Annotated in this window: 56 protein-coding genes and 1 riboswitch (1 of these 57 running past the window's edge); of the genes, 41 read left to right on the forward strand and 15 right to left on the reverse strand. The window is 59.8% G+C overall.

Annotated features, from left to right (window positions below):
- The 3 genes from DW796_RS04820 to DW796_RS04830 form a co-directional block, all read right to left on the reverse strand.
- Nucleotides 1-553: restriction endonuclease subunit S (locus DW796_RS04820; protein ID WP_199579831.1), on the reverse strand; the 553-nt coding region annotated here is incomplete at its 3' end.
- Between the two features lies 1 nt (nucleotide 554).
- Nucleotides 555-2045 carry a class I SAM-dependent DNA methyltransferase gene (locus DW796_RS04825; protein WP_118094448.1) on the reverse strand — a complete coding sequence of 497 codons (1491 nt, stop codon included), beginning with the start codon at nucleotides 2043-2045 and terminating at the stop codon, nucleotides 555-557.
- Entirely contained in the window at nucleotides 2035-3534 is a 1500-nt protein-coding gene (locus tag DW796_RS04830; RefSeq protein ID WP_118094449.1) for a class I SAM-dependent DNA methyltransferase, read from the reverse strand. The genes DW796_RS04825 and DW796_RS04830 overlap by 11 nt, the downstream gene beginning before the upstream one ends.
- A gap of 144 nt (nucleotides 3535-3678) precedes the next feature.
- On the opposite strand from DW796_RS04830, the gene DW796_RS04835 reads away from it, so the two are divergent.
- Nucleotides 3679-4764, forward strand: a complete 1086-nt coding sequence (locus tag DW796_RS04835; RefSeq protein ID WP_118094450.1) for a restriction endonuclease subunit S — start codon at nucleotides 3679-3681, stop codon at nucleotides 4762-4764.
- On the opposite strand, the gene xerA is transcribed toward DW796_RS04835, so the two are convergent.
- Together xerA and DW796_RS04845 are read right to left on the reverse strand one after the other, a co-directional pair.
- Nucleotides 4733-5716, reverse strand: a complete 984-nt coding sequence (gene xerA, locus DW796_RS04840; RefSeq protein ID WP_118094451.1) for a site-specific tyrosine recombinase/integron integrase — start codon at nucleotides 5714-5716, stop codon at nucleotides 4733-4735. The two genes, DW796_RS04835 and xerA, sit on opposite strands and share 32 nt — an antisense overlap.
- Before the next feature lie 421 nt (nucleotides 5717-6137).
- Entirely contained in the window at nucleotides 6138-6671 is a 534-nt protein-coding gene (locus DW796_RS04845) for a hypothetical protein (protein ID WP_118094452.1), read from the reverse strand.
- An 8-nt stretch (nucleotides 6672-6679) separates the two neighbouring features.
- A riboswitch (SAM riboswitch) is annotated at nucleotides 6680-6770 on the reverse strand.
- Between the two features lie 268 nt (nucleotides 6771-7038).
- Between DW796_RS04845 and DW796_RS04850 the strand changes: the two genes are divergently transcribed.
- The gene (locus tag DW796_RS04850) at nucleotides 7039-8361 is read left to right on the forward strand and encodes an ATP-binding protein (protein ID WP_118094453.1); all 1323 of its coding nucleotides are present in this window, start codon (nucleotides 7039-7041) and stop codon (nucleotides 8359-8361) included.
- Between the two features lie 37 nt (nucleotides 8362-8398).
- On the opposite strand, the gene DW796_RS10530 is transcribed toward DW796_RS04850, so the two are convergent.
- Both DW796_RS10530 and DW796_RS04860 read right to left on the reverse strand, forming a co-directional pair.
- On the reverse strand, nucleotides 8399-9385 hold the full coding sequence (locus DW796_RS10530; protein ID WP_187362372.1) for a hypothetical protein: 987 nt from the start codon (nucleotides 9383-9385) through the stop codon (nucleotides 8399-8401).
- Nucleotides 9386-9508: 123 nt separating this feature from the next.
- Nucleotides 9509-10162 carry a transcriptional regulator gene (locus DW796_RS04860; RefSeq protein ID WP_187362373.1) on the reverse strand — a complete coding sequence of 218 codons (654 nt, stop codon included), beginning with the start codon at nucleotides 10160-10162 and terminating at the stop codon, nucleotides 9509-9511.
- Nucleotides 10163-10439: 277 nt separating this feature from the next.
- On the opposite strand from DW796_RS04860, the gene dpaL reads away from it, so the two are divergent.
- The 5 genes from dpaL to hydA all read left to right on the forward strand — a co-directional run bounded on the left by dpaL (nucleotide 10440) and on the right by hydA (nucleotide 16823).
- The gene (gene dpaL, locus DW796_RS04865) at nucleotides 10440-11654 is read left to right on the forward strand and encodes a diaminopropionate ammonia-lyase (RefSeq protein WP_089573553.1); all 1215 of its coding nucleotides are present in this window, start codon (nucleotides 10440-10442) and stop codon (nucleotides 11652-11654) included.
- A gap of 237 nt (nucleotides 11655-11891) precedes the next feature.
- A complete protein-coding gene (locus DW796_RS04870; protein WP_118094455.1) occupies nucleotides 11892-13277 on the forward strand; it encodes a YgeY family selenium metabolism-linked hydrolase in 1386 nt (461 codons plus the stop codon).
- A gap of 201 nt (nucleotides 13278-13478) precedes the next feature.
- Complete coding sequence (ygeW, locus tag DW796_RS04875; RefSeq protein ID WP_055252229.1) at nucleotides 13479-14681, forward strand: knotted carbamoyltransferase YgeW; 1203 nt, start codon at nucleotides 13479-13481, stop codon at nucleotides 14679-14681.
- A 150-nt stretch (nucleotides 14682-14831) separates the two neighbouring features.
- Nucleotides 14832-15446: a nucleotidyltransferase family protein gene (locus tag DW796_RS04880; protein WP_158551151.1), complete on the forward strand. Its 615-nt coding sequence runs from the start codon at nucleotides 14832-14834 to the stop codon at nucleotides 15444-15446.
- Nucleotides 15447-15455: 9 nt separating this feature from the next.
- Complete coding sequence (gene hydA, locus DW796_RS04885) at nucleotides 15456-16823, forward strand: dihydropyrimidinase (RefSeq protein WP_118094456.1); 1368 nt, start codon at nucleotides 15456-15458, stop codon at nucleotides 16821-16823.
- A gap of 119 nt (nucleotides 16824-16942) precedes the next feature.
- Here the strand turns inward: hydA and yqeC are convergent, their stop codons facing one another.
- Nucleotides 16943-17677, reverse strand: coding sequence for a selenium cofactor biosynthesis protein YqeC (gene yqeC, locus DW796_RS04890; protein WP_118094457.1), 735 nt, complete (start codon nucleotides 17675-17677; stop codon nucleotides 16943-16945).
- A gap of 102 nt (nucleotides 17678-17779) precedes the next feature.
- On the opposite strand from yqeC, the gene yqeB reads away from it, so the two are divergent.
- The 23 genes from yqeB (at nucleotide 17780) to DW796_RS05005 (ending at nucleotide 32420) form a co-directional block, all read left to right on the forward strand.
- Nucleotides 17780-18574: a selenium-dependent molybdenum cofactor biosynthesis protein YqeB gene (gene yqeB / locus DW796_RS04895; protein WP_118094458.1), complete on the forward strand. Its 795-nt coding sequence runs from the start codon at nucleotides 17780-17782 to the stop codon at nucleotides 18572-18574.
- 9 nt (nucleotides 18575-18583) lie between these two features.
- Entirely contained in the window at nucleotides 18584-19627 is a 1044-nt protein-coding gene (locus DW796_RS04900; protein WP_118094459.1) for an XdhC family protein, read from the forward strand.
- A 325-nt stretch (nucleotides 19628-19952) separates the two neighbouring features.
- Entirely contained in the window at nucleotides 19953-20510 is a 558-nt protein-coding gene (rplE, locus tag DW796_RS04905) for a 50S ribosomal protein L5 (RefSeq protein ID WP_006235260.1), read from the forward strand.
- A 79-nt stretch (nucleotides 20511-20589) separates the two neighbouring features.
- The gene (locus DW796_RS04910; RefSeq protein WP_022094280.1) at nucleotides 20590-20775 is read left to right on the forward strand and encodes a type Z 30S ribosomal protein S14; all 186 of its coding nucleotides are present in this window, start codon (nucleotides 20590-20592) and stop codon (nucleotides 20773-20775) included.
- Between the two features lie 119 nt (nucleotides 20776-20894).
- A complete protein-coding gene (rpsH, locus tag DW796_RS04915) occupies nucleotides 20895-21293 on the forward strand; it encodes a 30S ribosomal protein S8 (RefSeq protein ID WP_006235262.1) in 399 nt (132 codons plus the stop codon).
- A gap of 33 nt (nucleotides 21294-21326) precedes the next feature.
- Entirely contained in the window at nucleotides 21327-21863 is a 537-nt protein-coding gene (gene rplF / locus DW796_RS04920) for a 50S ribosomal protein L6 (RefSeq protein ID WP_006235263.1), read from the forward strand.
- Nucleotides 21864-21938: 75 nt separating this feature from the next.
- Entirely contained in the window at nucleotides 21939-22307 is a 369-nt protein-coding gene (gene rplR, locus DW796_RS04925) for a 50S ribosomal protein L18 (RefSeq protein ID WP_006235264.1), read from the forward strand.
- A gap of 14 nt (nucleotides 22308-22321) precedes the next feature.
- A complete protein-coding gene (gene rpsE / locus DW796_RS04930; protein ID WP_055252236.1) occupies nucleotides 22322-22846 on the forward strand; it encodes a 30S ribosomal protein S5 in 525 nt (174 codons plus the stop codon).
- A 2-nt stretch (nucleotides 22847-22848) separates the two neighbouring features.
- On the forward strand, nucleotides 22849-23031 hold the full coding sequence (gene rpmD / locus DW796_RS04935) for a 50S ribosomal protein L30 (RefSeq protein WP_006235266.1): 183 nt from the start codon (nucleotides 22849-22851) through the stop codon (nucleotides 23029-23031).
- A 3-nt stretch (nucleotides 23032-23034) separates the two neighbouring features.
- A complete protein-coding gene (rplO, locus tag DW796_RS04940) occupies nucleotides 23035-23484 on the forward strand; it encodes a 50S ribosomal protein L15 (RefSeq protein WP_006235267.1) in 450 nt (149 codons plus the stop codon).
- The gene (gene secY / locus DW796_RS04945; RefSeq protein ID WP_035137447.1) at nucleotides 23478-24764 is read left to right on the forward strand and encodes a preprotein translocase subunit SecY; all 1287 of its coding nucleotides are present in this window, start codon (nucleotides 23478-23480) and stop codon (nucleotides 24762-24764) included. The genes rplO and secY overlap by 7 nt, the downstream gene beginning before the upstream one ends.
- Before the next feature lie 18 nt (nucleotides 24765-24782).
- The gene (locus tag DW796_RS04950) at nucleotides 24783-25409 is read left to right on the forward strand and encodes an adenylate kinase (protein ID WP_006235269.1); all 627 of its coding nucleotides are present in this window, start codon (nucleotides 24783-24785) and stop codon (nucleotides 25407-25409) included.
- Nucleotides 25406-26194 carry a type I methionyl aminopeptidase gene (gene map / locus DW796_RS04955; protein WP_006235270.1) on the forward strand — a complete coding sequence of 263 codons (789 nt, stop codon included), beginning with the start codon at nucleotides 25406-25408 and terminating at the stop codon, nucleotides 26192-26194. The genes DW796_RS04950 and map overlap by 4 nt, the downstream gene beginning before the upstream one ends.
- A 143-nt stretch (nucleotides 26195-26337) precedes the next feature.
- Nucleotides 26338-26556: a translation initiation factor IF-1 gene (infA, locus tag DW796_RS04960; RefSeq protein ID WP_035137443.1), complete on the forward strand. Its 219-nt coding sequence runs from the start codon at nucleotides 26338-26340 to the stop codon at nucleotides 26554-26556.
- 150 nt (nucleotides 26557-26706) lie between these two features.
- A complete protein-coding gene (gene rpmJ, locus DW796_RS04965) occupies nucleotides 26707-26820 on the forward strand; it encodes a 50S ribosomal protein L36 (RefSeq protein WP_006363204.1) in 114 nt (37 codons plus the stop codon).
- A gap of 14 nt (nucleotides 26821-26834) precedes the next feature.
- Nucleotides 26835-27209 carry a 30S ribosomal protein S13 gene (rpsM, locus tag DW796_RS04970; protein WP_022094275.1) on the forward strand — a complete coding sequence of 125 codons (375 nt, stop codon included), beginning with the start codon at nucleotides 26835-26837 and terminating at the stop codon, nucleotides 27207-27209.
- 14 nt (nucleotides 27210-27223) lie between these two features.
- Nucleotides 27224-27628, forward strand: a complete 405-nt coding sequence (rpsK, locus tag DW796_RS04975; RefSeq protein WP_118094460.1) for a 30S ribosomal protein S11 — start codon at nucleotides 27224-27226, stop codon at nucleotides 27626-27628.
- A 19-nt stretch (nucleotides 27629-27647) separates the two neighbouring features.
- The gene (rpsD, locus tag DW796_RS04980; RefSeq protein ID WP_006235275.1) at nucleotides 27648-28244 is read left to right on the forward strand and encodes a 30S ribosomal protein S4; all 597 of its coding nucleotides are present in this window, start codon (nucleotides 27648-27650) and stop codon (nucleotides 28242-28244) included.
- Nucleotides 28245-28276: 32 nt separating this feature from the next.
- Complete coding sequence (locus DW796_RS04985) at nucleotides 28277-29218, forward strand: DNA-directed RNA polymerase subunit alpha (RefSeq protein ID WP_006235276.1); 942 nt, start codon at nucleotides 28277-28279, stop codon at nucleotides 29216-29218.
- Between the two features lie 30 nt (nucleotides 29219-29248).
- Nucleotides 29249-29731, forward strand: a complete 483-nt coding sequence (gene rplQ / locus DW796_RS04990) for a 50S ribosomal protein L17 (protein WP_089573564.1) — start codon at nucleotides 29249-29251, stop codon at nucleotides 29729-29731.
- 92 nt (nucleotides 29732-29823) lie between these two features.
- Nucleotides 29824-30648 carry a tRNA pseudouridine(38-40) synthase TruA gene (truA, locus tag DW796_RS04995; protein ID WP_118094461.1) on the forward strand — a complete coding sequence of 275 codons (825 nt, stop codon included), beginning with the start codon at nucleotides 29824-29826 and terminating at the stop codon, nucleotides 30646-30648.
- Nucleotides 30649-30851: 203 nt separating this feature from the next.
- Nucleotides 30852-31850 (forward strand): glycosyltransferase, encoded by a 999-nt coding sequence (locus DW796_RS05000; RefSeq protein WP_158566985.1) that lies wholly within the window; start codon nucleotides 30852-30854, stop codon nucleotides 31848-31850.
- Between the two features lie 132 nt (nucleotides 31851-31982).
- A complete protein-coding gene (locus DW796_RS05005) occupies nucleotides 31983-32420 on the forward strand; it encodes an arginine repressor (protein ID WP_006235280.1) in 438 nt (145 codons plus the stop codon).
- 184 nt (nucleotides 32421-32604) lie between these two features.
- Here DW796_RS05005 and DW796_RS05010 read toward each other — a convergent pair whose 3' ends face one another.
- Nucleotides 32605-34803: a transglycosylase domain-containing protein gene (locus tag DW796_RS05010; RefSeq protein ID WP_117583036.1), complete on the reverse strand. Its 2199-nt coding sequence runs from the start codon at nucleotides 34801-34803 to the stop codon at nucleotides 32605-32607.
- A gap of 162 nt (nucleotides 34804-34965) precedes the next feature.
- Here DW796_RS05010 and DW796_RS05015 point away from each other — a divergent pair, with 162 nt between their 5' ends.
- From DW796_RS05015 to DW796_RS05030, 4 genes are all read left to right on the forward strand, one after another.
- Complete coding sequence (locus DW796_RS05015; RefSeq protein ID WP_158567695.1) at nucleotides 34966-36924, forward strand: U32 family peptidase; 1959 nt, start codon at nucleotides 34966-34968, stop codon at nucleotides 36922-36924.
- A 96-nt stretch (nucleotides 36925-37020) separates the two neighbouring features.
- Entirely contained in the window at nucleotides 37021-38232 is a 1212-nt protein-coding gene (gene tyrS / locus DW796_RS05020) for a tyrosine--tRNA ligase (protein ID WP_118094463.1), read from the forward strand.
- Nucleotides 38233-38749: 517 nt separating this feature from the next.
- Nucleotides 38750-40570, forward strand: a complete 1821-nt coding sequence (locus DW796_RS05025) for an adenine deaminase (RefSeq protein WP_118094464.1) — start codon at nucleotides 38750-38752, stop codon at nucleotides 40568-40570.
- A 204-nt stretch (nucleotides 40571-40774) separates the two neighbouring features.
- Nucleotides 40775-41569 (forward strand): Cof-type HAD-IIB family hydrolase, encoded by a 795-nt coding sequence (locus DW796_RS05030; protein ID WP_006235286.1) that lies wholly within the window; start codon nucleotides 40775-40777, stop codon nucleotides 41567-41569.
- Between the two features lie 119 nt (nucleotides 41570-41688).
- Here DW796_RS05030 and DW796_RS05035 read toward each other — a convergent pair whose 3' ends face one another.
- The 6 genes from DW796_RS05035 to DW796_RS05060 all read right to left on the reverse strand — a co-directional run bounded on the left by DW796_RS05035 (nucleotide 41689) and on the right by DW796_RS05060 (nucleotide 46298).
- Entirely contained in the window at nucleotides 41689-42531 is an 843-nt protein-coding gene (locus DW796_RS05035; protein WP_118094465.1) for a Cof-type HAD-IIB family hydrolase, read from the reverse strand.
- Between the two features lie 87 nt (nucleotides 42532-42618).
- Nucleotides 42619-44037: a citrate synthase gene (locus tag DW796_RS05040; RefSeq protein WP_118094466.1), complete on the reverse strand. Its 1419-nt coding sequence runs from the start codon at nucleotides 44035-44037 to the stop codon at nucleotides 42619-42621.
- Nucleotides 44038-44114: 77 nt separating this feature from the next.
- A complete protein-coding gene (locus DW796_RS05045; protein ID WP_006235289.1) occupies nucleotides 44115-44402 on the reverse strand; it encodes an ACT domain-containing protein in 288 nt (95 codons plus the stop codon).
- 396 nt (nucleotides 44403-44798) lie between these two features.
- Nucleotides 44799-45506 carry a site-specific integrase gene (locus tag DW796_RS05050; protein ID WP_255360342.1) on the reverse strand — a complete coding sequence of 236 codons (708 nt, stop codon included), beginning with the start codon at nucleotides 45504-45506 and terminating at the stop codon, nucleotides 44799-44801.
- Between the two features lie 18 nt (nucleotides 45507-45524).
- Nucleotides 45525-45776: a helix-turn-helix transcriptional regulator gene (locus DW796_RS05055; RefSeq protein WP_006235292.1), complete on the reverse strand. Its 252-nt coding sequence runs from the start codon at nucleotides 45774-45776 to the stop codon at nucleotides 45525-45527.
- Between the two features lie 9 nt (nucleotides 45777-45785).
- Nucleotides 45786-46298, reverse strand: coding sequence for a DUF2975 domain-containing protein (locus tag DW796_RS05060; RefSeq protein ID WP_117758840.1), 513 nt, complete (start codon nucleotides 46296-46298; stop codon nucleotides 45786-45788).
- A 135-nt stretch (nucleotides 46299-46433) separates the two neighbouring features.
- Here DW796_RS05060 and DW796_RS05065 point away from each other — a divergent pair, with 135 nt between their 5' ends.
- The 7 genes from DW796_RS05065 to DW796_RS05095 form a co-directional block, all read left to right on the forward strand.
- On the forward strand, nucleotides 46434-48656 hold the full coding sequence (locus tag DW796_RS05065) for a hypothetical protein (protein WP_118094467.1): 2223 nt from the start codon (nucleotides 46434-46436) through the stop codon (nucleotides 48654-48656).
- A 5-nt stretch (nucleotides 48657-48661) separates the two neighbouring features.
- A complete protein-coding gene (locus DW796_RS05070; RefSeq protein ID WP_117769450.1) occupies nucleotides 48662-49402 on the forward strand; it encodes an ATP-binding cassette domain-containing protein in 741 nt (246 codons plus the stop codon).
- Nucleotides 49403-49681: 279 nt separating this feature from the next.
- On the forward strand, nucleotides 49682-51364 hold the full coding sequence (locus DW796_RS05075) for an ABC transporter ATP-binding protein (RefSeq protein WP_158567696.1): 1683 nt from the start codon (nucleotides 49682-49684) through the stop codon (nucleotides 51362-51364).
- Nucleotides 51365-51550: 186 nt separating this feature from the next.
- Nucleotides 51551-51976: a 50S ribosomal protein L31 gene (gene rpmE, locus DW796_RS05080; protein WP_006235303.1), complete on the forward strand. Its 426-nt coding sequence runs from the start codon at nucleotides 51551-51553 to the stop codon at nucleotides 51974-51976.
- A gap of 307 nt (nucleotides 51977-52283) precedes the next feature.
- Complete coding sequence (gene secA, locus DW796_RS05085) at nucleotides 52284-55091, forward strand: preprotein translocase subunit SecA (RefSeq protein ID WP_118094469.1); 2808 nt, start codon at nucleotides 52284-52286, stop codon at nucleotides 55089-55091.
- Nucleotides 55091-56239, forward strand: a complete 1149-nt coding sequence (prfB, locus tag DW796_RS05090) for a peptide chain release factor 2 (RefSeq protein ID WP_117583026.1) — start codon at nucleotides 55091-55093, stop codon at nucleotides 56237-56239. Before secA ends, prfB begins: the two co-directional genes overlap by 1 nt.
- A 130-nt stretch (nucleotides 56240-56369) precedes the next feature.
- Nucleotides 56370-56825, forward strand: partial view of a YitT family protein gene (locus DW796_RS05095; RefSeq protein ID WP_118094470.1) — the 5' portion only. Its footprint extends 435 nt past the window's final position; 456 of the gene's 891 nt are visible here — the first part of the coding sequence; the start codon lies at nucleotides 56370-56372; its stop codon lies off the right edge, out of view.

Here is a 56825-nt window from a genome sequence, read left to right on the forward strand (position 1 = left end):
GCCATGATGCGTGCGTCTTGGTTCTAAACATCTCGACAAACCGTGATTTGACGACGTCGTCGCAGGCTGTAAGCAGCTGCTTGTAGTGAGACCGCGTTTCTTGTGCGGTCCAGAGTATGTCGGCAAGTTCTTCTTGCTTAGCGATGTTGGGGAGCTCGAACTCAAATTGCGAAAGGCTCTGCCACTTGACTCTTGGCGAGAGGGAGCCTGCCGAATTGGTGACGGCGTGCTCGAATAGGGCGTCATTCTGGATGATGAACGGGAGCAGTCTCGGAGAGAGGTTGTCCTTGGGGGCGATGACGGTGATGTCTCCGGAGCAGATTCCGTCGAATGGGGCGACGGCTGCTTTACGTAGGTAGGCCCTACGACGCCCGAATAGCACCTGCCCCTTTGAGAAAGCCTTAGTGAAGGTGGTCCTGACACCTTCGTCCCAGTGGGCGAGTTCGACCTCGCCGGGGTCTAGATGCTTAAGGCCGACCGTCGGCAGCTCTTGCCCCGCAGGGACCTTCTGTTTTATTTCGCGGGCCACATCGCCCAGGCAAACGTGGGTCATGTTACTCACCATCGTTTTCATGCAATTTCGCAGCAATATTATCGAGCAGGGACGCGGCCTCTGTGGAGGCGGCTCTCCAGCTTTCTACCGTCTCCTCGATGCTTCTATCGTCAGCATTTTCATCATTGGCGGGCTTCACGTACAGAGGGATGGAGAGCGAGAAGGCGTTGTCCTCGAGCTCACTAAACGATGCGTGGGATGAGAAGCCTTCGATGTCCTCGTCAGATCGGTAGGCACCGACGATTCTCTTGATGTGTTGAGGCTCAAGGTAGCTTTGCGCGTTCTTGCGGGTTACCTCGGCAGAGGCGTCTACGAACAGTATTTTCTTGCTTCGATTCGGCGCTTTCTCGCTGCGGCAGATGAGGATGCAGGCCTCCATGGGCGAGTTGAAGAAGAGGTTTGCGCCGAGTCCGATGACCGCCTCAACGAGATCGCTTCTCACGAGCCTTTCGCGCATCTCCGATTCCTCGTTGCGGAAGAGTACGCCATGGGGAAGAAGGATGGCGCACCTTCCACTCCTCGGGTCCATGCTCTTGAGGATATGCTGTATGAAGGCATAGTCGGCCCGCCCCTGCGGCGGGGTGCCGAGGAAGTTGCGGCCGTAGGGGTCCGACGCGAACGCCTCGCGGTCCCATTGCTTGATCGAATAGGGAGGATTAGCGAGCACCATATCGAAGGTGCGTAGCTTTCCCGCCTCGAGGAAGGCTGGGTGCCGCAGCGTGTCGTCGTTTGCAATCTCGAAGTCCTCGACGCCGTGCAGGAATAGGTTCATGCGTCCGATGGCGGAGGATAGCTGGTTGATCTCCTGTCCGTAGGCGTGAACGTTGCGCCATTCCTCTCCGTGCTGTTTGAGGTGGGCGATGGAGGAGATGAGCATGCCGGCGCTGCCGCAGGTGGGGTCGTAGATGGACTCGCCCGGTTTGGGTTGGAGGATCTCGGTCATCAGATGGACGACCGTGCGGTTGGTGTAGAACTCCTGTGCCGTGTGCCCTGAGTCGTCTGCGAACTTCTTGATGAGGTACTCGTAGCCCTGACCGAGTTCGTCCTCGGGACAATTGGCGATGGAGAGCGTTATAGCGCTGAAGTGCTCGATGAGGTCCTTGAGCAGGCGGTCGGGAAGTCGTTTCTTGTTAGTCCAGGCGGCGTCGCCGAAGATGCCACGCAGCTTGGAGCCGTTGGCCGTCTCGATGGCGCGGAAGGCGCCTACGATCGCCTTACCGACGTTTTCCGTTGCCTCACGGATATCGCACCAGTGGGCGCCGTCCGGGATTGCGAAGCTGTGGTTCTCGGGAAGGGCTGCGAACTCCGCATCTCCGCCGGAGGCTTCCAACGCTTCGGCGGTCTCCTCGTCGTAGACGTCGGAGAGACGCTTGAAGAACAGTAGCGGGAAGATGTACTGCTTGTACGACCCGGCATCGATGTAGGTGCGTAGCAGAACGGCCGCGTTCCATAGATGGTTGTTTAGCTCTTCCTGGGGGATTCTACTCTCCATCGACATAGCCTCCCTTCGTTAGCAGATCGAGGAGCCTCTCCTCGGATTCCTTCGTTTGCTGGAGGAGGTCGTAGAAGCGTTTTCTTGTCTCCGTCGGCGGCTCGACCTTCTCGCGTTTTCTTTCGACGTAGTTGTTCGCCGAGAGCACGTATCCCTCGCGTTCGATGTCAGCGAGCGTTGCTATGGCGCATTTTTCGACGACGGGCTCGTAGGAGCGATAGAGGGAGAGCATCTCCTGCGCATTCTCTTCCGAGATCACGTTCTGCGCGCGCTGAGCAGTGAAGATCTTGCTGCCGTCGATGATGCAGACATGCCCTTGGTGCTCGGCGGGTTTTTCGTTTCTGAGAAACAGCACACAGGCGGAGACACCGGTGCTGTAGAAGACGCCGCTCGCGAGCGAGATCACTGCCTCGACCTTGTCCGACTTGAGCAACTCCTTGCGGATGGTGCCCTCCTTGCCGCCGTGGAACAGTGCGCCCTGGGGCAGCACTACAGCGCAGCGACCGCTCTTCTCGTCCATGGAGCAGACCATATGCTGCACCCATGCGAAGTCCGCCGACTTGTCCGTGGGGACGCCCCAGATGTTGCGGCCCCACGGGTCCGAGGAGAACTCTGCGGATCCCCAGTTCTTAAGGGAGAAGGGCGGATTGGCGAGGACGCAGTCGAATGTCCTGAGGGCATTCCCGGCAAGGAAGGCGGGGTCGCGCAGGGTGTCCCCCTGGGTGATGCGAAAGTCCTTCGCACCGTGGAGGTAGAGGTTCATGCGTGCTATGGCAGACGTGCTTAGGTTCTTCTCCTGGCCGTAGAGCTTGCCGTAGGCGAGCCTCGAGTTGTCCATCTGACGTACTGCCTCGATGAGCATGCCGCCCGTGCCGCATGCGGGGTCATAGACGGTCTCTCCGGGCTTTGGCTCGAGCAGGGAGACCATCATCTTCACGATCTCCCTCGGGGTGTAGAACTCGCCGGCGTTCTTCTTCTGCATGTCGGCGAACTTCTTGATCAGGTACTCGTAGGCGTCGCCCATCATGTCGGCGTTATAGCTACTGTTGCCGAACTTCTTTGCAGAGAAATGCTCGATGAGGTCTTTCAGGCGTTCGTCGGAGAGCTTGCCCTTGTCCGTCCAGCTCGCGTCGTCGAAGCTGCTGAAGAGGCCGCTGAGGGTATCGGGGTTAGCGCGCTCGATTCCGACCATTGCATCGACGATTGCCTTGCCGACGTTCGTGCCGGTGTTGCGAACGTCCTGCCAGTGGCAGCCCTCTGGCACCTCAAAGCTGTGGTTCTCGGGTAAGGCGGCATAGTCCTTGTCTCCCCCTGAAAACTCTAGGGCCTCAGCACTTTCCTCGTCGTAGACGTCGGAGATTCGCTTGAAGAAAAGCAACGGCGTGATATAGCTCTTGTATTCGTCTTGGTTGATAGGGCCGCGCAGGATGTCGCAGGCCCCGAGCAGGTGGTTTCCCAGCTCGGATTTGCTTATTGGTTCTTCTGGCATTCAGGTACCTATGAGCTCAAAAAATGAAATTACAGCTCTAGTGATTATACCGTCATATTTGTTGCGGTAAATCTCCTGCGCATCGTCGTTCATTCAGACGGTCTGAGCTTGTAAATCACAATTTAGCTGCTGGGGGTGCGCGGCATGACAAGGTATAGATTCGACCAGATAGCCGAGAACAGCACCGCCAAGAAAAAACCCGAGGAAAGCGATCGCAACCGGTACGTTGGACTGGAGCACCTTGATCCGGGCACTCTTGAGGTGACCCGCTGGGGCGCCGAGATTACTCCCAAGGGCGACAAACTGCTCATGAAGAAAGGCGATGTCCTGTTCGGCCGCCGAAGGGCCTATCAGAAGAAGGTCGGCATAGCACCCTTCGATGGCATCTTCTCGGCTCACGGGATGGTGCTGCGCCCGAAGGCCGATGTCGTCGATCCGATGTTCTTCCCGTTTTTCATCAGCTCCGACATGTTCCTTGACGAGGCAATACGGGTCTCCGTCGGCTCTCTTTCGCCGACGGCAAACTGGAAAGATCTCCGGACCTTGGAATTTGACTTGCCCTCGCCGGGAAAACAACGCGAGCTTGCCGGCATCCTCTCGGAAGCCGAGAGCCTCAAGGGGCATTATCGTAAGCTGCTCACGACCTGCGACGACGTCGTCAAATCACAATTTGTCGAAATATTTTCCAAGAAAGAGTTTCCGCTGATTCCCCTCTCGCAAGCATGCACGAAAATTACTGATGGCACCCATAAAACGCCCCAATATCAAGAAGCTGGAATTGCATTCATTTCTGCGAAGAATGTCACATCAGATGGCAAGCTAGATTTCAGCGACATCAAGCATATAAGCACGGATGAATATGAGTCCATTCAAAAACGTTGTGAAACCCAAATCGGCGATGTGCTTCTTACAAAAAGCGGATCACTTGGTATGCCGGCTATTGTCGATGTCGATTTTCCAATCGGTCTATTCGAAAGTCTCGCTGTCCTCAAATACCGTCGCGACATTCTTGATGGAGTATTCCTACGAGAACAACTAAAAAGCGCAAGAGTGCAGGACCAATTTACAGGCGGCGTTAAGGGGATTGCTGTAAAACACCTCCATCTAAACGTAATTGGAAGGACGAGCATTATAGTTCCCCCGCTCGAACTCCAGGAGGAGTTCACCGACTTCGTCGCCCAGGTCGACAAATCGAAATTTAAGTTAGGTACCTGCGGTGGGATGCTTTGACGTTGCGCTGGTCGACCATCGCGTACCTTAATGTGGTGTCTATTTTTTTATGGCCAAGGAGCACCTGGACTTGTTCGATGGGCATTCCTTTGTCGATTGCCTTTGTAGCAAGCGTTCTTCTGAACTTATGAGGGTGGACCCTTCCTAAATCAAGCTCGCGCCCCAGTTTTCTAAGCAGCGCCTCGACGCCGCCAATTTGCAGCCTCTCGTGTGGCGCCTTGCTCGACACGAAGAGTGCTTCCGAGCTGTCCATTCGGGTTGACAGGTAATTCTCAATATGGACTTTAGTCTTTGCGTCAAAATATACGATGCGGTCCTTATTTCCCTTGCCGTGTACGATGCACTCACGATTGATGGTGTCGATGGAGCTCCTGTCCAACGAGACAAGTTCGCCCACACGCATGCCCGTGGAGCGCAACAGGTCGATCAGGGCAAGGTTTCGGGGCGACCCGCAGTTATCGCAAAGAATCTCAACGACTTCATCGCTATACGTTTCCTTTATGGGTTGCGGAGCCTTGACTCTTTTAATGCGTCTAACCGGGCTCTTAATGATATGGTCCTCGTCTTCGAGCCATGAGTAGAAGCTTGAGATGATTCTTCGGACATTGTCGACGGTGACGCGACTGACGCCGGCTTTTTGCTGATAGTCGGAAAGATAGGACCTAATCTCTTCGGTTCCCAGGTCGCAAGCTGGTGTATCGAATGATTCAAGCATTTTATTGATGGTGGTTTCGTAGCAGGAGATGGTCCTATCCGAGCAGCCTTCGAGGCGTTTTGCAGACAGAAAAAGATCCAGGAATGATTCGCTTTCACCGTCGCCGCAGTCTTCAGCTAATTGGCTTTCATCGAAAAGGCAGTGCGATAAAACCTTTTTGAGCTGGCGGTTCTGCTGCGTGGTCAGGTAGGGGAGCATGAGACGGGTAATTTCTCTAGCCGTTTTCGTGAGATCCATGGTGGCGTCCTTCCTTGCACGGTGGGTGGCGCTATTTCCCTTTGTTTACCCGTGCGTTATGGAAGGGATGCCGGGTGGCACTTCCGCTGGGCCGCGTCAAGGGAACCCGTGAAACCCCGCGCAGACCTCCGCATCACTCCGGTGCGGCTTTGCCTGCAGAGTGAGATGTTCAGAAGCGTTTTATTAACGGGGGATGTCTTTCGGATTCTTTTGATGGGGATGTGGAAACACTGATGAAGTTTACGAATAGCGAGGTTGAGGGGTTCGCCTGTGCCCATCGCCTCTCGTGTGCGGATGGATGGTGCCGGTGGTTGTTTGAGGCTGCAGTCGCGCCGACGGGATTGGTTGGGGTCGGTACAAGGCGAGCACGCCCCATGCCGTTATGGTAGATGCATCTTTGTCGATAGAGCGCTCGATTAATCTACGCGGGAGCGCTGAGAAGATCTTCCAGCATCGGGTCTACCCCGGCGGCGACCATGCCCTCGATCAGGTGCTGGGCGTGGAACCGACCAACTGTCCATGCGATATATGAAAGCATCTGATAAGCGCGCTCCTTGATATCAAATGCAGCTTTGCTTAGAACGATTGCCTCTGCGATGTCGGCAAATGCGTCGTGATCTCCCCATGTCTTACAGGCTTGTATCATGCCCTGGTCGATAGCATCCATAACAAAGGCGCCGGATCCGTCCGCAACGCACGCGCCGTCGGCGAAGAGCTTCCAGCTGGACGGCTCACGCGAGTCATCTCCAAGAAGCTTAATCTGCAACACATGCGGATTGCCAGCAACGCAGAGCTCCTCCTCGAGCTTCTGTACCGTAAAGCGCATCTGGTGGGAGAGGCTGCTCTTGACCATGGACGAGGCGTAGCCGCTCGGCTTGTCCAGAAGATGTATTCGTTTTGGCTTGGCTGCCAGGTTGTGGAAGTTGCGCTCACTGCGCACGGAGAAATTGTCCATACGGACTCCTTTCATCGATGTTGGCAGGGCCACCGTGCCTCTTGGCCGGTTGGCGTCGGGGTCGTGGAGCCAACTCTCTACCCCGACTCTGGATAAAACGTGCCCGCTCCTTGCAGGCACGGTGGAGTCTATCAGCGCGCGCGGACACAAATCAAGCGCGCTTGCGAAATGACGCGCGGGCGGCGCTTGATTTCGCCGGCTGCTGTTAGGCTTAAATTCGAAAAAATGTCGAAATATCCCGTGTAAAAGTACGGAAAAGTGTCGTGATACACACTTTAAAACCTCGAAAAAGTGTCGATTTGAGCACATAACAACCACGGAAAAGTGTATCCTAGTGCTAAAACGGCACGTAATAAGGGGTGCGCTTATGCTGCAGAGAAAAGCGAAAGCACGGTTTGAATCTTGGCTTGCCTCGTCGCCTAACAAGGCTCTTTTGGTCAAGGGTGCCCGACAGGTAGGAAAGTCATATTTGGTCAACGTCTTTGCAAACGAATCGTTCGAAAATGTCGTGACGTTCGATCTTATCGCCAACGCGTCCGTGCGCGATTCGTTTTTGGCGGCAAAAAGCGCGGATGACCTGCTTATGCGCATGTCTATTGCTGCGACGCAGCCGATGGTTGCGAACAAGACCGTTGTGGTTATCGACGAGGTACAGCGATGCCCCAACGTGGTGACGTTTATCAAATACCTGGTCCAGCGCGGTGACTTTCGATACATCCTTACCGGATCGCTCCTTGGTGTTGAGCTCGAGGGCATCGATTCCCTGCCGGTGGGGTATGTCGAGCAGGTCCAGATGTACCCGCTCGACTTTGAGGAGTTCTGCTGGGCAAGCGGCGTTGCTGCCGGAGCGTTTGACATGCTTAGGGGTTGTCTAAAGGACGAAAAGGAGTTCCCCGGCTATCTGTATGACCGCTTGCTCAATCTGTTCCATCGGTATGTGGTGGTGGGGGGCATGCCCGATGCGGTCAATTCCTTCTTGGCGACGCGCAATGTCGACGAGGTCCGAAACATCCACCGTGATCTTCATGCCCTGTATCGCGATGACATCGCAAAGTACGCTCCGCCCGAGCTACGCTTGGTTATTCGCGATATCTATGATTTGATTCCCAGCGAGGCCGGCTCCAAAAACAAGCGATTCAAACTGTCATCGATTAACGGTGTCAAACGTTTTTCGCAGGTGACAGATCATTTTCTCTGGTTATCGGAGGCGGGTGTCGCGCTTCCCGTATATAACGTAACGGCGCCCGTGGCACCCCTTTTATTGGGGGAGCAGCGAAATCTGTTCAAGCTGTTTTACTTGGATACCGGAATGCTCATGTCGTCGTATTCCAAAAGGGTCGCCCAAGGCGTTTTTGATGGGGAGGCGGAAGACGCCTTTGGCATGAACATGGGGGCGGCGTTTGAGGGCTTCGTTGCCCAAGAGCTCAAAGCCCACGGATTCAGATTGCGCTACTTTACGTCTAAAAAAGTCGGCGAGCTCGATTTTGTGGAGGAGACGCTCGATGGGGAGGTCCTTGCCATCGAGGTCAAGTCGGGCAAGAGCTTTAAGTCCCATGCGGCGCTCGACAACGCGCTCGCGACGAAGGGCTACGGAATCGATCGCGCCCTGGTACTTGCGGAATGTAATCTTCACCGCGATGGTGACGTGCTGTATCTGCCCATCTTTATGGCAGGGCTTTTGGAGCCGTAACATGCCGCCGGCTCTTCCGGCCCTCCCTTAACCCTCGCTACTCGTCGTCTCCGTCGTTGGGGTCGCCCTTGAGGGTGTTGATGTCCAGGTACTCGTCATCGTTCTCTTTTTGCTGGGTCTCCGACTCCGCTTGGGTGGGGCCGGAGAACAGCCGGAATCCCTCAAACGCAATGACACCGAGCAGGGCAATGACAATGGCGATAAAGGCAACCTTGACTGCCTGCGGAAATTCCGAAAAACGCAGCGCCTTTTCCTCGGCGTAATAATCGGCGAAGCGCTCTTCGCCCGTGCTTTTGGTATACGCCGGTGCGGACGCGGCCTCCGGGTCATATTCCGGTGCAGGCGTGGCGGCGTACGGATCGTTGAGATAATCGCTCGATGTGGTGCCATAATCCTCGGTCTCGATGCGACCGGCGTCAGCATAGCCATCGGAATAATCGGAATATGCCGCACCGCCCTCATAGCCCGCGGCGCTCGTGTTGGCGGCAAAAAGCGGGTTAACTGGAACGTCGAGCGCCGGCATGCCGGTAGAGGTCTCATCCAGATCGGCTGCAGCCCAGGAATCGTAGGCAACCTGATGGGCAACGGGCTCGTCGAGCCTTGTGACCGGAGGCTTGCGTGCCGCAGGAACAGGCAACTGCTGGGCGCTGTACATAACGGTGCTGTCGGGCGATTTGCTCTGCGTCGCTGCAGCGAGAAACGCCGCCGTCTCGGACGGGTCGCTTGCGGGGCGGGGAGTGGGCGTGGGCGCCGAAGTGGGTGTGGGCGCAGACGCGGGCGTCGAAACAGGCGACTGCGCAGGAGCCGGCGCAGATGCGGGCTTAGGCGCAAGTGCGGGATTGGGGCTTGACGGGCGAGCCCCGCCGCCCATGAGTTCGTCGGCGGTCCACGGGCGATCATTCATCACGTCGTCAAGGCTCAGCGAAAACAGGTCGTCTTCACCCTCATCGAACATGCGGTGCACATGTCCACCAATTGCCGGAATCAATCCACGACCGGTGCATGATGCCTTGCTCAACGCCATTCTGTTCCACCCTTTCGAAATACCAATGACATCGATTATATGGAACTTCCCAAGCGGCTCGGTCTTGGATTCGTGCTTTCCAGAACTCGCGCCCAAAAGGGGAGGGGCAATCCAGGCGAGTGCCTACTTGTCGCCGGCCGCCGCCTTGGCCTCATTGAGGTAGCTATAGAAGCTGTACTTAGAGATGCCAAAGAACTCGCAGGCGCGTTCGCTCGACTTGGAAATGAGGAAGGCGCCGCGACGGTCGAGGTAGCCAATGGCGCGAATGCGCTCATCTTTGGTCATGAGGGCTGCAGGCTTGCCCACGTATTGCTCGCACTCGCGCAGCAGATCTTCGAGCAGGTCGCCGATGTTTTTGGTAATGGGCTCGGGCTCGGTGTAGCCCGTGCCGCCGGTGCCGGTAAAGGCATCGAGCGAGCGCTCAAAAGCCTTCATGAGCGTAATGTCAAAGTTGATGCCCAAAATGCCGACGGGTTTGCCCTCATCGTTGCGGATAAAGATGGTCGAGGACTTGAGCAGCTTGCCATCGGTGGTTTTGGTGAGGTATGGCTCGCGGTCGTGCACGTCGGTGGTGCCCTCGTGCATGGACTCAAACACGATATGGCTGGGGCCGTCACCCAGTTTGCGCCCGCTGACGTGGCCGTTTTCGATCACTACGATGGAGTGGTCCACGTCCTCGGTCTCCAGATCGTGGACGACGACTTCGCAGTTGGGACCAAATTGGAGCGCCAGACCGTGTGCGAGGCGCTTGTAAAACTCAATCTGTGCGGGGGTCATGGGTGCCTTCCTAAAAATTAGTTTGGGCACACTTTGCCATAAACCACACCTGTTCGCAAACAAATACATAGACAGGCTAATTGGTGACCGTTCGGCGGCGAAAAGGTACCGATTACGGCAACAAACAATTTGTTAGGTTTTCCAATCAAAAAGTGTGATAGAACAGTGCTAACAAACTTTTTGTTTGGCATCCACATAAAAGTTCAGTCGCATGAATGGGAATGGGCTGAAACGCGTATGCGGGGGCCGGCAAGAAAGAACTTAAGGAGTTCACCGTATGGCCGATAAGATCCAGTGGGCGGGCAACACGATGCCCAAGAGCGATGACAAGCACTTGGGAATCATGAGCCTCGACCACGTGAAGAAGGCCCGCGCCTTCCACCAGTCGTTCCCCCAGTACACCGTCACTCCGCTTGCCCGCCTGGATGGCCAGGCCGCGCGCCTGGGCCTGTCCAACCTGTGCGTTAAGGACGAGAGCTATCGCTTTGGCCTCAACGCCTTTAAGGTCCTGGGCGGTTCGTTTGCCATGGCCAACTACATTGCCGACGAGACCGGCAAGGACGTTGCCGACTGCACCTTCGACTACCTGACCTCCGATCAGCTTGCCAAGGACTTTGGCCAGGCCACCTTCTTTACCGCCACCGACGGCAACCATGGCCGCGGCGTGGCATGGGCTGCCAACAAGCTGGGCCAGAAGGCCGTCGTGCACATGCCTAAGGGTTCCACCAAGCCTCGCTTCGATAACATCGCCGCCGAGGGTGCCACGGTGACCATCGAAGAGGTCAACTACGACGAGTGCGTGCGCATGGCCGCCGCCGAGGCCGACGCCTGCGAGCGCGGCGTCATCGTTCAGGACACCGCCTGGGAGGGCTACGAGAAGATCCCGTCCTGGATCATGGAGGGCTACGGCACCATGGCTTCCGAGGCTGCCGAGCAGCTGCGCGAGATGGCCATCAACCGCCCGACGCACGTGTTTGTCCAGGCTGGCGTAGGCTCGCTCGCCGGCGCCGTGGTGGGCTACTTTACCAACCTGTATCCCGATAACCCGCCCACCTTCGTCGTGGTTGAGTGCGCGCCTGCCGCCTGCCTGTACAAGGGCGCTGCCGCCGGCGACGGCGATCCGCGCATCGTGGACGGCGACATGCCCTCCATCATGGCCGGCCTGTGCTGCGGCGAGCCCAACATCCTGGGCTGGGATATCCTGCGCAACCACACCACTGCCTTCGTGTCCTGTCCCGACTGGGTCACCGCTCGCGGCATGCGCACCCTGGGCGCTCCCGAGAAGGGCGACCCGCGCGTCATCTCCGGCGAGTCCGGCGCTGTGACCACCGGCCTGGTCGAGACTCTCATGCTCGATCCCGAGTACGCCGAGCTCAAGGAGCTCATCGGCCTGGACAAGACGAGCTCCGTGCTCTGCTTCTCCACCGAGGGCGATACGGACCCGGATCAGTACCGTCGCATCGTCTGGGAGGGCGAGTATCCGACCTGCTAGCAGGATGACCTGTCCGGGTGGCGGAGCATATGTTTGCTCCCTGCTCGAACAGTCCTGCTCGCACGGAGAGCACATTAAGTGCTCTCCGGCTCGTGCGGAACTCGCGACGGAGCAAGCATATGCTCCGCCACCCTACGTTTACTTGCTTGCCGGGTACTCGACCTCACGCTGCTTGGCACAAGTGATCTATCTGAAATATCTACCTGTAGGTAAACCCTTGTAGAAAGGTTGACTGTTATGACTAAAGAACTCGATTTTGATGCCATTAAGGCTGCTGCTGAGTCTCATCGTGCTGATATGACTCGCTTCCTGCGCGCTATGATCTCCCATCCCTCTGAGTCTTGCGAGGAGGGCGAGGTCGTCGCTTGCATCAAGGCCGAGATGGAGAGCCTTGGCTATGACGAGGTCAAGGTCGACGGCCTGGGCAACGTCATGGGCTTTATGGGCGAGGGCGACAAGATCATCGCCATCGACTCTCACATCGACACCGTCGGCATCGGCAACATCGAGAACTGGGATGCCGATCCCTATGAGGGCTACGAGACCGACGAGATCATTTACGGCCGCGGCGGCTCCGACCAGGAGGGTGGCATGGCTTCTGCTACCTACGCAGCCAAGATGATGAAGGACATGGGCCTCATCCCCGAGGGCTACAAGATCATGGTCGTCGGCACCGTCCAGGAAGAGGACTGCGACGGCATGTGCTGGCAGTACATCTACAACAAGGACGGCATTAAGCCCGAGTTCGTCATTTCCACCGAGCCCACCGACGGCGGCATCTATCGCGGTCATCGCGGCCGCATGGAGATCCGCGTCGACGTTCACGGCACCTCCTGCCACGGCTCCGCTCCCGACCGCGGCGACAACGCCATTTACAAGATGGCCGACATCATCGCCGACGTCCGCGCCCTCAACAACAACGGCTGCGACGAGTCGACCGACATCAAGGGCCTCGTCAAGATGCTCGACCCCAAGTACAACCCCGAGCACTTCGAGGACGCCCGCTTCCTGGGCCGCGGCACCTGCACCGTCAGCCAGATCTTCTACACCAGCCCCAGCCGCTGCGCTGTCGCTGACTCCTGCGCCATCTCCATCGACCGTCGCATGACCGCCGGCGAGACCTGGGAGTCCTGCCTGGACGAGATCCGCAACCTGCCGGCCGCCAAGAAGTACGGCGACGACGTGAAGGTCTCCATGTACATGTACGACCGTCCGTCCTGGACCGGCGAGGTCTACGAGACCGAGGCTTACTTCCCCACGTGGATCAACAAGGAGACCGCTCCGCACGTCAAGGCCCTCGTCGACGCCCACAAGGCCATGTTCGGTGACGAGCGCATCGGCTGCGAGCCCAGCATGGACAAGCGCACCGGTCGTCCGCTGTGCGACAAGTGGACCTTCTCCACGAACTGCGTCTCCATCCAGGGCCGCTATGGCATCCCCTGCGTGGGCTTTGGCCCGGGTGCCGAGTCTCAGGCTCACGCTCCCAACGAGGTCACCTACAAGGACGACTTGGTCACCGCTGCTGCCATGTATGTGGCTGCCCTGAACCTCTACGATTCGAGCCAGGCCGATGGCGATGCCACCGTGTTCCGCGCCGGTCTGACCAACAACAAGATCGACTAGTCCCATTCCTTGATCTTGTTGAGCCGGGGGCCGCTCGTGTCCCCGGCACCCCCTGTTGACTTGGGGCCCGCGGTCGTTATCTCCCATGCTTCCTCAACGGTAGCGGGTCCTCGTCATAGCGCTCTGCATGTTCTAGCCACACGCGCATGCCGGAACGCATCTATTCATTGCGATCGTTTCACCTTTGGAAAGGATATTTACATGGACGCTAAGTTTACCGAGCTCGTCGAGCAGCTGAACGGCCTCGATTTTAAGGGCATGTACGGCAGCGACTTCCTGCACACCTGGGATAAGACCACCGATGAGCTCAAGGCGCTCTACATCGTCGCCGACGCCCTGCGCGAACTGCGTGAGAACAACGTTTCGTCCAAGATCTTCGATTCGGGTCTGGCCGTCTCCCTGTTCCGTGACAACTCCACCCGTACGCGCTTCTCCTTCTCTAAGGCCGCCAACCTGCTGGGCCTTGAGCTGCAGGACCTGGACGAGAAGAAGTCCCAGATCGCTCACGGCGAGACCGTCCGCGAGACCGCTACCATGATCTCCTTCATGGCCGACGTCATCGGCATCCGCGACGACATGTACATCGGCAAGGGCGACGCCTACATGGCCGAGGTCTCCGAGTCTGTCCAGCAGGCCTACGAGGATGGCGTTCTGGATCACCGTCCCACGCTCATCTCCCTGCAGTCCGACTCCGACCACCCCACGCAGTCCTCTGCCGACATGCTCTACCTCATCAACGAGTTTGGCGGCCTCGAGAACCTCAAGGGCAAGAAGGTTGCTGTCACCTGGGCCTATTCGCCCTCTTACGGCAAGCCGCTGTCCTGCCCGCAGTCGCTGATCAGCCTGCTGCCCCGTTTTGGCATGGACGTCACTCTGGCTCACCCCGAGGGCTACGACCTCATGCCCGAGGTCGTCGAGCGCGCTAAGGGCTACGCCGCCGAGTCCGGCACCACCTTTAAGCAGGTCAACACCATGGCCGAGGCCTTCGAGGGCGCCGACATCGTGATCCCCAAGAGCTGGGCTCCGTTTGCCGCCATGGAGAAGCGCACCAACCTGTACGCCGAGGGCGACGACGCCGGCATCGCTGCGCTCGAGAAGGAGCTGCTCGCCCAGAACGCTACGCATCAGGATTGGTGCTCCACGACCGAACTCATGGAGAAGACCGCCAACGGCCAGGACACCATCTTTATGCACCCGCTGCCCGCCGACATCTCCGGTGTCTCCTGCGAGCACGGCGAGGTCAACGCCGACGTCTTCGACATGCACCGTGTGGGCATGTACAAGGAGGCCAGCTACAAGCCGTACGCCATCGCAGCCATGATGTTCCTGCAGAAGGTTGCCGATCCCGCCGCTACCCTCAAGGCCCTCGACGAGCGCAACACCGCCCGTTGGTTCCAGGCCTAAAGCTGGGTTGAGGTAAGCCATGTAAAGGGGGCGCTCTGCCAACCGGCGGGGTGCCCCTTTTTGCATCGTGGGCGTGCGGGATAAGCGCTTTCGATGTAGATGCCCCGCGACGCGAGTTATGGGTACGATGGTTTCAGGGGAGGTATCGCCATGAAACTTGGTTGCGTCATTATGGCTTCGGGCGAGGGCAAGCGATTTGGCTCTAACAAGATGCTCGCCGATATCTATGGCGAGCCGCTGATTGCCCGGACCATTGATTCGGTTCCCCGGGGCTTTGACGTTGTGGTTTCGACGCGTTGGCCCGAGGTCGCTCAGATTTGTGATGACAAGCATTGCCCGTGCGTGCTGCACGATGGCGAGCTGCGCAGCGAAAGCGTCCGTGCGGGCCTTTCGTGGGGAGTCGAACGCAACTGGAAAGGTTGCCTCTTTTTGCCGGGCGACCAGCCGCTCGTGAGTTCGGATTCTTTTGAGGCTATGGTTCGTGCATTTGACGAGCGTGGCCGCAAGCATCCGGTGCGTCTTGCGTGCAACGGTGAGCCTTCGAGCCCGGTGCTCTTTCCGGCGGAACTGTTCGATGCACTTATGTGTCTTGAGGGTAAGGACGGCGGCGGTTCGATCCTCAAGGACCGTACCGACGTGGTGCTGGTCGAGGCGCGTGCCTACGAGCTGTGGGACGTCGATACCGTCAAGGGACAGCGACGCATAACGGAGCATATCGCCGCCTGCTCGTATTTTGATCGCGTGGCCAACTGCATCAATCAATAAGGAGCAATTATGATCATCATCAAAAACGGCGCACTCGTGACGCCCCAGGGGCTTCGCCGCGCCGATCTTGCCATGGATGGCGATAAGATCGTGCGGATTGCCGCGGCGATTGAGCCGGCCGAGGGCGATACCGTCGAGGATGCTGCGGGCTGCTGGGTGTTCCCGGGCTTTATCGATGGGCACACGCACATGCAGTGCTGGACCGGCATGGATTGGACAGCCGATAGCTTTGAGACCGGCACGCGCGCGGCTGCCTGCGGCGGCACGACGACCATTGTGGACTACGCGACGGCCGATCGCGGCGTGACCATGCCCGATGCCTTGGCCGAGTGGCATCATCGCGCCGACGGCACCTGCACCGCCAACTATGCCTTCCATATGGCGCTTGCCGAGTGGAATGAGCGCAACCGCGCCGATCTTTCGGCCATGCGCGAGGCGGGCGTGTCGTCGTTTAAGACCTACTTTGCCTACGACCATCTGCGCCTGGACGATGCCGAGACGCTCGAGGTGCTGGAGGAGCTCAAGCGCGTGGGCGGTATCCTGTGCGTGCATTGCGAGAACGGCACGTTGGTCAACGCGCTGCAGAAGCGCGTGTTTGAGCAGGGTATCCACGGGCCCGAGGGCCATGCGCTCAGCCGTCCGGACGTGTGTGAGGCCGAGGCCGTGAGCCGCCTGCTGTATCTGGCGCACTTGGCCGGGGACGCTCCGGTCAACGTGGTGCACCTTTCGACCAAGCTGGGGCTCGAGGCCATTCGCGCTGCCAAAGCGCGCGGGCAGAAGAACATCTATGTCGAGACATGCCCTCAGTATCTGATGCTCGACGACACGTGCTACTTGGAGCAGGGCGAGGACGGCTTTGCGGGCGCCAAGTACGTGATGAGTCCGCCGCTGCGCCATGCCGGCGACCGTGCGGCACTGCGCGAGGCGCTTGTGGCCGGCGAGATCGATACGATTGCGACCGACCACTGTAGCTTTAACCTGCACGGGCAAAAGGACCGCGGGCGCGACGACTTCCGCGCGATTCCCAACGGCGGACCCGGCGTGGAGCATCGCCCCGTCGCGATCGCTACGAGCTTTGAGGGACAGCTGGGCCCCGAGGATCTGTGCCGCCTGATGAGCGAGAACCCGGCGCGCGTCTTTGGCATGTATCCGCACAAGGGCTGTCTTGCCGAGGGCGCCGATGCCGACGTGTGCGTGTGGGATCCCAAGGCGCGCTGGACGATTAGCGCCGCGACGCAGCATCAGGCCGTGGACTACACGCCGCTCGAGGGCTTTGAGGCGCACGGCCGCGCCAAGGCCGTGTTTGTGAACGGCGTACTGGCTGCGCGCGACGGCGAGCCCACCGGAGCCCAGCCCGGTCGCTACGTGCCCCGCTAGCAGGAAGATCACCGGATTTCCATCCGCAGTTGCGGTGGAATAGTTCCTGTTTAGCCGCCAAATAGGCCGTTTCAGGAACTATTCCACCGCAACTTATAGGCCTGCTGGGGCAGCGCCAGCTACTTGAGGTTGGTGGCGACGACGGGGCGGCCGAGGGCTGCCTGGAAGCGGTCGGCTATCGTTGAGTCGGCAAGTGTGTCGACTTGGTTGAGCATGACGCGTGCGGTGCTGAGCTTCAGCGCCTGCATCTCGGCATTGAGCACCTGGGCGACGCGCTCGGGCGTGGCGATGTCGGTGAGTTCGCAACCGCAGAGCTCGCAAAAAAGCTCGGGGCGATGGACGGCCTCGCTGATGGGTTTGCCGAATCCCGAGGCGCCGACGACCCAGACAACGTTTGCCGTGGCGGCGGGAATTACCGGCTCCCAGGCGGCGTGGGCCTTGAGCGGGAGCCGCTTGCTGCCGTCCGCCTCGGCCAACACATAGTCAAAGCGCTGCGCCAGCTCGCCGAGTGGCTCGGCGGGGGAGGAGAGCTTGCCCGTCTCGGGGTCCAAGACACCTGCTTGGCAGATGCTTCCGCGCGCAAGGCCCGCGCAGGCCTCGCAGGTGCAGCCGGGGACATGCGAGGCACCCGGCTTCCAAGGCGCGGCGTCCAGGCGACGATTCGACCCGTCCCACGGCACGCCGGCAACGGGAAGCATATGCGTGGTGGTACAGAGGAGCACGCGGCCGCCAGCGCGCATGAGCTCAAGACCCAGCGTCTTGAGCAAGGTCGACTTGCCGCCGCTGCCGATAATCGCGGTAATGCCCGGCTCGATCCTGAGCGCCGAGGCAAGATTGCCGCTAACCGTTTCCATCTGTTCACCGCCGTATAATACTGTGATAATAAATAATCATCAGAGTAGCGGTCGAACCGCTTTTGCTCTGCTCAAACCGTAGCACAGGGAGGTGCCCCGGGAATGCTCGTTTATGTTCGCGGCGCCGGCGATATCGCCACGGGCGTCGCCGCTCGCTTGGTGCGCGCCGGCGTGTCGGTCGTTATGGCCGATATCGCGGTTCCCACGTGCATCCGTCGCACAATCAGTTTTTGCGAGGCCATTCGCCTGGGCGAGGTCCAGGTCGAGGGCATTCGCGCTCGCTTGGCGCAGACGCCAGCTGAGGCGCTTGCGATTGCCGAGGCTGGAGATGCCGCCGTTGTGGTGGACCCCCAGGCCAAGATGCTCGGCGAGCTGAAACCCGCTGCCGTGGTCGACGCGATTTTGGCCAAGCGCAATCTAGGTACCACGCGCGACATGGCGCCTGCCGTCATCGCCGTGGGGCCGGGCTTTACCGCGCCGGTTGACTGCGACGCCGTGGTCGAGACCATGCGCGGGCATTTTCTCGGCCGTGTCATTACCCAAGGTTCGCCCCAGCCCAACACGGGCGTGCCGGGCATTATCGCCGGCTATGGCAAGGAGCGCGTTATCCACAGCCCCGCCGCCGGTGTGTTTCGGTCCGACCGCGCAATCGGCGACATCGTGAGCGCCGGAGACGTGATTGGCTACGCGGGCGATACACCCATGTGCACGCAGATCGATGGCTGTCTGCGCGGGCTTTTGGCGAACGGTGTGCAGGTGACTGAGGGCTTTAAATGCGCCGATGTCGATCCGCGCGGCGATGCCAGCTATATCAACTACATTTCGGACAAAGCGACGTCGGTCGGCGGCGGCGTGCTCGAGGCACTCGCTATGCTCACCGATGTCTTTAGAGGATAGAAGGCGGCAATGGAAAAGCTCGATGTTGTGAATGCGGCGCTTGCCGCCCTGCGTGCTGGCGAGACGTGCGAGCTGGTGGTAGTGGCCGGTACGGCGGGGTCGTCCCCGCGCGGTGTGGGCGCATGGATGACTGTCTTTGCCGATGGCAGCCAAGCGGGCACTATCGGCGGCGGCAAGATTGAGCTCTTTGCGCTGGACGAGGCGCGCGAGCTGCTGGCCGGGGGTAAATCGCGTCTGGTCCGCTACACCATGGGCGGCGAGAACTCCGATACCGGCATGATTTGCGGCGGAGCCATCTGCCTGTGCTACCTGCATCTGGATGCGACCCAGGCACCGTTGTTCCAGTCGGTTGCCGACGTCTTGGCCTATCGGCGCATCGGCGACTTCGTCATCGACTTTGAACCGTTTATCGCAAGTGCGCATGAAGGCGACGTTGCCGAATACCATGGCGAGGAGTCGCGCCGCACCATAATGGGCTGCCCCGAGCTTTCGCTGGTGGAGGAGGGGAGTAAGGTCACCTACACCAACGCGGTCTCCGAGATTCCCGCGGCGCACATCGAGACGCTCTGCCCCGAGGGCCTGACCTATATCTTTGGCTGCGGCCACGTGGGTGCTGCGACGGCGCGGGTGCTCACGGCGGCGGGCTTTGCCGTCGTGGCTTGCGACGACCGCCCCGGCACACTGACCCCCGAATGGGTGCCCGGTGTCTACGACCGTCGTCTGGTCGACTACAAGAACCTGAGCAAGCAGTGCCCCATCGGCCCGCGTGACCTAGTGGTCGTCGCCACGGCGGGTCACAAGTCCGATATTGACGTGGTGATTCAGGCCATGCACGCCAAGCCCGCCTATCTGGGCTGTCTGGGTTCGCGCCGCAAGACGGCCTTTGTGCGCGCCCGCCTGGAGCAGGAGGGCTTTACGCAGGACCAGATCGACGAGCTGCACCTGCCGATCGGTGTCGCCATCGAGGCCGAGGACCCCGAGGAGATCGCCATCTCCATCGCTGCCGAGATGATCCACCTGCGCCGCACCAAGCTCGTCCCCCGCAAGCGCTAATCGCATCCCCATATATGAGTTGCGGTGAAATACGGACTGTTAAAGCCTGTTAAGCCGTCAAACGGTCCCTATTTCACCGCAACTGCCATTTTCCTCCGTCCCCTAGGGATCAATATGTGCGGGGGAGTTGTGGAGTTGTGCAGGCAGACGAGGTTTTTCTGGAAATACGCTCTCGATGCGCGTATAGTACCGATTGTTTTGTCGGCTCCTGCTGTGTCGAGTCCAAACCGCGAAATGCCATGAGCGGCGCGGATGCAGCCAGGAGGCACGAGGACAACCCATCGTGGCCACGCCCCGTGCTTAAAACCCCAAGAAGGAGTGAACAATGGCAGAAGAGAAGTATGTGCCGCGTCTGAAGACCAAGTACAACAACGAGGTCAAGCAGCAGCTTCAGGACAAGTTCCAGTACGAGAACGTCATGATGATCCCCAAGTTTGAGAAGATCGTCGTGAACATGGGTGTCGGCGAGGCCGCTACCGATTCCAAGGCCATCGACGGTGCCGTGCGCGACCTGCGCGCCATCACCGGCCAGCAGCCGATGATCACCCGTGCCCGCAAGTCCATCGCTACCTTCCGCCTGCGCGCTGGTATGCCGATCGGCTGCAAGGTTACCCTGCGTGGCGACCGTATGTGGGAGTTCTTCGATCGTCTGACCTCCGTCGCGATCCCCCGTATCCGCGACTTCCGCGGCATCTCCGCCAAGAGCTTCGACGGCCGTGGTAACTTCTCCATGGGCGTCACCGAGCAGCTCATCTTCCCCGAGATCGACTTCGACTCCGTCGATCACCAGCGTGGTATGGACATCACTTTCGTGACCACCGCCAACACCGATGAGGAAGCCAAGGCCCTTCTGGACGCCTTCGGTTTCCCGTTCAAGAAATAGGTTCACCTGCCCTATGAGCGCCGTTCCCAGAAGGGGGCGGCGCTTGGGGCGAACAATACTCTATGTGAGGAGGATATAAGTGGCTAAGACATCGATGATCGTCAAGTGCAATCGCAAGCAGAAGTTCTCTACTCGTGAGTACACGCGCTGCCAGCGCTGCGGCCGTCCGCACTCTGTGTACCGCAAGTTCGGCCTGTGCCGTGTCTGCTTCCGCGAGCTTGCACTCAAGGGCGAGCTTCCCGGCGTTAAGAAGGCCAGCTGGTAAGTCACTACCAGCGTTTCAAGCATCAGTTTGGAACAGGGAAAACGCGCTAAAAAGGCTTTGCCGTTAAGGGCGGCGAAGAACCAAGAGCACGTGTTCATCAAGAACGAAGGAGAATCTGTATGAACCTTACAGACCCGATCGCAGATATGCTTACGCGCATCCGTAACGCTAACTCTGTGAACAAGGCCACGGTCTCCATGCCGAGCAGCAAGAAGCTCGTCGAGATCGCTCGTGTTCTGCACGAGGAGGGCTACATCGAGGGCTACGATGTCGAGGACACCGTTCCCCAGAAGACTCTGCACATCACGCTTAAGTATGGTCCCAAGAAGGCTAAGGTCATCAACGGCATCCGCCGCATTTCCAAGCCGGGCCTGCGTAAGTACACCGGCGTTGCCGACATGCCCCGCGTCCGCGGTGGCCTTGGTACCGCCATCATTTCCACCAGCCATGGCGTCATGACCGACCGCGATGCTCGCAAGCACAACGTCGGCGGCGAGATCATCGCTTACGTCTGGTAATTCGCTCGGTAGGTAGAAGGAAAGGAGATCACCGTGTCTCGTATCGGTAATAAGCCTGTCCAGATTCCCGCCGGAGTCGAAGTGGCAGTCAACGGCAACAACGTTGTCGTCAAGGGCCCCAAGGGCCAGCTCGAGCTCGATGTCTTTGAGAAGCTCGCTATCAACGTCGAGGACAACGTCCTCACCGTTTCCCGTCCCGACGACGAGCGTGAGACCCGTGCCCGCCACGGCCTCACCCGCGCCCTCATCCACAACATGGTTGTTGGCGTTTCCGAGGGCTTCGAGAAGAAGCTCGAGCTCGCCGGCGTCGGTTACCGCGTGCAGCAGAAGGGCAAGAACCTCGAGTTCTCCCTGGGCTTCTCGCACCCCGTGATCGTCGAGGCTCCCGAGGGCATCACCTTCGAGGTTCCCGACAACACCCACGTGAACGTCAAGGGTATCAACAAGCAGCAGGTCGGTCAGATCGCCGCTGAGATCCGCGGCCATCGTCCTCCCGAGCCTTACAAGGGCAAGGGTATCCACTACGTTGGCGAGCACATCCGCCGCAAGCTGGGTAAGGCCGCCAAGTAGTCGTAACCGACTCACTCGCATAAGACCAGCACCCCGTCAGGTGCTGGCAAGATCAACCTTTTTAGGAGTTTACGTATGAACAAGCATAAGGCGAAGCTGGAAGGCCTCAAGCGTCGTCAGCGTCGTGTTCGCGGCAAGGTCTCGGGTACCTCCGAGCGTCCGCGTCTTCGCGTGACCCGTACTAACGCCAACATCTATGCCCAGATCATCGACGACAGCAAGGGCTCCAGCCTGACGCTTGTCTCTGCCTCGACCCTCGAGGCCGAGTTCAAGGGCACCCACACCTCGAACAAGGAGGCTGCGGAGAAGGTCGGTCAGCTCGTTGGCAAGCGTGCCATCGAGGCCGGCATCACCAAGGTCGCCTTCGATCGCGGTGGCCGTATCTACCATGGCCGCGTCAAGGCCCTCGCCGACGGTGCTCGTGCCGCCGGTCTCGAGTTCTAGGAGGTATGTAGCACATGGCTCGTAATCAGAAGCAGCAGCGCGAGGCCTCCGAGTTCGAGGAGCGCGTCGTTTACATCAACCGCGTGTCGAAGACCGTCAAGGGTGGTCGTCGCATGAGCCTCGTCGCTCTCGTCGTCGTTGGCGACGGCAAGGGCAACGTCGGCGTTGGCATGGGCAAGTCCGCTGAGGTGCCCCTGGCCATCTCCAAGGCGTCTCTCGATGCCAAGAAGAACATGTTCCACGTGCCGGTGACCGAGCAGGGCACCATCCCGCACGAGGTTCTCGGCCACTTTGGTGCCGGCCGCATCATCATCAAGCCCGCTGTCGAGGGTACCGGCGTTATCGCCGGCGGCGCTGTGCGTCCCCTCTTCGAGCTTGCTGGCATCAAGAACGTCCTGTCCAAGTCCCTCGGTACCGACAACGGCCTCAACATCATCAAGGCTGCCGTCGAGGGCCTCAAGGAGCTCTCCAGCCCTGAGGACGTCGCGGCTCGCCGTGGCCTGACGGTCTCCGAGATGTTCGTCGGTAAGGAGAACTAAGCATGGCTGACACCATCAAGATCAAGCAGGTCCGCAGCACCAACGGTTGCAAGCAGGACCAGGTCCGTACTGTCCGTGCCCTCGGTCTCCACAGGATCCGCGAGGTTCGCGAGATTGCTGACAACGAGTCCGTCCGCGGCATGATCTTCAAGGTCAAGCACCTTGTCGAGATTGTAGAGGAGTAGCAAATGCAGCTTCACGATCTTACTCCCGCGCCCGGTTCCACCAAGAACCGCAAGCGCGTCGGCCGTGGCAATTCTTCGGGTCACGGCACCACTTCTGGCCGCGGTCAGAAGGGCCAGGGCTCTCGCTCTGGCGGCACCAAGGGTGCCGGCTTCGAGGGCGGCCAGACTCCGCTGGCTATGCGCCTGCCCAAGCTTCCGGGCTTCCGCAACCCCCGTCGTATCGAGTACACCGCTGTTAACGTTGAGCGTCTCGAGCGTAAGTTCGAGGACGGCGCTGTAATCGACGGTGCCGCTCTTAAGGCCGCTCGCATCACCAAGAGCGAGTTCGAGCCCGTCAAGGTGCTCGGCAATGGTGAGCTCACCAAGAAGTTCACGGTCAAGGTCGACAAGGTCAGCGCTTCTGCGCAGGCCAAGATCGAGGCCGCCGGCGGAAAGGTCGAGCTGCCGTGCTAAATGGTCTTAAGAATGCTTTCCGCATCAAAGAATTGCGCGAAAAGATTCTTTTTACCATAGCTATGCTCGTCGTGTACCGCATTGGTGCGCACGTTCCTGTGCCCGGCATTCCCTTCCAGGGGATGCTGGGCCTTTTCTCGACCGATAACAATTCGGTCGCCGCAGGTGCTATGGCCCTCCTGAATCTTTTCTCTGGCGGCGCGTTGAGCTATGTGTCGGTGTTTTCGCTGGGCATCATGCCTTACATCACCAGCTCGATCATCCTCCAGATGCTCCAGGCCGTTGTGCCTTCCCTGCATGAGCTTGCCCGCGAGGGCGAGGTCGGTCAGACCAAGATTACGCAGTATTCGCGTTACCTCACCCTTGCTCTGGCAATCCTCAACTCCGTGGGTTACCTCTTCCTCTTTAAGAGCTTCGGCATCAGCTTCAATGGCGCCGGCGCTCCCGAGATCATCTTCGACCTCATGATCGTCGGCACGCTCACCGCGGGCGCCATGCTGATTATGTGGATTGGTGAGCTCATCACCCAGCGCGGTATCGGCAATGGCATGTCGCTGATCATCTTTGCGAACATCATGGCCGGTCTGCCGCAGGCGATCTTCTCCAGCACCGAGGGCAATGCCGGTGGCATCATCACCATGGTGATCATCTGCGCCATCATCCTGCTGGTTATTCCGCTGATTGTTTTCCTTGAGCGCGGCCAGCGCCGCATCCCGGTCTCCTACGCCAAACGCGTCGTTGGCCGTCGCATGATGGGTGGCCAGACCACCTACCTGCCCATCAAGGTCAACACCGCGGGTGTCGTGCCGATCATCTTCGCTTCGGCGCTGCTGTACTTCCCGGCTCAGATTGCCGTGTTCTTCCCCGGCATCGGCTGGATTCAGGCAGTTGCCTCCGCGCTTTCGACCGGTTGGCTCAACTGGGTGCTTAACGTTGTCCTCATCGTGTTCTTCGCGTACTTCTACACCTCCATGGTGTTCAATCCCGATGACACGGCCGACAACCTTAAGAAGCAGGGCGGCTTTATTCCGGGCGTGCGTCCGGGTAGGGCTACCGCGGCCTACATCAAGAACGCGCTCAACAAGATCACGCTTCCCAGCGCTGTCTTTTTGGCGCTCATCGCCATCGTGCCTTCGATCATCTTCTCCTTCACGGGTAACCATCTGATCCAGGCTTTTGGCGGAACGTCCATCCTCATCATGGTCGGCGTCGTGCTCGACACGGTCGATAAGCTCGAAGGCCAGATCAAGATGTATGATTACGATGGATTCTTTAAATAGGCTAGAGGAGGATTGCTCATGAACCTCGTATTGCTCGGAGCTCCGGGTGCCGGTAAGGGCACCGTCGCACAGGAGCTCGTCGCCGAGTTTGGCGTCGCCCACATTTCCACGGGCGACCTGCTGCGTGCTGCCGTCAAGGGCGGCACCGAGCTTGGTATTCAGGCTAAGAAGTACATGGACGCTGGCGAGCTCGTTCCCGACCAGCTCGTGATCGACCTTGTCAAGGAGCGCCTTGCCGCCGATGACGCCCAGCAGGGCTTCATTCTCGACGGCTTCCCGCGCAACACCGCCCAGGCTGTGACGCTCGATTCCGAGCTCTCCGCCATGGGTCGCGAGATCGATTGCGCCCTTCTGGTCGATGTGGCCCCCGAGGTCATCATCGATCGTCTGTCTTCGCGTCGCACCTGCCGCGCCTGCGGTTACACCGGCACTGCTGCCGATGCCACCTGCCCCAAGTGCGGTGGCGAGATGTATCAGCGCGACGACGACAAGCCCGAGACCATCAAGAACCGTCTCGACGTCTACGAGAAGTCCACGAGCCCGCTCGTCGACTACTATCGTGGCCAGGGTCTGCTCAAGTCGGTCAACGGTGACCAGGCTCGCGAGACCGTGTACGGGGATGTCAAAGAGGCTCTCGGTCTATGATCAAGATTAAGTCTGCAACGCAAATCGAGCAGATGAAGAAGGCAGGAGCGCTATCTAAGATGGCGCTCCGCCACGTTGGAGCCATGGTGCGCCCCGGCGTTTCGACTTTTGAGCTCGATCAGCTCGCGGAGCAGATTATCCGCATGCATGGCGGCACCCCTGCCTTTAAGGGTTACGGCGGGTTCCCGGGGACCATTTGCGCATCGATCAACGATGCCGTGGTTCACGGTATTCCCAACCCTGACATGATCCTGCGCGATGGCGATATCATCTCCATCGATACGGGAGCCGTTGTCGACGGTTGGGTCGGCGATAACGCATGGACGTTTTTCGTCGGCACCCCCACGCCCGAAGCCAAGGCTTTGTGCGAGGTCACGCGCGATTGCCTTAAGGCTGCCATCGAGCAGGCTGTTCCCGGTAACCATATCGGGGACGTCGGTTATGCCGTTCAGTCCCTCGCCGAGTCTCACGGTTACGGCGTGCTTCGTGATTATGTGGGTCATGGCATTGGCCGCGTGATGCACGAGGACCCCAACGTTCCTAACTATGGAAAGAAGGGGAGGGGCGTTCGCCTCCAGGCCGGCATGGTCATTGCCATCGAGCCGATGGTTACGATGGGTTCCAACCATGTGAGCACGGGCTCCGACGGTTGGATTGTTACGACCAACGACCACCTGCCCGCCGCGCACTACGAGAACACCGTCGCCATTACCAATGACGGTCCGGTGATTCTCACCACGGATGCCCAAGGTGCTTGGTGTTCCTTGCAGGGCGGTGAAATGTAGGGCTTGCGTCAAATGCACGCCTTAACATTTCAAATGTAACAAGTTCCGCTTAGTTGTGGAGCCATTACGAAGATATTACGATACGTGCATGCGTATTGTAGAATACTCAATCGCTGTCGTTTTCTAGAGAAAGATGATTGCTTGTGAAGAAGGAAGACGCAATTGAGCTCGAGGGTACGGTAAAGGAACCGTTGCCCAATGCCATGTTTAAGGTTGAGCTCGAGAACGGTCATTCGGTTCTGTGCAACATTTCTGGCAAGATCCGAATGAATTACATCCGTATTCTCCCCGGTGACAGGGTTGTCGTGGAGCTTTCCCCGTACGACCTGACCCGCGGTCGCATCACCTATCGCTACAAATAGCGGCACGAATACACGCACTCCATTTCCGGCTGCAGGCTTAGCTCAACCTACGGTCGGATTGTGTGTGAAGACCAGCCATAGTTTTAAACGCCTGCGGCTGGGCGAGTAGATAGTAGGGAAGTAGTTTGAGCGCTACCGAAAGGAAGAACGATGAAGGTACGTCCTTCGGTCAAGAAGATGTGCGATAAGTGCAAAATCATTAGGCGCCATGGCAAGGTCCTCGTCATTTGCGAGAACCCCCGTCATAAGCAGCGTCAGGGTTAAGAGAGGAGACTACGTTGGCCCGTATTAATGGTGTCGACCTCCCGCGTGAGAAGCGCGTTGAGATCGGTCTGACCTACATTTACGGCATCGGCCGCACCACTGCGACGAAGATCTGCGTCGAGTGCAACGTTAACGTGGATACGCGCGTTAAGGACCTCACCGAGGATGAGGTTAACGCCATCCGCGATTATATCGATAAGAACCAGATCATGGTTGAGGGCGACCTCCGCCGTGAGCGCAACCAGAACGTCAAGCGCCTTATGGACATCGGCTGCAACCGCGGCCTTCGTCACCGCAAGGGCCTCCCGGTCCGCGGCCAGCGCACCCACACTAACGCTCGTACCCGCAAGGGCCCGAAGCGTCAGATCGGTGCTAAGAAGAAGAAATAAGGAGCGCTAGATAGATGGTTACTGCTAAGAAGAACGTTCGCGCTGCCCGTCTGAAGCGCGCGGACCGTAAGAACATTTCCGTGGGCCAGGCTCACATTCGTTCTACGTTCAACAACACGATCGTTTCGATCACCGATCCCCAGGGCAACGTCATTTCCTGGAAGTCGGCTGGCCAGGTGGGCTTCAAGGGCTCCCGTAAGTCCACGCCGTTCGCTGCCCAGATGGCTGCCGAGGCTGCTGCCAAGCAGGCCATGGAGCACGGTATGAAGAAGGTTTCCGTCTTCGTCAAGGGCCCCGGCTCCGGTCGTGAGACCGCCATCCGCTCCCTCCAGGCTGCTGGCCTCGAGGTCTCGAGCATCCAGGACAAGACCCCCATTCCGCACAACGGCTGCCGCCCCAAGAAGCGTCGCCGCGTGTAACTGAAAGGATCGTATCAATATGGCAATCGACAGGACTCCTGTTCTTAAGCGCTGCCGTCAGCTCGGGATCGATCCCGCTGAGCTCGGTTACAGCAGCAAGAAGGAATCTATCCGTCAGCCCAAGCGCCGTCGCAAGGAATCTGAGTACGGCATGCAGCTGCGCGAGAAGCAGAAGGTCAAGTTCATCTATGGCGTTCTGGAGAAGCAGTTCCACGGCTACTTCAACAAGGCCCGTAAGATGAACGGCGTCACCGGTGAGAACCTCATGATCATCCTTGAGTCTCGCCTCGACAACGTCGTCTTCCGTCTTGGCTTCGCCCGCACCCGCAAAGAGGCTCGTCAGTCCGTCCGTCACGGTCACTTCACCGTGAACGGCAAGCGTGTGGACATCCCGTCCTACCGCGTCAAGGCCGGCGACGTCGTCGCTGTCGGCGAGAAGTTCCGTGACCTCCTCCCCATCAAGGAGGCCCTGATTTCCTCCGAGCGCTTTGAGGTCCCTGGCTGGCTCGAGGTCGATATCGAGAAGCTGTCTGGTAACGTGCTCGCTCTGCCGACGCGTGAGCAGATCAGCGGTGATATCAACGAGCAGCTCATCGTCGAGCTCTACTCTAAGTAGTCCATCCGGGCTGCTGAGGCTGGAGGTAATACATGTCAGAATTCATTAGGCCTCAGGTTCAGGTCGAAGAGATCAACGAGACGTCTGCTCGTGTCTCCGTCGAGCCGCTCGAGCGTGGTTACGGCGATACGCTGGGTAACTCCCTTCGTCGCGTTCTTCTGTCCTCGCTCGAGGGTGCCGCCGTCGAGGCTATTCAGATCGATGGTGCGCAGCACGAGTTCATGACCATCCCTAACATGGTCGAGGATGTCACCGACATCGTCCTGAATGTCAAGGGTCTTGTCTTCAGGGCTCTCGGCACGACCGACGAGGCGACCGCCACCATCTCGGTTGACGGCCCCTGCGAGGTCACCGGTGCGGACTTCTTTATTCCGTCCGAGTTTGAGCTGGTCAACCCCGAGCAGCACATCGCTACGCTCACCGAGGGTGGCCATCTCACCATGAGCATGCGCATCGGCTATGGCCGCGGCTATGTCTCTGGCGAGGCCAACAAGCGCGACAACGATCCCATCGGTGTGATCCACGTCGACTCGCTGTACTCGCCGGTTTCCCGTTGCGCCAAGCTCGTTGAGGCTTGCCGTGTCGGTCAGCACACCGACTACGACCGCCTTGTCCTCGAGATCGAGACCAACGGCTCCATCGCCCCGCGCGACGCCGTGGTCCAGGCTGCCAATATCATCAATCAGCATATGGCCGCCTTTATGAACCTTGCCGAGACCCCCGAGGTTGAGGAGGAGGCTTCGATCTTCGCTCCCGAGGTCACCAACGACAACGCCGAGCTGGACAAGCAGATCGAGGATCTGGACCTTTCCGTCCGTTCTTACAACTGCCTTAAGCGCGCCAGCATTCACTCGGTCCGTCAACTCGTTGAGTTCTCGGAGAACGATCTGCTCAACATCCGTAACTTCGGTGTTAAGTCGATCGAGGAAGTGAAGGACAAGCTTGAGTCCATGGGCCTGAGCCTGAAGGCTTAATGCTTCGCATATTTGAGGAGAAACTAGACCATGCGTCACAACGTTAAGAAGGGCCTGAAGCTCGGCACCGATGCGAGCCACACCAAGGCCATGAAGAAGAGCCTTGCTAAGGCCCTCTTCGAGAACGACCGCATTAAGACCACCGAGACCCGCGCTAAGGCGCTGCGTTCGGTCGTCGATCCGATCATCACTTGGGCCAAGAAGGGCGACCTGCACTCTCGTCGTCTGGCTATCGCCAAGCTCGGCGATAAGCAGCTCGTTGCCGAGATCTTCGACAAGGCTGCCCAGGGCATGTGGCAGGACCGCAACGGCGGTTACACCCGCATCATGAAGCTCGGTAACCGCAAGGGCGACAATGCTCCCATCGTTATCATGGAGCTCGTCACCGAGCCTTGCACGCCTAAGGCCAAGAAGGCTGCTCCGGCCCCCAAGAAGGCCGCTGCTCCCAAGAAGGTCGAGGCTGTCGAGGAGACTGCTGCCGAGGAGGCTCCTGCTGAGGAGACCGCTGAGTAGACATTCCGTCTGCATAGGCTATATTCGAGGGGTACGTTCGCGTACCCCTCTTTTTTTGTCGCGATACCGTTGCTTGTTTGTTGGGAGCGTCCATGACTGCGCCGTCTGATTTCAATTCGATTTCCGAGCTTGACGCCACACTCGTATTTCGTGTGGCCTATGATGGCTCGTCGTATAGCGGATTTGCCGAGCAGCCGAGACAGACGACGGTTGCTGGTGAGCTACGTCGAGCCATCGAGACGCTGCTTCGCCGCCCGATCGATCTGACGTGCGCGGGGCGTACCGATGCCGGCGTGCATGCCGTGGCTCAGTACATCAGCGTGCCCGTTACGGACGCTGAGCTCGCTTGTACGCGCCGTAGGTGGCTGCGGGCCATGGATGCCCTGCTGCCCAAAGATATCGCCATTAACGAGGTCTACAGGGCCCGTAAAGGCTTTTCTGCACGCTTTGACGCGCATTCCCGTACGTATACATACCGTATTGCCGATCGCGATGCGCGCCCCGTGCTGTCCCGCGGTGCCGTGTGGTGGCATCGCTATCCCTTGGATGTTGAGGCTATGTCTTCTGCCTGCCCCGCGCTGCTGGGCGAGCAGGACTTTAAAAGCTTTTGCAAGGTTGCCTCGGCCGTTGGCAAGCCCACGCATCGCTGCGTGATGCGTGCCGAATTTGGCCATGAGGTTGCGTTTGGCGAGGACATCCTGACGTTTACCATCGAGGGCAATGCGTTTCTGCATTCGATGGTCCGTACGATCGTGGGCACGCTTGTCGAGATTGGCATGCATCGCCGTGAACCCGAGTGGATGCGCGAGGTTATCGATGCTTGCGACCGTACCGCTGCGGGCCCCACGGCTCCTGCCTGCGGCCTTACGTTTATGGGTGTGGATTACGGCCCCGACGAGCTTGTCGTTCTCGACTAGGGGAGTGCTCGGCGCGTCTGTGCCTTGCACATACTATGTGTGAGCTGCGCGTGTGCAACATCTGTTCTTGGCGTGCAACATGTTAGGCGGCTCGTTGCTTTTATAGCTCGGGTGTACCATGAACGACAGTTTGATTTGGTGCTATCGAGAGGATGGAAAACTTGGTTCGACGTTGTTCGCATCCGCGACTTTCGGTGATCCTTGTGGTAGAAGGTTCGCCCAGCTATGCGATGCGTGCGCTCGAGAGTATCCAGAACCAAGACCTCTATGATTTGCAGATTGTCGTTGTCTGCCGCGATGCTGCGCCCGGTGTGCGCCATTCGCTTCAAGTTGCTGCCGACAGGGACATCCATATTGATTTGATTGACGTCGAGGACGCGAAGCGCGGCGCTTGTCTTCGTGCCGGTTTTGATGCCTCGCGCGGCTCTCAAATCATCGCCATGAACGCCGATGAGTGGTTTGCTCCGCAGTCCCTTTCCAAGATGGTCGATATCGCGTGCGATACTGCGGCAGACATAGTGTTCCCCACGGTGTCGCTCGACCGCTATGATGCACATCGAGAGCGCCATTCGCGTGTCTTGGATGCTGCCTCTATTGTCATTGAAGACAAGTCTTCGATGGTGGCCGGGCTGCCTCAGTTGATTTTAGGCGGCTTGGTTGCTCAAGTCTCTGGCGTGATGTACAGCCGTCCACTGTTTGAGGCATGTCTTTTGTGCGATAAGACGTTTCGCACGGTTGGGTTTATGGCGTGCGCGCTCTCGCAGGCACAGCGCGTCTCCGGATGCGGCGACGCTTGTTTCCACGCGGCGGCGCCTAAGCTTACAGATGCCTTTGATCCCACCATGTATGCCAAGGTATCCGATGACACCCGGGCGCTCGACGAGCTTGCGGACTCACTCTCGGAAGCAGATAGCGGTGGTCGGCTCAAGCTGGCAAGCCAAAAGTTCTACTTTGCCGGACTGGTCGCCTGCATCGAGAATTTGTGTCTGAGCCCGCATGGAGTGTCGTCAATCGAGCGTTCCGCCCGCATGCGTGATATGCTCGAGGCGCCTCGAACCCGTCAGATGGTCGCCGCGCTCAAGGACAACCATCGGGGACTGGGCCTGTTGTTTGGGCCGATCGCCAGCGCTAAGCCCGCGCGCTGCGTGATGTGTACGCATCTGGCAGCTTTTCTTAACCGGACGGGCGCAAAAACCGCCTAAACGGCTCATTACGAAACAAACTTGCATAGAATTGTTTCGAAATGCGTTCTTATACACAAAAGCCTTCAAATAGCGTTAAACTATTCAATCACTGATTGATTGTCTCCGCCATCTTTTGGAGAGAGGGTTTGTATGGCTAAAAAACGCAATGGGCGCCAGGATGCCATTAGAGATATTGTGCGCAATAAGGATGTCCGCACGCAGCGCGTGCTGGTTGATGAGCTCCGTGCTATGGGCTTTGATTGCACGCAGGCGACTGTCTCTCGCGATATTGCCGACATGGGGCTGCGTAAGCTCCCTGAGGGCATCTATGTTCTGGCAGAGGACTTGCACCTGCAGCGTATGGTTTCCGAGCTCGTAACGGGCGTTCTGCGTACCGATAATCTGGTTATGATCAAGGCTCAGCCTGGCACGGCTTCCGGCATCGCCGCCGCCGTTGATGCGGCAGAGTTGCCCGATGTGCTTGGCTCGCTTGCCGGCAACGATACGATTTTGGTTATTGCCCAGACGGCCGAGGACGGCGAGCGTCTCGAGGCGCTGATCAATAAGTTGAGCAATTCTCGCAAGTAGGTGTGCGGGTCGTGCGCTCGGCATTGTGTGCGCTGACATAGTGGCTTGTAAGGGGTATCGACGTTGGTCGGTACCTCTTTTTGTTTGCCGGTATAAAGACCGCCCACCAGGTCGCTTCAAACTAAAAGGCCCCGAGCAGTTCAATAAGCTGCTCGGGGCCTTGTTGGCTTTAGTCGCGTACTTCTTAGCCGACCGTATCGTCAGGCGTGGGCGAGGGGTCGGGAGTGGGCGTAGGCGTAGGCGTGCCGCCATCGCCGCCGGTCGAACCACCAGTGGAGCCGCCCGTCGAGCCACCGGTCGTACCGGTGCCGCCGGTGGTGTCGCCGCCCGTGGTCTCGGTGGTCGTGGTCGTCGTGGTAGTCGTTGTGGTGGTTTCCTCTTCCTCTTCCTCTTCGTCCTTGTCCTTGTCGTCGTTCTCCGACTTCTTGGTGTTGTTGGTGCCGTAGAACTTCCAGACGCTGTTGTTCTTGTAGGTGGGCGCCGTTCCGGTCGCAAACTCCTCGCGCTCGGTACCGGTCAGAACGGTGTTCATAAACCGCTTAAAGACAGGCAGGTTGGTGCTGTCTCCCAGCAGGTCCGTGCCGTACTTTTGGATGGGGATCTCGCCCGCGGAATAGCCGGTCCACAGGGCGCATGCCAGCTGCGGGGTATAGCCGCAGAACCACAGGTTGGTGGTGTTGTCGGTGGTGCCCGTCTTGCCGGCATAGGGCTGGTTGACACTCAGGGCGCCGGCAGCACCCGTACCGCTGCCCTTCATGACGCCGGACAGAACATCGGTGACCGCGGCGGCCTCGCCCTCGGTAAGCACCTGTGAGGGATTGTCGGTGTGCTGGTACAGCACCGAACCGGTACGAGAGTCAATCTCGGTGATGGCGATCGGCTGGCGATAGTAGCCGCCGTTGGCAAACGTCGCGTAGGCGGCGGCCATCTCGAGCGGCGAGATCGAGCCGGTGCCGAGGGTCATGACGGGAACGTCCTCGATGTTGTCCTTGGCGGGGTCGATGCCGAGCTTTTTGACGAGCGAGATGATCTTGCTGTTGCCGACGGCTTCCGCCACCTGGATGTAGCCGGTGTTGGAGGAGTATGCCGTCGCCTGCTTAAGCGTGATGTTGCCATAGCTCTGGTTGGCGTAGTTTTGTACCTCGGTTGTGGTGCCCTTGGCCTTGAGCGGCGAGTTGCAGTTGAGGGTGACGTTGGGGTTCATGCCGTTTTGGATGGCAGTTGCCAGCGTAAAGGCCTTAAAGGTGGAGCCGACGGGACGCTTGGCCGTGGCATGGTTTACGTGGTTCTCGTCGGCGTTGTAGTCGTAGCCGCCCACCATGCACTTGATGTAGCCGGTCTTGGGGTCGACGACGACCATGCCCATGTCCAGGCCGTCAAGCGAGAGCGTGTCGAGCTGCTCGCGGACGGCATTCTCTGCCACCTGCTGCATCGTGGGGTCGATGGTGGTCTTGACGGTCAGGCCGCCCTTAAAGAGCACGTCGGTCGAGAACTCCTGCTCCAGTAGCTGCTTGACGTAGGAGACAAAGTAGGGCTGCGAGTATACGTCGACGCCGCTGCCCGAGATTTCGGTCACGTTGAGGGTGATGGGCTCGGCCTGTGCGGCATCGTGCTCCTCCTGGGTGATGTGGCCCAGGCGCAGCATGTTGTCGAGAACCTTGTTGCGGCGAGACAGTGCCAGATCGGGGTTGACCGTGGGGTCGTACTGCGAAGGCGAGTTGGGAAGGCCGATGAGCAGCGCGGCCTCGCTGAGGGTGAGGTCGGCGGCGCTCTTGGACAGATAGGTCTCGGCTGCGGCCTCGATGCCGTAGGCGCCGTGGCCGTAATAGATGGTGTTGAGGTACATCATGAGGATCTCGTCTTTGGAGTACATGTCCTCCATCTTGATGGCGATGTAGGCCTCGCGCACCTTACGCTCAATGGTCGAGTCGAACTGCTCCTCCTGCAGGATGGTGTTGCGCACAAGCTGCTGGGTGATAGTCGAGGCGCCTTCGTGCCCGCCACCGAGGGTTGCCACCGCAGCACGCGCGATACCCCACAGGTCGATACCGCCGTGCTCGTAGAAGCGCTCGTCCTCGACGTCAACGGTGCCCTGCAGCACGTAGGGGGAGACCTCGTCCTTGGTGATAGACTTGCGGTTTTGCGTGTAGAAGCTCGCGATCTTGTTGCCGTTGCAGTCGACGATCTCGGTGGGCTCGCTCACCAGATACGCGTTGGCGTCGGTGTAGTCGGGCAGATCGGACAGCCAGCGGTTGACGTTGCCGACCATGCCGATGCCAAATGCCACGCCCGCAATCAGCAGAAAGCCCAAAAACGAGAGCAGGATTATGGGCAGAGCATGCGTCTTTGAACGGCTGCGTCCCTGTCGTTGGCGAGGACCCATATATTGACCTCCAGGTATGTCGTGCCGGACGGTGGATGTGCCGTCGGGGCAGGATGGACATAAGTTATTACACGATAAACCAAACGGGGCGCGCGAGGCCTCGTGTATGCTGGAAGACGGCATTTTTCAGAGTGAATGCATACCTTGGTAAGGAGTTTGTCGATGGCGATTCGGACGATGGGGCCGAGCGGACAATACGAGACTGGATTGGATGCTGCCGGTGCGGCGCTGCCCGAGCTGCTGGCGCCGGCGGGCGGACTCGACCAGATGCTTGCGGCCATCGCCGCGGGTGCCGATGCCATCTATGCGGGGTTGGGCGGCTTTAACGCCCGTGTGAGCGCCCATGGCTTTACGGATAACGAGTTTGCGCGCGGCTGCGCCGTGGCGCATGCCCATGGCGTGCGTGTGTACGTAACGCTCAACGTGTTCGTGTTTGACGATGAGTTGTCCGACGCGGTGGCGTTGGGAGCTCATGCACTGGAGCTGGGCGCCGATGCTCTGATTGTCGCCGATGCCGGGTTGGCCTGTGCGCTGCGCGCGGCGATTCCCGGGGTCGAGATTCACCTGTCCACGCAGGCGGGCGCTCATAGCGAGGGTGCCGTGCGGCTTGCCGCCGATGAGCTGGGGGTCGAGCGCGTGACGACGGCACGCGAGCTGACGGTCGACGAGATTGCGGCGCTATGTGCCACGGGCGTGCCCATCGAGGTATTCTGCCACGGTGCGATTTGCATCGGCTATTCGGGGGCGTGCGAGTTCTCGGCCTTGCGGCGTGGGCGCTCGGCGATGCGCGGCGACTGCACGCAGCCGTGCCGTCTGGCGTACGACCTAGTGGACGAGGCGGGGCAGAGTGTTGTTGCCGTCGAGGGAGACCGCCTGCTTTGTCCGCGTGACTATCTGGGTATCGCGCACCTGCCCGAGCTTGTTGCCACCGGCGTGGCATCGCTCAAGATCGAGGGACGCATGAAGAATCCCGATTACGTATTCAACGTGGTGAGGGTGTGGCGTCGGGCACTCGATATGCTGTGCGACGGCGCGTGGGACTCCGGTGCCGTGGAAGAGCTTGAACGCGAGCTGGGAAGGTCGTTTAACCGTGGGTTTACCGATGCTTACCTGCGGGGTCGTTCGGGTGCCGAGCTCATGAGCTTTGAGCGCGCGATCAACCAGGGCGTGCGCGTGGGCCACTTGGTGGCGGTGGGTCACGAAGAGGTGACGGTTGAGCTTGATGCCGCCGTGGCGGCGGGCGATACGCTCGAAATCCGATTTTACCCGGGTGTCGACGCGCGTCCCGATGTGCCCAAGCGCTGGCCGCAGGTGCCCTGCCCGGTGGATGCCGCAGCGGGGAAGCGCGTCGTCGTGCATTGCAAGCGTAAGATGGACGCGGGCTGCGAGGTATACCTGATTCGTAGCGCCGGCGTGTTGGATCAGACGGCGGCGGTGTTGGAGCGCATGCGGGCCGAGGCGGATGCGATTGCGCCCGTTGCGCGTGCCGTTGAGGTGCTGCCCTTTGAGGACGTTGCGGTGGATAGCGGTGCGTCGCCGGAGTTGGTGGAGTGCGCGGTTCCCGCTCGCATGGTTTTTGCTTGGCAGCTGATGGATACCGACCCGCGCAGAGAACTCGATTTGTCCGACACCGTTGTGGTGCTTGACGAGGTGTGCCGCACGGGTGACGCTGACCGGACCCGCTCGCTGATGCAGCGTGCCGGGCGCGTCGTCTGCCGCAACCTGGGACAGGTGGTGATTGCTCGCGAGCTGGGCGTGACGTTTGACGTGGCGGCGCCGGTGTTCTGCGCGAATCGGGCCACGCTTACCTGGCTGCGCGGACTCGGTGCGGGGCGGGTGTACTTGCCGGCCGAGTTGCTCGGCAATGATGCGGAGCGTATTGCCGAACTGACGGCCGAACCTGGTGTTCTGAGCCCTGTCGATGCCGATTGCCCCGAGCTCATGGTGTGCGAGCACTGCCTGCTGACCGCCGAGGGCGTCTGCGCCACCGATGCGACGGGACAGGTCCGTTGCCGCGACTGCTTGCGTCGTCGGCAGGTACGCTATCTGGTCGAGCGTGACGGTACACGTCTGCCAGTTGCCATTGACGCATGCGGCAGGACGAGGATTTTCCTGTCGTAAGTGCCGCGTCGCGTCAGTTTGTTATCATAAGAGAGTTTATGGACTTCCAGCACCGCCGTTTTCGGCGAGGGTGCTATAGCAAAAGGAGGATACCCAATGCTGTCTGTTGACGAGCAAATGCGTATCATCACCTCGGGTGCAGCGCAGATCGTCCCCGAGGCCGACCTTCGCAAGAAGCTTGAGAAGGGCGAGCCCCTCAACATCAAGCTCGGCGTCGATCCCACCAGCCCCGACCTGCACCTGGGCCATGCCGTGCCCCTGCGCAAGATGCGTCAGTTCCAGGACCTGGGCCACAACGTCACCCTCATCATCGGCAACGGCACCGCGCTGATCGGCGACCCCTCGGGCAAGAACTCCACGCGTCCGCAGCTTTCGCAGGAGCAGATCGAGGCCAACGCCGAGACCTACGTGAGCCAGGCCATGAAGATTCTGGACCCCGAGAAGACCACCATCGTGCATAACGGCGACTGGATCTTGTCGATGGACCTGGCCGGCCTGCTGCAGGTGTGCTCCAAGTTCACCGTCGCCCGCATCCTTGAGCGCGACGACTTTACCAAGCGCTACCAGTCCCAGACGCCGATTGCCCTGCACGAGTTTCTGTACCCCGTGATGCAGGCCTTCGACTCCGTTCAGATCAAGGCCGACGTCGAGATGGGCGGCACCGACCAGCTCTTCAACCTGCTCGCCGGCCGCGAGCTCATGGAGAAGATGGGCATGGAGCCGCAGATTGCGCTCACCATGCCGCTGCTCGAGGGCACCGACGGCGTGCGCAAGATGTCCAAGTCCTATGGCAACTACATCGGCCTGACCGACGCTCCCAAGGATATGTTCGGCAAGACCATGTCCATCCCCGACGAGATGATCGGCAAGTACTATCGTCTGGCCAGCTCGCTCGCTCCGGCCGAGGTCGACAAGATCGACGCCGCCCTGGCCGACGGTTCTGTCGACCCCTACGAGCTCAAGCGCGCTCTGGGCCGCGACCTGTGCGATACCTACCACGGCGCCGGCGCCGGCGACGAGGCCCAGGCCGAGTTCGACCGTGTGTTCAAGGAGGGCCAGCTTGCCGACTTCCCCGAGAAGCACGTTGAGCTGACCGTCAACGACGAGGGCCAGATTTACCTCGCCGGCCTGCTCAAGGACCTGGGCCTTTCGGCCAGCGCCGGTCAGGCCCGCCGCGACATCGACGGCGGCGGCGTCAAGATCAACGGCAAGGCTGTGGCTCCCAAGAGCTACAACATCGATCCGAGCGCCCTCAAGCTGGGCGACACCCTCTCCGTGGGCAAGCGCAAGGGCTTTAAGTTGGTTTAGTTACGCGGTTTTACCAAACCGCGTAACCGGTTGACGCTGCAAACCCGCCAGAGCGGCAATCTGCCTTTCAACTTCGGCGGCATGACCAGAAGGTCAATGCCGCCTCGTTTCAAGGCACCTTGCTCGCTCTGGCGGGTTTTCGCTGTCGTTGCCAAGACATCGGCGCTTCCGTTGTTGTAGGTGGCAGTTGGGTGCACTCATTGGGGACAGACTTAAATGAGTGCCCACAGAATGAGAGTGGATAATCTTCCGTTTTTGGCCTGCTTTGGGGTTCAAAGTGGGAGATTATCCACTCTCATCATTTTGCGGCACTTGGGGACGTTCCTTTTGTGCCGGCACTTTGGGACACTCCTTGTCATTGGTACAAAGCAACCTGTCCCCATTGCGCCAAGCGGCGTGTGCCGTTAAGCGGAAGGGGTGTTAGCGGGACTTTCTTTTGGGCATACAATGGCTATTGTCTTGCTGCGGTGAAGGCCTGTCCGCTCCGCAGCTGTTTTCTACGGTTAAAGGAGAATGTATGTCCGTTGAGGTCATGAGGTCTGTGATCGAGGCCGCCGAGGGCCGCGTGCCCGTCGACACGCTGTTTACCAATGCGCAGATCGTCGACGTGTATGGCCAGCGTGTGGCGCCCGGTAGCGTTGCCGTCAAGGACGGTGTGATCGTCGGCGTGCTCTACGATGGTCGCGACGATGCCGCTGGCACCTACGAGGCAACTGAGGTCGTCGACTGCCAGGGTCGCTATCTCGCTCCCGGTTTTATTGACGGGCATCTGCACATTGAGTCCTCGAACATCCGTCCCGCCGAGTATGCTCGCATGGCCGCGACGCGCGGTACTACCACCGCCATTGCCGACAGCCACGAGATTGCCAATGTTGCCGGTCTCGACGGCCTGCGCTTTATGATCGAGGATGGTCGTCGTGCGCCCATCTCCATCAAGTACATGATGCCTTCGTGCGTGCCCGCACTGCCCGACGAGCAAGCGGGCGCTGTGATTACCGCCGCTGACATGCAGGCGTTTTTTGCCGAGCATCCGGGCGATGTCTTTGGTCTGGGCGAAATGATGAACCTGCCGGGCGTCTTTATGGCCGACCCCGAGACCTGTGCCCGCATCGATGCTGCCAACCAGACGCCGTCCAAGCAGGTTGACGGCCACGCGCCGCTCGTTGCCGGTATGGACCTCAACGCCTATGCCGCAGCGGGCATTATCGCCGACCACGAGTCGACGATTCCCGAGGAGGCGCTCGACAAGCTGTCCCGCGGCATGTATGTGATGCTGCGTGAGGGCACGTGCAGCCACGACCTGGCCAATTTGTCTCCGATGCTGCTGGAGAACCCTGCCCGCGCCCGCCGCTGCTGCTTTGCGACCGACGACCGCGCTCCCTCCGATGCTCTTTCGACCGGCATGATCGACAATGCCTGCCGCGTGGCCATCGAGGCCGGTATCGACCCCGTGGTCGCTATCTCTATGGCGTCCCTCTCCACGGCCGAGGCGTTTGGCCTGGATCACGGCTGCCGCGACCCGCACGAGCTGCGTGGTGCGATTGCCCCGGGCAAGCGTGCCGACCTGCTGGTGCTCAACGACCTGACGTTTGCCACGGCGCCGCATCGCGTATATGCCGCCGGTGCTCTGGTGGCGCAGGACGGCACCTTTGTGGGCGAGATCGCACCCGAGATGGCCGAGGTTGCGGCGCTTGCCGATGAGCTGCGCGCCTCCGTTAAGCTGCCGAAGCTTTCGCTCGACGTATTCGACTATGCCTTTAAGCCGGGCGAGGCCGTGATCGACGTGGTGCCGGGTAAGGCCATCACGGGTATGGCTCGCCCCGAGAGCGCCGAGGGCCTGCGCCGCATTATGCTGATCGAGCGCCACGGCCGCGGCGTGTCACTGCAGGCCGAGGGCGCCGACGGTGATGGTCCTGCGGGCCTGGGTCTTGTTGGCAAGCACATCGGTCGCGGCTGGGTACGCGGCTTTACCATCACGGGCGGTGCCATCGCCTCGACGATCGGCCACGACTCGCACAACGTGTGCGTCGTGGGCGATAACGCTGCCGATATGATGGCTGCCGTTGAGGCCGTGGGCCAGGGTGGTCACGTGCTGGTGCGCAACGGCGAGGTCGTGGCGCGCATTCCGCTGGCGCTCGGTGGCCTGATGAGCGAGGGCACGGCCGAGGATGTCGCCGCGCAGCACGACGACTTTATGGTCAAGGCGCGCGCCATGGGCATCGAGCCGCCGCTCGACCCCATCATGGGCATCATCTTCCTGCCCCTGCCGGTGATTCCGACGCTCCGCATCCGCCCCGAGGGCATGTTCGACGTCACCACCTTCACCTACGCCGACTAGTCATCGGGGACGTTCTTAAACGACTAGTCATCGGGGACACTCTTTGACGTGTCTCCTGACGCCGCGACCGTGGGCTCTCTGGCGCGTGAGCTATTTGCCAGGTCTATGTAACGTTTATGACTGCGGGGTCTTATTTGAGCTCCCTTTGGGTACGTTGGAATCGGATACACGTTCGATTCCAACAAGCCCGAAGGGAGCTTTTCTATGTTTAAACTGATTGCATCCGATATGGACGGCACGTTGCTTGACGAAAACGGCCAGGTGCCTCCCGAGACCTACGAACTGATTCTGGCGCTACACGAGCATGGCGTGCATTTCGCCGCATCGTCAGGTCGTCGCTACGATCGCCTGTGCGAGTTCTTTGCGCCCGTTCGCGACAAGATGGACTTTGTCGCCGCTAACGGCGCCCAAGTCTACGCCGACGGTAAGATGGTAGACCGTGAGGTGTATTCCCACCTGGCGATTCGAAGGCTCGCCCAAGCCGTCAGGACGTTTCCCAATCTGCATCTTGCGCTCTTTGACCGAACCAAGTCCTTCCTGCTCGATGACGAGTGCAAGTTCGTGCGTGAGGTCGATAAGGACCTTCCCAATGCCGAGCGTATTTGGGAGCTGCCCGATCCCAGCGTAAATATCATCAAAGCGAGTATCTTTTGCGACGACAGTGCGGTTATGGACAGTGCGTACGTGCTACAGCGCGAACTTGGTCAGCTCTTTACTTTTGCGCCTTCGGGCAACGCGTGGATCGATGCCATGCAGCCCGGTGTGTCGAAGGCCTCGGGTATCGCGCAGCTCGCGGAGCATTACGGCATTGGTCGCGACGAGGTCATGGCGTTTGGCGACTCGATGAACGACTACGAGATCATTCGCTTTGTCGGCACGGGCTGCGCGATGGAAAACGCGCGCCCCGCGCTTAAGGCGGTGGCCGATCGCGTGGTGGGTTGTAACCGCGACCACGCCGTCCAGCAGGAGCTCCGTCGCGTGCTGGAGAGTCTCTCCTAATCCGGCAGATGGGGACGTTCCTTTTCTGCCGACAGTGGGGGGACAGTCCTTGCAGCTTTTTGCGAAGAGTGTCCCCAGTGACTAGTCGTTTAAGAACGTCCCCAATGACTGACCAATGACTAGGCGAGGGCGGCCATGATGGTGCGGGCGACGCCGTCGTGGTCGTTGTCGTATTCGGTGATGGCGTCGGCGGCCTCGCGATCTTCGGGCTCGGCGTTGATCATGGCCATGCCATGGCCCGCTGCCTGCAGCATGGGGATGTCGTTGATGTTGTCGCCGAACGCCCAGGCGTCGGCGAGACGCTCGCCCAGATGCTCACACAGCCACGTGAGGGCCGTTCCCTTGGTGGCGCCTTCGCCCATAACCTCGATATTCATGGCGTACGAACGCGTGACCTCAATGCCTCCGAGCGTGTCGAGCGCCGCCGCGATGGCGTCGCGATCGGCGGGGTCGTGCCAGTACATAGCGATGCGTTCGAGCGTCTCGACCTCGTCGATCTTGCTGTCGATATTCATGTCGATCGGCGTTCGTGTGCGCTTGAGCGAAGCCGCGATGTGGGGGTCGCCGCCACAGAACTCATCCAGGCGCGTGTAGAGCGAGCGGGGGAGGAAGCACTGCCCATCCGCGAAGATATCGAAGGTCACATCGTGGCCGGCGGCAATGCGATGGATGCGGTGGGCAATGCCACGGTCGAGCGGACGGCTCAAGATGCACGTGGCGCGCGAGGCGTCGGTGGGCGTATCCTCGTCGAGCTGCCAGACGCTGGCGCCGTTGGCACAGACCGCGTAATGCACGGCGGGATGGGCGAGAATGGGCTCAAAGATGCCCGACAGTGGACGTCCCGTGCAGGGAACAAACTCGATGCCACGACGTGCGAGCTCGTCGAGCATCGCCCAGGTGGCATCGCTCATCTGCTTATCGCTTGTCAGCAGCGTTCCATCCATATCGGAAAACACAATCATTCGATGCAGCCCTTTCTACTGGCATAAAAAGCGTGGCCGAGGGCGGTGATGCCCTGGCCACGCTCGGGTTCTATAACGGTCCGCGTCCTAGCGGTCGGCGAGCGGCTTGTACTCCAGCGGCTCGATCACCGGACGGTATGCCGGGCGGATGATGCGGTGCGCGCAGAAGAGCTCTTCCATGCGGTGCGCCGACCAGCCTGCCATGCGTGCGACGGCGAACAGTGGCGTAAAGAGCGTCTCGGGCACGCCGAGCATCTTGTAGATAAAGCCTGTATACAGGTCGATGTTGGCACAGATGGGCTTGGTCATGCCGTGGTCGCGCATCACCTGCGGCGCTAGGCGCTCAATGCGCTCGATGAGCGCGAACTCTTCGCCCAGGTCCTTCTTGGCGGCCAGCGTGCGCGCGTAGTGGCGGCAGACCTCGGCGCGCGGATCGCTGAGCGTGTAGACGGCATGTCCCATACCGTAGATGAGACCCGTGCCGTCGAAGGCCTGCTTGTCGAGGATCTTGCCCAGGTAAGCTGCGACCTCGTCCTCGTCCTCCCAGTTGGAGACATGCGCGCGGATGTCCTCGTGCATAGACACGACCTTGGCATTGGCACCACCGTGGCGCGGGCCCTTGAGCGAGCCGATAGCCGCGGCGTAGGCGGAATACGGGTCGGTGGCCGAGGAGGACAGCACGCGGCAGGCAAACGTGGAGTTGTTGCCGCCACCGTGCTCGGCATGCAGCATGAGCATCACGTCGAGCAGCATGGCTTCGTCGCGGGTGAATGCCATGCCGCCGCGCAACACCTGCAGGATAGTCTCGGCGGTGGAGAGGCCGGGTGTGGGGTGCGGTACATGAACCTCGGAGCCGCGGCGCTTGGCGACCGAGGCCATATGCGCGAAGGCGGCGATGCGGGGGAGACGGGCGAGCATGGAGATGGCGACGTCGATTTCGTGCTCGGGTGTAATGGCGTCGGGCTCGGCGTCGAAGGCGTAGAGCAGCAGCACGGCGCGCTGAAGCACATTCATGATGCTCGACGACACCGTGGTCATGGGGAACTCGCGGACGTATTCGTCGCTCAGGTGCCTAAAAGCACCCAGACGTTCGCAAAAACCGTCAAGCTCTTCCTTGGTGGGCAGAGAGCCCGTAATGAGCAGATAAGCGACCTCTTCGTAGCCGTAGCGATTCTCGGCCTGGGCGTTGTTGACCAGATCCTCGATGCTGTAGCCACGAAGCGTGAGTTTGCCCTGATCGGGCACGACCTTACCGTCGACCTTGTTGTAGCCATGCACATCCGAGATGCGAGTGAGGCCCGCGACCACGCCCGAACCGTCTGCATTGCGCAGGCCGCGCTTGACATTGTGCTCGACAAACAGGTCCTCGTCATAAGGGTCGGTCGGCAGGCCGTGGTAGAGGTTTTCGCTTTCGGGCGAAATCTGACGGCTCGCCTCGTAATCCAGAACCAGGCGGCTCAAGTGGTCATCGAAGCGGTAATAGATTTTCTTGGCGTCGTAGGCCATGCGCGCTCCTCTCCGGGCCGCATCGGGGTGACTTGCATGGGCATGCGCGCGTCAGGCTATCCCCAGCGGCTTGCTCGCTACAGGCGGTACATAAAGTTGAAGACGTCCTCGCGCTGGATGGACACGTTGACGCCCGAAAGCTCGCCGGCCTCGGCCAGCGCCTTCTGCAGCTCGGCGAAGTCGAGCTTGGACTCGGCGGTATCGGCCAGCATGGTCATGGTGAAGATGTCCTCGATAATGGACTGCGTGATGTCGCGGATGTCGACGTTGGCCTCGCCTAGGACACGGGTGACGCCGGCGACGATGCCGGGGCGGTTCTTGCCAAGGACGGTGATGACGATACGGGAGGACGAGATCTCGGCCATGGGAAACCCTTTCGCGTGATTGCGGCGCGCGCGGGGCGCTCCGCTACGGTACAGTGTTCATCATTGTACCTGTCTGGCGCAAAAAAGGCGCGCTCGCTGCGGCGTTACATGCCTGCAACATGAGCGTAAGGGGGAAGGCCGCACGGGGAAGAGCCGTCTGGCGCGTGTCCGGCTCGTGTTGGGTTGATTTCCGATCTCAGCCGAACACATTGAGCGGACAGGCCGTTCCCGCAGTCAGCCGAACGCCTCCGACGGCTGATTCCGAACTGGAAGCGGAGGGCATCCCCGCCCTTCGGTAGGGGATACCGCTCCGCGGCGCATGCCGCGGGCGGCGCCCCTGTCGGACCACCGTGACCTCAGTTGGGATGGGCCCAGCACTGCCGCGTACTCGGTGAGCTAGAGCCAACTGTTCGTCTTCACGTCGCGTATGGCGATATTTCGGTCGTCCGGCTCGGTGATGCCGTAGCCGAACGCCTGGAGCGTCTCGATGGACTCCTGGATCCTCTGTTGGAACATGGGACCCGGATCGACCCTCGGCCCGAGGTGCCCGCGCCAAAGGCACGGCGTGGCGCGCAGCATGTTATGGATTTTGGAGATGGGCTCGATGTCGGCGTAGACGTTGAGCGTCGCCATGGCGTCCTTGTGGCCGAGGATCGATTGGAGCGCCTTGATATCGCCGCCTTGGCGGATCCACTGCGTTGCGAACGTGTGGCGAAGGCCGTGGAACGTGATCAGCTCGTCGTTGGTGCCCATGAGGCCGTTGGTCTCCGAGAACGTCTTGAACGCCCTGCGGATATAGCTTGTCGTCGCGAAGGTCGCGCCCGGCTCCGACAGGATGTAGCAGTCCCCGATCTCGACCGCCCCGGTAAGGCCGCGCAAGCGCAGCTTTCCGCAGTCGATCTCGTGGGTCTCCTTCAGGAAGGGGAGTAGGCCGACCGGGTCGATGGGGATACCCCTGGCGTCATGGGTCTTGGTGTCCTTGATGAACGAACCCATTCCCTTCGCGTACGCCACCGAGTGTCTGATCGAGATCAGGCCCGTCTCGAAATCCACATCGCACCACCGAAGGCCGCAGACCTCGCCGATTCGCATCCCCGTGTGCAGGGCGAGTACGACCGCCCTCTAATCCTCGGCGGACCAATCGAGTCCGAACTCCTTTCGGGCATCCTCTTCGCTCATGACTTCGAGAAGGTCTCCGGGTTGGCAACGAAGGGCGAGGCATAGCTGCTCGAGTGTGTTGAAGCGAATGCCGCGAATATGCCCTTTTTTAATACGGGACAGGTTCACGGGCGTGGTTCCAATCCTTTCGGCAAGTTCGTTCGAGGAAATCTTTCGCTCGGCCATGATCTTGTCGAGGCGAACAATTACGGGCATGGCGTTTCCTTACGCAATCTCGTCGGAGTCGAGGTACAGCTCTCGGGCGTACAAGAAGAGCTGGGAAAGCATGAACAGGACGATGCCGAGAACCAGAGAGGTCCAATCGAATGATGAAGCGATCTCTTGGGCGCCGACGGCCCCCTCGCCGCCAAACATCGAAACGGAGGTTTTGAGTGAGCCGGCGTAGAGGCTGGTGGCAGCTTGAACAACGAAGAGAATGCCGAGCACCTTCAAGCATGTCGCAGACCCTTTCTTGAAGGGGTCTCCGCTCTTGATCGTCCACACGAGAACGGCGCTGAGGATGGTCGTAGCGATACCGATGACGGCAGGGATCAATGTCGAGATCGCAAGGGCTGGATACGCGGGGGAGTCTGCAATTACAGGGTTGTCGAGCACTTCGATTGCTGGCTTTAAGGAGAACGCCACTTGTGCGATGGCGGTGGCGCAAAGGGTCGCAGAGGCTATCGCACATGCGATGCGGAAGGAATGAAGCCGGGGAGTGCGATTGTCGGAACTCATAATAACCTCCGAAGAATTTAAAAAACTCAGGTTACTTTTTAACAGTTTATGTTAAATTGACTTTGCCGGCAAGTAATAAGGGCCGAGCATTTTGTTCGGCCCCTCTGTTCCGACTGGATGAGGTTAAGGTTGGCGATGAATATGCTCAAAATCTCGAAGGCAATCTTTAGGTCGCTCCTCTCCTCCAGGTCACTCTGTGTTGCCGTTGTTGCGTTGATGGTTCTTTGTGCTCTGCCCGTCTTCAGGAGCGCGGCTGGCATCGACGGACGGGTTGAATACCTCGAGTCGGGAATAACCCGTGTTGAGCAGGAATTGTCAGCATCCTATGCGGATGCGCTTGTGAATGCGGGGGAGGAGGGCGTCTATACCTCTTCATCAAGCATGCCCGCGCTTCTGTACCCTCTTGCCGCGGGGCGTCTTGTCTTGGCGCCGCTCTCTCCTCTGCTTCCGTTTCTGCAGGTATCGGATGGAGCGTACTCCTTTTATGACGGATCGAAGGAGTACTTGCTATGGGCCGCAACGGCCGTTGCCGTCTCGTTCCTTGCCGCGCGTCTTAACAAACGTGAAAAACTCATCATCCAGGCACCGATGGGTGAGCTGGGCAGGCTTGTTGCATCGAGCGTATGGGCGAGTGTTTTTGCGATGCTTGCCGTCTTCGCCGTCAATCTTCCAGGGATAATCGCCGCACTTGTGAAGAATGGCCCGGGCTCGCCGTTCTATCCGATAGGCTACGTTCAATATGCGACTCCGGTTATCAAACCGGCTTGGCTGGTGTTCGCACAGACGGCCATCTTGCAATTCTTGGTGGCGGCGTTCATCTCGCTCGTCGTTCACCTTGCCGTGAAGATTGCCAATAACCCTACGCTTGGAATCGTGTTCGTATGTGCCCTGATGGGGGCGACGATGGTTCCCGGGTATTACGGAAGATCCATCGCTTTACGTGAGTTCGCCCTGTTGAATCCCCTTACGTATGCGAACACTGAGTTGACCGTCGGCGCCTATAGCCCGTACCCGACAACGCAGATAGTGAATCTGCCTGGACTTTGCTTCGAGCGTGGCGCGATTACCCTCGTATGCGCAATCGGGATCGAGGTGCTGGCAATTAGCCTGCTTTGCGTTGCTGGAAAGAGCGGCTGCGCGCGCCCGATGTCCCCGATTTGTCTTGAGAGAGGTTCCTTCGCTGCATCGAGAACGGCAACTCGTTCGAGCGCTTGTGCCTCCGCCGTTGCATACGTAAGAACGATGGGGAAACTGCTCCTGCGTTCTCCTGCCCTCGCCGTATGCGCGATTGCAATGTCGACGACGATGCTGGCCCCGGCTCTGGTCGAGATGTTTCCTGACGCTGATAACGTTTCCGCTGTTCGGTATAGGGATGGGGAGCTCCGTTCAATAGATCGGTATCTAGAGCAGAACGCTGCGAATATGGACGTCGAGGGCAAAGCGGCCCTGGAAGACATGCGGGATGCTCTTTCGGGTTTCGTGTACGCGCCTATGCCTGCGGAGGGGTTTCGAAGCCTTGCGACGTACGAGCGCGCTCGAGGTGAGCTGGGCGCGGCAGATGCGACTCTCCTGCAATCGATCGGAATCGAGCCGGAGACTCCTTCTCGTGCGGAGGCGCGCGCCCTTCTGCTTGAGTCGATCGCGAGCTTGCCGGACCCCAAGGTTTACGAGTTAAGTACGAAGATGCCCCCATTAATCCTCCTTTCGTATCTCCAGGCAGCGCTTCCCTCCTTATTTTTGCTGTTGCCCGTGGTTGTCACATCGCTCGCGTGCACCCACCTGCAGTGTCGTTCCCTTCTGGTTCTCCAGATCCCCGCAACAGCGCATGTGCGTTTTCTGACGGCTGTTGCGCTGGCTCTCCTGCTTGGCTTGGTGCTGCTTTTGGTGTCGATGGTTCCCGCTGTCGTTGTGTCCGTGATTAAGAACGGTGCGGGTGGATCGGAGTATCCCGTCGCTCTCATTCGGGCGGGAGCTTCGACAACGTCCATGGTGGGGGAGGCGGTGTTGTGCAGTATTCCGTTGCTGGTCATGGCATACGGCGTGATTTCCGTCGTCGCTGCGTTGACAGCAGCGATTAGCCGCAACCCCGTTGTCACCGGAATGGTTTGCGCGGTTCTCTTGGTGTTGGGTTCGTTGAGCGCTCATGTTGAAAGCGTGGGCATGGGCGTCGCGCTGCTGGCTCCATTCGCCTCGTTTGATCCCGCTTCCCAGGTGGGGACGATTGGGTTCCTTGGGCGAGGGACGAACGCGATGCCTTTTGGAGAGGTCGTCGGCGCATCGGGCGCTCTGCTGGTGGTCTTGGGCGCCGTATCTCCGTTGATGGTGCGCCTGAGTGTTCCAAAGATCGAAAGGGGATGATCTCGATGATTGACCTTCAAACGCTGACGATCTCTTATGGAAAGAAGGTGCTCGTAGATTCGGTGAACGCTGAGTTTGCCCCGGGTACGGTCTACGGTCTCGTCGCTCCGAACGGGCATGGAAAGACGACGTTGCTGCGTGCGATGGCAGGTTTGCCGGGTCCTCGCGTGGACGGGAGCATCGTTCTGGATGAGGTGCAGGGTACGGGTGCGAGAGAGGTCCGTTCTATGATCTTCTATGCACCTGGTGAGGGGACGCTGCTGTATCCCGGATTGCGTGCGGAAGATCACCTCAAGATGGTTTGCGATATGTGGCCGCATGCTCGCGATATCGAAGAGATAGTGGAACAAACGCAGATAGGCGAGTTCGCGAAGATGAGGATCCGCACTCTGAGCCAGGGCATGAAGCAGCAGCTTACCCTGGCGATTGCGTATGCGACGGGCGCGCGGTACCTTCTATTAGATGAGCCCATGAACGCGCTCGACCCCAGCAGGGTGGACTTGCATTCCGAGATTCTCAGGAAGCTGGCCGATTCTGGTACGTGCATCATCATGTCATCCCACATCTTGGATTCGGTCGATAGGCTGTGCGATGAGATTCTGTTTTTGAAGGATGGGAGGCTCATTAGAAGCATTCCGCAAGATGATGCTGCGCCGAAGTCTCCTGGATCCCATTTCGCAAAGCCTGCCGGACGCGCCGAGGGTGCGCTAAGCACGTATCGGCGACTCTACGAAAAGGGCGGGTAGAAATGCAAGTTAATAATCTATGTGGTCAATATAATACCGTTGAACCAGCGTATCGATACCGCTCAGCCATTCGCCTCGCCCCCATCGCACGCATCTTCATTCGGTCTGTTACTTTTAATCTAACGATTCTTTGAGGAACGTAGGTGCTTCTAAATGTACTGTCGACTTCTTCTCAAACTGATCCTAAGAGACAGGGCCGTATGGATTTGTACGCTCGTTCTCGCCGCGGCCTTCTCCATCCCCATTGCGTTCAATTCACCCATCTACGGGCCCTTCTTTATGAAGCAGGGCATGCAGGGCTTTGTCGACGCATTCAATACGCGCGCGCCCCAGGCCAGCGGCACAGACCTATCTCCAGAGCAGCAAGTCGACGCGGAGCTTGCAAGATACGCGAACGCCGCCCTTGCCGCTCAAACCGACGCCGCCTTTCTCGATTCTGCCGAGAGCTACTACGCGCTCATGGGCGAAGGCTTCCAATCCGGATCCATCGTGGGAGACCGAGAGACCAATGACGCGGAGCTCGCATATTGCCGTGCCCTGAGCAGCTCCGGCATCACGGATATCCCGGCCTCCGCAAGCGATCTGCCATTCCTTTCCTTCCTGCCTTACGCCATTGCCATGGTGCCGTCTTTCCTTCCCTTCATTCCCTTCCTTCTCTCGTCGATACTCCTGCTCGGGGCCACAAGGCCCGGGACCCTGGCGGCGAAGGCGCCCGCGCCCAAATTCCGGCGCCTTATCCGGATCGTGTTTTCGATAATCGTCGCGGGGACCGCGATGCTCCTCGCCGGCCTCGCACCCGGGGGCATTTACGCCTTGGCCCTAAACGGCTTCGGGCAAATTGGGTACCCGATCGCCTTCTTCCATGACGGCGCGCTTACCACCACGACCGCGGGAAACGTCTTCACAGCCCTGCTTCTCGCGCTGCTTGCGGGCGGAACCTTGATATCCGTTTGCTCCGCCGTCATATCGACCGCAACGAGGCGCGTCCTCGCGGGCCCCCTCACCTCCGCGCTGCTTGTCGCGGCCCCGGCATTCCCGCTACTGTCCGATTCGGCACTAGGGCATAATGCCGCGCTCAATCTCCTGCCGCTGGCCGTATTCTCGCCTATCGAGGCAACGGGCTACGTAGGATGCTTCCCGACAGAATTCATCGGCTCCGGTTCAGGCAGCGCATCGATGCTTGCCGTGGCCCTGGCATACGTCGCGGTCTTTCTTGCGGTCGGCGCCGTTGCGACACGTTCGCCCAAACAGCCTGGACCCGCGAAAAAGCACCATGGGCTCGAGCTTCTAGACGCGAGCGTGGGATACGGAAGCACGACGATACTTTCAATCGGGTCGCTTTTCCTGAGCCCGGGAACGGCGGCGGGCCTCGTTGCTCCCAACGGCTCGGGGAAAACCACCCTTCTTGAAGCGCTGTCGGGCCAATTTCCCACCCGCATCCGCTCGGGAAGCCTGGCGGCAGACGGAATCAGCCAACGTCAATCAGCCGAATTTGCAGAACTCGTCTACCTGAGCTCTTCAGACGGCACGGATCTTTACCCCACGCTATCAGCCCTCGAGCACCTTGCTTTCGTTGGGGAGGCGTGGAAATCGGCCGCCGACATCGACTCGCTCTGCAGCTCCCTCGGAATCTCCCCATATCTCGACAAGCCGACCCGTAAACTCTCGACAGGAATGAAGCAGCAGGTAAAGCTTGCCATGGCGATATCGACCGATTGCCCGTACCTCATCCTCGATGAACCGCTGAACGGCCTCGATCCGGGAAAGCGGAAAACCTCCTGCGACGCGATGCGCAGCGAGGTGGCGCGGGGACGAAGCGTGCTCATTTCAAGCCATCTGCTCGACGACCTGGCAGACCTCACCAACTCGTTCTACTTCATCGAGGCCGGCACGCTCGTGGAAAAGATCAAGTCGTCCTCGCAGACGCTCAAGCAGGAATATCTCGATATATACGAGGGATGAATGTGGGGGAGTGTTCGGATGAAGTTGATATTTAAGGTCCAGCTCGTGTTGTGCCGAAAAGACCGTGAACCTTTTGTGGGACACGCGGCGCCGTGGTACCATAGCCGAGTTTGTTGTCTTGGTCGGAAACCAAGACGCCTTATGCGCTGATCGGTAACCAGCGCCTGACCAATAAGGAGTCCTACCATGAAGCAGGGTATCCATCCCCAGTATGTCGAGTGCACGGTGACGTGCTCCTGCGGCAACACCTTCAAGACGCACGCTACCGTGTCCGAGATGAAGGTTGAGCTTTGCAACGAGTGCCATCCGTTCTACACCGGCCAGCAGAAGTTCGTCGACACCGGTGGACGCGTCCAGCGCTTCGCCGACAAGTTCGGTGGCGCCGCTGCCGCCCAGCTCAAGAAGGCCGAGGAGGCCAAGGCTGCCAAGGCTGCCAAGGCTGCTGAGGCCGAGGCCGCTCGCAAGGCCGCCGCTGAGGCTAAGGCTGCCGAGAAGGCCAAGCGTGCTGCTAAGTTTGCCGAGGAGGCTGCCAAGCAGGCCGCCGAGGCTCCCGCAGAGGCTCCCGTCGAGGAGGCCGCTGCCGAGGCCGAGACCACCGAGGCTGCTGAGTAAATAGCTCGCCGAGGAATCGCTCGCATTCATGGCATAAGGGCCGTGCATCCGTTTGGGTGCGCGGCCCTTTTCTTTTTATTGGTGCAAGCTAACCTGTCCCCGTGGCACCAAATGGCAGAGAGACGGCGTTTGCTCAGATAAAACTTGCCAAAATAAACCTGTCCCATTGTGGCAGGTTGGTCATAGTTATTACGTGGCGGTCGAGGTCGACCGTATAGGCCGCGCCTTGTTTGGCTAAAGTACAATCATCTGTGTTTAACTCGCCCGCAGCTGCACGGCGTGGGCGATGGCCAAAAAGGAAAACCACATGGGATTCATGTCAAAGCTGCTGTCCTTTGGATCCGATAAGGACCTGAAGCGCTACTACAAGATCGTCGACGAGATCAACGGTCTTGAGCCCCAGTTTGAGAAGATGACCGAGGAGGAGCTCCGCGCCCAGACCGATAAGTTCCGCGAGCGATACGCCAACGGCGAGTCGCTCGACGATATGCTCCCCGAGGCTTTTGCCACCGTGCGCGAGGCTTCAAAGCGCATCACGGGCATGCGTCACTTTGATGTACAGCTTATCGGCGCCATGGCGCTTCACGAGGGCCACATTGCCGAGATGAAGACCGGCGAGGGCAAGACCCTGGTCTCCACCTTGGCCGGCTACCTCAACGCTATCGCTGGCAAGGGCGTGCATGTCGTTACTGTCAACGATTACCTGGCAAAGCGCGACTCCGAGTGGATGGGCCGCATCTACAAGTACCTGGGAATGACCGTCGGTCTGCTCCAGAACAACATGCCGCTCGAACTCAAGCGCCCGGCCTACCAGGCAGACGTCACCTACGGCACCAACTCCGAGTTCGGTTTCGACTACCTGCGCGACAACATGGTCACCCGCCCCGAGCAGCGCGTACAGCGCGGCCACCATTACGCCATCGTCGACGAGGTCGACTCCATCTTGATCGATGAGGCTCGCACCCCGCTGATTATCTCGGGCGCCGGCACCAAGTCCGCCAGCACCTATAAGGACTTCGCGCGCGCCGTGCGCGGCCTGGAGCGCGGTGAGGACGTGTCGCACGACATGCTCACCGCCACCGAGGACGTCGAGCCCACGGGCGACTACGTCATGGACGAGGCCAAGCACACCATCGCCGCCACCGAGCGCGGCCTTAAGAAGATCGAGCGCCGCCTGGGCATCGATGACATCTATGCCGACCTCTCGGGCCAGCTGGTCAACCACCTGCAGCAGGCGCTGAAGGCCCAGTACATGTTCCACCGCGACAAGCAATACGTGGTCACCAACGGCGAGGTCAAAATCGTCGACGAGTTCACCGGCCGCATCATGGAAGGCCGCCGCTACTCCGAGGGCCTGCATCAGGCCATCGAGGCCAAAGAGGGCGTGCTCGTGCGCGAGGAGAACCAGACGCTGGCTACCATCACCCTGCAGAACTACTTCCGTCTGTATGACAAGCTCTCCGGCATGACCGGTACGGCACTCACCGAGGACGCCGAGTTCCGCGAGATCTACAAGCTGCCCGTCGAGGTCATCCCCTCCAACAAGCCCGTTCAGCGTGTCGACCACGAGGACCTGGTGTACCGCACCATCCAGGCCAAGTACAACGCCGTTGCCGACGACGTCGAGCGACGTCACGCCAAGGGCCAGCCGGTCCTGGTGGGCACCGTCTCCATCGAAAGCTCCGAGAAGCTGTCGGCCGCCCTTACCAAGCGCGGTATCGCGCACGAGGTCCTCAACGCTAAGCATCACGAGCGCGAGGCTCATATCGTTGCCCAGGCCGGACGCTACGGCGCCGTGACCATCGCTACTAACATGGCCGGTCGTGGTACCGACATCCTGCTGGGTGGCAATCCCGACGAGCTGGTGCGCGAGCGCCTTGAGTACGAGGGCCTGACCATGGAGGACGTGACGCCCGAGCAGCTCGAGCAGTTTAACGCTGAGGCCAAGGAGACCTGCAAGGCCGAACGCGAGCGCGTGCTTGCCGCCGGCGGCCTGACCGTCATCGGCACCGAGCGCCATGAGTCCCGTCGTATCGACAACCAGCTGCGTGGCCGCTCCGGTCGTCAGGGCGATCCGGGCGAGACTCAGTTCTACCTGTCGCTCGAGGACGACCTCATGCGCCTGTTCGGCGGCGACAAGATGGACCGCGTTTCCAAGATGATGGTTACCGCCGACATGGGCGACGACATGCCCATCCAGCACAAGATCATCTCCAAGGCCGTCGAGAACGCCCAGCACAAGGTCGAGAGCATCAACTTCTCCATGCGCAAGAGCGTTCTTGAGTACGACGACGTCATGAACAAGCAGCGCCAGGTCATCTACGCCGAGCGCAACAAGATTCTGGACGGCAAGGACCTGACCGATCACATCACCGAGGTCATGCACGATACCGTGTACCGCTGTGTTCAGGAGTTCTGCACCAAGGACAGCCACGATGGCGAGCGCGATCTCGAGGGCCTGCGCAAGTGGGTCGTGGAGCTCACCGGGCATATCGACACGCCCAAGTTCCCCGACGAGGACTTCGAGGCCCTGGCTGCCGATGTCCTGGCCTACGTTGAGAAGTGCTACAACATGAAGGCCGAGCGCCTGGGTGAGGACCTCATGCGCGAGCTCAACACCCAGGTCATGCTGCGCGTCATCGATACCCGCTGGATGAACTACCTGCAGGAGATGGACTACCTCAAGACCGGTATCGGACTGCGCGGCTTTGGCCAGCGCGACCCGCTGGTCGAGTACAAGACTGAGGCTTATGGTGCCTTCCAGATGCTCGTTGACACCATGTACGAGGATTACCTGCGCACCGTTCTGCGCATCGAGATCAAGGCCGCCCCGCAGGCCGTGGAGCACAAGGAGGACCCCGCGCTCGAGGGTGCGCGCTTCTCCGGCCCCGCCGACGTCGATGGCGACAACGGCAGCTCGGTGCTGCGCAAGCAGGCACAGGTTCAGGCCCGCACGGCCGTCCAGGGAGGCCCGGCTGCTGTCAACAACGGCGGCAAGGTGACCACCTACCGCAAGTCCGAGAGCGATGACCCTTATGTCAACGTGGGCCGCAACGACCTTTGCCCCTGCGGCAGCGGCAAGAAGTTCAAGTACTGCCACGGCAGGAATCGTTAATGGCCGAGGCTTTAGAGGTAACGCCCGCCGAGCTGGACGCGTTTGCGGACCGGCTCGGCGAGGTCGAGTCGTATCTTCATTTGGACGAGAAGCGCACGCGCGTGACCGAGCTCGAGGCAAAAAGCGTGGCCCCCGGCTTTTGGGATGACGCCGACGCCGCTCGCGCCACCATGGAGGAGATCGCTCGCGCCAAGGAAGATATCGCTGCCGTGGATACCGCGCGCGGCGAGCTATCTGACGCCCGCGCGGCGCTGGAGCTTGCCGAGGAGATGGGCGACGACCCCGATGCCGCCGCATTGCGCGAGGAGGCTGCCGCTACGGCAGAACGCCTGGCCCGCGCTATCGACGAGCTCGAGCTTTCGAGCTGGTTTACCGGTGAGTTCGATCACGGCGACGCGATTGTGACCATCAAGCCCGGACAGGGTGGCCTGGAGGCACAGGACTGGACCTTCATGCTCTTTAAGATGTACATGAAGTACTGCCAGCGTCGCGGCTGGAAGGTCACCATTAACGACTGCCCCGCGGCTGAGGTCATCGGCATCGACCGTGCGACCTTTACCGTCGAGGGCAAGGACGCGTTTGGCATGCTGCGCGCCGAGGCCGGCGTTCACCGCCTGGTACGCATCAGCCCCACCGATGATAAGAAGCGCCGCCAGACCACGTTTGCCGGCGTCGAGGTCATTCCCGTGTTGCCTGACGATATCGACATCGAGATCAGTCCCGACGATATCCGCGTGGACGTGTATCACGCGAGCGGTCCGGGCGGCCAGGGCGTCAACACCACCGACTCTGCCGTACGCGTGACGCATTTTCCCAGCGGCATCGTTGTCACTTGCCAAAACGAGCGCAGCCAGATTCAAAACAAGGCCGCGTGCATGCAGATTCTCAAGGCCCGTCTGTACGAGATCGAGCTCGAGAAGCGCGCCGAGGCCCTGGATGAGATTCGCGGGCCCAAGACCACGATCGGTTTTGGCAACCAGATTCGCAGCTACGTGCTCTACCCGTATCAGATGGTCAAGGACCTGCGCACGGGCGTGGAGACCAGCAACGTCGAGGCCGTTCTCGACGATGGCGATCTGGATCCGTTTGTGATCGGCTACCATCGTTGGGCAACCGGCAACGCCGATGCGGAAGCATCGTCTGCCTAGGCACATGATTGGCTCCGGGTCGATGCAAACACTTCGCAGGGGTGGTATTTGCCCGGTGAATCGGTAGAATCGAATACAGTAAGAAGTTCAAAGCGCACTCGTTTGGGTGCGCTTTTTTGAGGGAGGCAGCATGGCATATCGTCTGGACATCAAGCGCATTCTTTCGCTGAACTTCTTTCATGACTTGCCCAAGATCATGTTTGGCTGCGCCCTGGCAGCTATCGCGACGGACCTGTTTTTGATTCCCAACGGTCTTGCTGCCGGCGGCGTTACGGGTCTCGCCACGATTATCCAGGCGGTCGGCGCCTCGCATGGCATCTCGCTGCCTGTCGGTATTCAAACCATCGTGATGAATGCCTTGCTGCTGCTGGTCGTTATGCGCGAGGGTGGCATGTTCTACGTGATACAGACGGCGACGGGCTTTGTGCTGCTGGGCTTTTTCACCGACCTGTTCGCTCCGTTTGTGGCGCCGCTGGCACATGCCGACCTGATGCTGCCCGCTATGTGGGGCGGCATTATCACGGGCATTGGCTACGGCATGGTGCTACGCGCCGGTGCCAACACTGGCGGCTCTGACACCATCGGT

This window comes from Collinsella sp. AM31-2AC, assembly GCF_003469285.1.
Taxonomy (GTDB): domain Bacteria; phylum Actinomycetota; class Coriobacteriia; order Coriobacteriales; family Coriobacteriaceae; genus Collinsella; species Collinsella aerofaciens_AT.

Excerpts from the sequence above, each read along its gene's own strand:
- rpmD (WP_006235266.1), top strand. The coding sequence starts at position 22,849 with ATGGCTGACACCATCAAGATCAAGCAGGTCCGCAGCACCAACGGTTGC.
- DW796_RS05005 (WP_006235280.1), top strand. The coding sequence starts at position 31,983 with ATGGCTAAAAAACGCAATGGGCGCCAGGATGCCATTAGAGATATTGTG.
- truA (WP_118094461.1), top strand. The coding sequence starts at position 29,824 with ATGACTGCGCCGTCTGATTTCAATTCGATTTCCGAGCTTGACGCCACA.
- dpaL (WP_089573553.1), top strand. The coding sequence starts at position 10,440 with ATGGCCGATAAGATCCAGTGGGCGGGCAACACGATGCCCAAGAGCGAT.
- rplO (WP_006235267.1), top strand. The coding sequence starts at position 23,035 with ATGCAGCTTCACGATCTTACTCCCGCGCCCGGTTCCACCAAGAACCGC.
- rpsD (WP_006235275.1), top strand. The coding sequence starts at position 27,648 with ATGGCAATCGACAGGACTCCTGTTCTTAAGCGCTGCCGTCAGCTCGGG.
- DW796_RS05055 (WP_006235292.1), bottom strand. The coding sequence starts at position 45,776 with ATGCCCGTAATTGTTCGCCTCGACAAGATCATGGCCGAGCGAAAGATT.
- DW796_RS04830 (WP_118094449.1), bottom strand. The coding sequence starts at position 3,534 with ATGCCAGAAGAACCAATAAGCAAATCCGAGCTGGGAAACCACCTGCTC.
- DW796_RS05025 (WP_118094464.1), top strand. The coding sequence starts at position 38,750 with ATGTCCGTTGAGGTCATGAGGTCTGTGATCGAGGCCGCCGAGGGCCGC.
- ygeW (WP_055252229.1), top strand. The coding sequence starts at position 13,479 with ATGGACGCTAAGTTTACCGAGCTCGTCGAGCAGCTGAACGGCCTCGAT.
- DW796_RS05060 (WP_117758840.1), bottom strand. The coding sequence starts at position 46,298 with ATGAGTTCCGACAATCGCACTCCCCGGCTTCATTCCTTCCGCATCGCA.
- rpmJ (WP_006363204.1), top strand. The coding sequence starts at position 26,707 with ATGAAGGTACGTCCTTCGGTCAAGAAGATGTGCGATAAGTGCAAAATC.
- DW796_RS05075 (WP_158567696.1), top strand. The coding sequence starts at position 49,682 with ATGAAGCAGGGCATGCAGGGCTTTGTCGACGCATTCAATACGCGCGCG.
- yqeC (WP_118094457.1), bottom strand. The coding sequence starts at position 17,677 with ATGGAAACGGTTAGCGGCAATCTTGCCTCGGCGCTCAGGATCGAGCCG.
- DW796_RS04900 (WP_118094459.1), top strand. The coding sequence starts at position 18,584 with ATGGAAAAGCTCGATGTTGTGAATGCGGCGCTTGCCGCCCTGCGTGCT.
- DW796_RS04825 (WP_118094448.1), bottom strand. The coding sequence starts at position 2,045 with ATGGAGAGTAGAATCCCCCAGGAAGAGCTAAACAACCATCTATGGAAC.
- yqeB (WP_118094458.1), top strand. The coding sequence starts at position 17,780 with ATGCTCGTTTATGTTCGCGGCGCCGGCGATATCGCCACGGGCGTCGCC.
- prfB (WP_117583026.1), top strand. The coding sequence starts at position 55,091 with ATGGCCGAGGCTTTAGAGGTAACGCCCGCCGAGCTGGACGCGTTTGCG.
- DW796_RS04850 (WP_118094453.1), top strand. The coding sequence starts at position 7,039 with ATGCTGCAGAGAAAAGCGAAAGCACGGTTTGAATCTTGGCTTGCCTCG.
- DW796_RS04870 (WP_118094455.1), top strand. The coding sequence starts at position 11,892 with ATGACTAAAGAACTCGATTTTGATGCCATTAAGGCTGCTGCTGAGTCT.
- DW796_RS04880 (WP_158551151.1), top strand. The coding sequence starts at position 14,832 with ATGAAACTTGGTTGCGTCATTATGGCTTCGGGCGAGGGCAAGCGATTT.
- DW796_RS05010 (WP_117583036.1), bottom strand. The coding sequence starts at position 34,803 with ATGGGTCCTCGCCAACGACAGGGACGCAGCCGTTCAAAGACGCATGCT.
- tyrS (WP_118094463.1), top strand. The coding sequence starts at position 37,021 with ATGCTGTCTGTTGACGAGCAAATGCGTATCATCACCTCGGGTGCAGCG.
- rplQ (WP_089573564.1), top strand. The coding sequence starts at position 29,249 with ATGCGTCACAACGTTAAGAAGGGCCTGAAGCTCGGCACCGATGCGAGC.
- DW796_RS05030 (WP_006235286.1), top strand. The coding sequence starts at position 40,775 with ATGTTTAAACTGATTGCATCCGATATGGACGGCACGTTGCTTGACGAA.
- rpsE (WP_055252236.1), top strand. The coding sequence starts at position 22,322 with ATGGCTCGTAATCAGAAGCAGCAGCGCGAGGCCTCCGAGTTCGAGGAG.
- DW796_RS05040 (WP_118094466.1), bottom strand. The coding sequence starts at position 44,037 with ATGGCCTACGACGCCAAGAAAATCTATTACCGCTTCGATGACCACTTG.
- DW796_RS04950 (WP_006235269.1), top strand. The coding sequence starts at position 24,783 with ATGAACCTCGTATTGCTCGGAGCTCCGGGTGCCGGTAAGGGCACCGTC.
- rpsK (WP_118094460.1), top strand. The coding sequence starts at position 27,224 with ATGGTTACTGCTAAGAAGAACGTTCGCGCTGCCCGTCTGAAGCGCGCG.
- rpmE (WP_006235303.1), top strand. The coding sequence starts at position 51,551 with ATGAAGCAGGGTATCCATCCCCAGTATGTCGAGTGCACGGTGACGTGC.
- rplE (WP_006235260.1), top strand. The coding sequence starts at position 19,953 with ATGGCAGAAGAGAAGTATGTGCCGCGTCTGAAGACCAAGTACAACAAC.
- DW796_RS05070 (WP_117769450.1), top strand. The coding sequence starts at position 48,662 with ATGATTGACCTTCAAACGCTGACGATCTCTTATGGAAAGAAGGTGCTC.
- xerA (WP_118094451.1), bottom strand. The coding sequence starts at position 5,716 with ATGGATCTCACGAAAACGGCTAGAGAAATTACCCGTCTCATGCTCCCC.
- DW796_RS04845 (WP_118094452.1), bottom strand. The coding sequence starts at position 6,671 with ATGGACAATTTCTCCGTGCGCAGTGAGCGCAACTTCCACAACCTGGCA.
- hydA (WP_118094456.1), top strand. The coding sequence starts at position 15,456 with ATGATCATCATCAAAAACGGCGCACTCGTGACGCCCCAGGGGCTTCGC.
- secA (WP_118094469.1), top strand. The coding sequence starts at position 52,284 with ATGGGATTCATGTCAAAGCTGCTGTCCTTTGGATCCGATAAGGACCTG.
- DW796_RS10530 (WP_187362372.1), bottom strand. The coding sequence starts at position 9,385 with ATGGCGTTGAGCAAGGCATCATGCACCGGTCGTGGATTGATTCCGGCA.
- map (WP_006235270.1), top strand. The coding sequence starts at position 25,406 with ATGATCAAGATTAAGTCTGCAACGCAAATCGAGCAGATGAAGAAGGCA.
- DW796_RS05045 (WP_006235289.1), bottom strand. The coding sequence starts at position 44,402 with ATGGCCGAGATCTCGTCCTCCCGTATCGTCATCACCGTCCTTGGCAAG.
- DW796_RS04860 (WP_187362373.1), bottom strand. The coding sequence starts at position 10,162 with ATGACCCCCGCACAGATTGAGTTTTACAAGCGCCTCGCACACGGTCTG.
- rplR (WP_006235264.1), top strand. The coding sequence starts at position 21,939 with ATGAACAAGCATAAGGCGAAGCTGGAAGGCCTCAAGCGTCGTCAGCGT.
- DW796_RS04985 (WP_006235276.1), top strand. The coding sequence starts at position 28,277 with ATGTCAGAATTCATTAGGCCTCAGGTTCAGGTCGAAGAGATCAACGAG.
- DW796_RS05015 (WP_158567695.1), top strand. The coding sequence starts at position 34,966 with ATGGCGATTCGGACGATGGGGCCGAGCGGACAATACGAGACTGGATTG.
- DW796_RS05035 (WP_118094465.1), bottom strand. The coding sequence starts at position 42,531 with ATGATTGTGTTTTCCGATATGGATGGAACGCTGCTGACAAGCGATAAG.
- DW796_RS05065 (WP_118094467.1), top strand. The coding sequence starts at position 46,434 with ATGAATATGCTCAAAATCTCGAAGGCAATCTTTAGGTCGCTCCTCTCC.
- DW796_RS04835 (WP_118094450.1), top strand. The coding sequence starts at position 3,679 with ATGACAAGGTATAGATTCGACCAGATAGCCGAGAACAGCACCGCCAAG.
- rpsH (WP_006235262.1), top strand. The coding sequence starts at position 20,895 with ATGAACCTTACAGACCCGATCGCAGATATGCTTACGCGCATCCGTAAC.